The sequence below is a fragment of the Nocardioides sp. NPDC127514 genome, from assembly GCF_040302125.1.
In the GTDB taxonomy this organism is placed as follows: Bacteria; Actinomycetota; Actinomycetes; order Propionibacteriales; family Nocardioidaceae; genus Nocardioides.
Genome location: NZ_JBEORF010000026.1, coordinates 56,770 through 107,741 on the forward strand (window position 1 = coordinate 56,770; position 50,972 = coordinate 107,741).

A 50,972-nucleotide genomic window follows, 5' to 3' on the forward strand; every position below is an offset into this window, starting at 1 on the left:
GCGTCGATGGACGGCGGTCGAGCCAGCAGGCACCGATGTGACGTACGGCCTCCGGGTTCGTCAACGGGACCTCGACGCAGCCCGTGGCCCCGTGCGGGTCGCGGGGTGCCAGGCTCACCCCGAGACCGGCCGAGACCAACCCCCGGAGCGTGGCGAGGTCGTCGCCCTCGAACCCGATCGTGGGCGTGACGCCGCTGGCCTCAGCGAGACCCTCGAGGAGCGTACGCATCCCATAGCCGCGCTTCATGCAGATAAACGTCTCCGCGCCGGCCTCCTCGAAGCCCACCCGGGCCCGTGTCGCCAGGCGATGGCCGGGCGGTACGACCAGGACCAGCGGCTCGGTGTGCAGCCGCCACCGGCGCAGGTCGGAGCGATCGTCGAGCGGCGAGATCAGCGCGACCTCGGCGGTGCCGTCGGTGACCGCCTCCAGGCACCGCGGTCGCGAGGTCTGGATCAGGTCGACCGATGTGCCCGGATGCTCCTGCAGGAACGCCTTGACCAGCGCCGGCACGACCCGCTCGCCGAGTGTGCTCTGGAACGCGAGGGCGATCCGTCCGCGGGCGCCTGACTCCTGGGCCTGCACCGCCTCGATGCCCGCCGTGGCCGCCGCGACCGCGGCGGCGGCGTGCGGGGCCAACGCCTCCCCCGCCCTGGTGAGCCGCAGACCTCGCCCGTGTCTCTCGACCACGTCCACGCCGAGCTCACGACCGAGGCGCGCGAGCATGCGGCTCACCGTGGGCTGCGGCATCTGCAGCAGATCAGCGGCGGCATGCGTCTGCCCCGTCTCGGCCAGGGCCGCGAGGGCCGGGAGCATCGGCAGGACGTTTCGCGCGGTGGCATCCACACTCGCCATCTTATGCGAATCCGCATTGTTCGTGCATCACCGATGCATTGGACGCACGGTTTCGGGCTCCTTAGCGTGACAAGGGTGAGCGATCAGGCTGCGACCGACCCGGGACATCGACGCGTGCTGGTCGCGCTGGTCGCGATCGGGATGACGACGTTCGTGCAGCTCTACTATCCCCAGGCGCTGATCCCGGCGATCAGCCGCGACTTCGCGGTCGATGCCTCCCAGGCCGCCCTGACCGTCTCTGGGGCGACGATCGGTCTCGCCGTCGCCGCGCTCGGCTGGTCGTGGATCGCCGACCGCATCGGCCGGGCCAGGGCGATGACGATCGCTATCGTCGCCGCGGCGGCCATCGGCCTGGCCCTCCCGGTCGTGACCTCGTTCCCCGCCCTCGTCCTCCTCCGCGTCGCCCAAGGGATCGCCCTGGGCGGCACCCCCGCGCTCGCGCTCGCCTACCTCAGCGAGCAGGTCAGCCGACGCGACGCGATGGCCGCGGGCGCGACGTACATCTCCGGCACCGTCCTCGGCGGCGTGGCCGGACGGCTGATCGCCGCGCCGATCGCCGACGTGAGCGACTGGCGTGTGGCGGCGTTCGTCGCAGGATGCGTCAGCGCGCTCGGCGCCGCCGTCGCGGTCACCGCACTCCCGCCCGAGCGCCCCCGCCCAGCGACGACTTCACGCCCGGCCGGCGTGCGAGCCGGGATGGTCGCCAACCTCACCAACCCCGGCCAGCTGGCGCTCTACGCACAGGCGTTCTTCCTGATGGGCGCACAGGTGGCCGTCTTCAACTACCTCGGCTACCGGCTCGAGCTGGAGCCGTTCTCCCTGCCGGCGGCGCTGACCGCGGTGATCTTCCTGGCCGGGCTCTCCGGCGCGGTTTCGGCCCGGCTGGCGGCGACGTTCGCGGCTCGCTTCGGCCGCCGACGCGTACTCCTGGCCTCGTCCCTGACCATGACCGCCGGAGCCGCTCTGACGATCCCCGACCAGCTGCCCTCGGTCCTGATCGGACTGCTGCTGTTCACCACTGCCTACTTCTCGGCGCACTCGATCGCTTCGGGCTGGGTGGGCCCAATGGCGACCAGCGGGATCGCCCAGGCCACCTCGCTCTACACGCTCTTCTACTACGCGGGCTCCAGCCTCTTCGGCTGGCTCGGCGGCCTCGCCTTCGCGGCCGGCTGGACCGGTACCGCGAGCATGGTCATCGCGATCACCCTCATCGCCTTCGCCGCCGCCCGCGCGCTCCTGCCCCAGACCCCGGTTACGCGATCACCATACTGAAGATGCCGATCGAGAGGCTGACAACGTAAAGCGCGAAGGCCAGTACGAGCGCTCCCTCAAGGACGCGAGCGACCGGTCGCCAACGTCCTGCCACGTCGGATAGCAGCGCGCGGAGCCGTTTGATGCCCCATCGCATGGCAAAGAGGAGTCCAACGAGAGCGCATGCGGTGACGAGGCCAAGCAACCATTCGGGCACGGTCGGCGTCAAGGGCGAGGTCTCGGACATGGGCGGAACGCTAGCGGCTCCGTGCAGTCGAGGTCGGAGCAACGGATGATCGTGAGTCCCGCGAACTACTCAGGACCCGGCCGAACCCACTCGAGAGTGGCGAAGCCCACCGGTTGCAGCGCACCCAGACCAGTCGGACCGGTCCCACACCCATCGACCGAACGGATCCGGGTTCAACGCCGTGAGTCGAACAGCCGGCTGGATCCTGGTCGCCGGGCAGAAGGTCGCCCTCGGACAGAAGCACCGGCACCAGGACGTGACCGCGCACGTATCCGATACGACCCTGGTGGTGCACCGCACGACCACTCAGCCGGTACGCAGCATCACGGGCCAGCGACCGCGAGCCAGCAAACGCCTGCAGAGTCAGCGGAATCGGAGCTGTAGCCCAGGCCCCGGTGCCCATTCCGGGCGTGGCGTGCCGAGGTTTCGTGGTGACCAGGCGCCGAGCACGATGCAGTAGTGCCGGACGGTGGCCGGTGTCGGACCATCCGCCCACACGGAGGCGGGATAGTTGCCGGGGCGAATCGGAACCGTGCGGTGCTCCTCACCGGCCGCAAGCCAGACCTGATCACCGAAGATCAACTCCGTCGCGAAGATCTGCCGCATCGAGCACCCGGCCACGTGATCACTGAGCCGAACCGTCACCGACTCACCCGCCGGCACCACGGCACGGATCAGCAGGCCGGGCCACGGGGCGCCCCCGTAGACTAGTTCCGGCGCGTCCGTAGCGACCCACTGCGTGTCGTCATCCCAGACCGGCCCGCCCTGCCAGGCCGCATCAAGCAACTCGACCTCATCGAGCGGTCCTACGGCTGTAAGGTCGCACTGCCACGTCGAGTCCTGGTCGCGCTGATCCACGACGGCAAGTCTGCCGTCCAGAGCAGCATCGATCACCAGGACCCCATCTAGCATCTTGCCCAGCGGGCCACGGACCGCTGAACCCTCAACGTTCTAGACCACGCGTCGCAGATCAGTTATCGGAGATCTGTCGCACATCCGTTGGCGGATTACACGACCCGACAAGCCTGTGATTCGCTGGTGATGCGCGATAGACCTCCGTCACCTGATCTGAAACTCCTGGACCGCGCTTAGGATGGCACTTGCGGGCGCGTCCTGCTCGACGATTACTCGTCGTCGAACGAGTCTGGATCGTCGAATCGGTTCATCTCCCGCTCACGGTGCGGCCCCACGTACGTGCGGTAGCCGACGATCCAATCGCTGGACTTCCACTCGACGGTGCGGTGCACCGACTCGATATTTCCCACGCAGAAGTGGAGTCGACCGCCCAACAGAACCATGCCCCGCCGCCAAAGCAAACCTGGCAGAAAGTCGGGGAGGTGACTCCGAGTCACCCATCGCGGAGCGATCCGGCGGCCGTTCTCGGTCCTCACGACGCGCCACCAACCCATATGCAGAGTTTGGCACGGAGGAACATCCGCGGGGTGGGTCATTGGGGAGTGGTTAAAGCGTCGGCGATCAGTCGTCCAGAGATCGGTGATGTCACTTTGTGAGTTGGACCCGTCGCTCGCACGCGTCATGAACCTCAACCTCGATCTCCGCGAGGCGGAGAGGATGAGGGCGAAACAGGGTCCCGACCTGGGGCGGACGGTGGTGGACGCAGAGGGACTCGAACCCCCGACATCCTCCTTGTAAGGGAGGCGCTCTACCAACTGAGCTATGCGTCCGAAGCGCCCCAAGAGTACGCGATCAGGGGCGGGCCGGACCAACCGGGCCTGCGTACCAACCCTGAAATGGAAGTTGAGCCGCTGACGTCTCGGGTCATCAGCGGCTCAACACCTCAAGAGTAGATCCCACCCAGGGCATAGGAAAAGCCATGTAACCAGGCTGTTAACGGACCTTTGATGACCCGTAAACTACTTCCTCACGCCGCCGCGTGGAGCTGCCGGAGGTGCTCCTCGAGGTCGCGGCCGTCGGCGTTGTCGTTGTGCACGGCCCACCGCACGACGCCCGACTTGTCGATGATGTAGGAGGATCGTCGCGGGGCACCGGTGCGGTCGTTGAAGACGTCGTAGGCCTGGGCGACCTCGCCGTGCGGCCAGAAGTCGGAGAGCACCGAGAAGTTGAGTCGGTCGGTGTCGGCGAACTGCCGCAGGGCGTAGACCGGGTCGCAGGAGATCGCCAGGACCTCGGTGTCGAAGGTGACGAACTCGTCGAGCCGGTCACGCAGTCCGCTCATCTCGCCCGTGCACACGCCGGAGAAGGCGAAGGGGAAGAAGAAGATCGCCACGGCCTTCTTGCCCTGGTAGTCCGAGAGGGTGACGTCGGCGCCGAACTGGTCGCGGAGCGTGAAGTCCGGAGCCGGACCACCGATCTCAAGTCCACTCACTGCCCTGCCGCCCTCTCGCCGTTCGATTCTGCCGCCTCGATGTCCCAGGTGGCCAGCTCGCGACGGAGCACCTTGCCGGTCGCGTTACGCGGCAGGGCGTCGGTCACGACGATCTCGCGCGGCACCTTGAAGCGAGCCAGATTCTCCTTGACCCAGTCCTTCAACACCGCATCGACGTCGCCCTCGGCGCCGGGAGCCAGGACCACGAACCCGCGCAGGCGCTTGCCGAAGTCGGCGTCGTCGACCCCGACACAGGCAGCGTCGGCGACGAGCGGATGGCGGATGAGGCAGTCCTCGACCTCCTGCGGGAAGACGTTCTCGCCACCGGAGACGATCATGTCGTCGTCGCGGCCCTCGACGTAGAGCCGGCCGTCGGGCCCGAACCGCCCGACGTCGCCGGTCGCCATCAGACCGTCGACGACCTCCTTGCCGCCGCCGCTGGTGTAGCCCTCGAAGAGGAGTCCGTTGCCGACGAAGATCCGGCCGGCCTCACCGTCGGGCACCGGGACGCCGTCGCCGTCGAGGATCTTCATTCGGGTCCCCCACGGCACCTTGCCAGCCGAGGTCGGGGCCTCGCGCAGGTCGACGGGGTCGGCGATCGAGGCGTAGGAGACCTCGGTCGAGCCGTAGACGTTGTAGAGGCTGTCGCCGAACCGGTCCATCCACTCCAGCGCGAGGTCGCCGGGCAGCGCCGAGCCGGAGGACGCGACGGCCTTGAGCCGGGAGGCGATCCCCTCGAGGTCGTACGCAGCCAGCGTCTCCTCCGGCAGCGACAGGATCCGCTGCATCATGACCGGGATGACCACGAACGAGTCGGCCTTGGTCTCCGCGAGGGTCGCCAGCGCGTCCTCCGGGTCGAACCGGCGGCGCAGGATCATGGTGGTGCCGAGCAGCTCGGCGAAGAGCAGGTGGGCGATCCCCCAGGTGTGGAAGAGCGGCGCGGCGATGAAGCAGCGCCAGCCGTCCTTCATCGGCATCCGCGACATCAGCGCGATCGCCGCGTCGAGGCCGGCCTCCTGACGCGGCGCCGACTTGGGCGCTCCCGTCGTGCCGGAGGTGAGGATCACGATCCGCCCGTGCCGCTTCGGCGGCGCTACCGGCCGCGCATCGCCGGAGACCAGCGACTCGAGAGTCTCGCCAGGATCCGAGGAGTCGACCCACGCGACCAGCCTCGTGGCCGAGGTCGCCGAGGACAGCAGCCCGGTGAACTCCTCGTCGTGGATGATCAGGGCGGGCTTGTCCCGCTCCAATACCCCGACGAGCTGCGGACCGGCGAAGGCGGTGTTGAGGTAGAGCGCGTCGGCGCCCAGCTTCGCCACCGCCAAGGTCGCGTCGACGAACCCGCGATGGTTGCGGCACATGATCGCGACCCCGTCGCCCTCACCGACCCCCCGGGCCGCCAGGGCCCGGGCGATCGCGTTGGAGCGGCGGTCGAGCTCGGCGTACGTCAACGAGCCGAGCTCGTCGATGAGCGCTGTGCGTCGCGGATAGCGGTGGGCGAGGCCGATGAACCCTCCGGCCGGCCCGGTGCCCCAGCGCGCCAGCGCCAGGCCGGTCCGTGCGAGCCCGAGGGGGTTGACCGGCCGGACGATGCCCGAGCCGGCCAGGATCTTCGCCGCGGATCCGGCGGTGCGCGCCTTGGCAGCCGTAGTCGAGAACACCGTTGGGAGTGTAGCCACGCTCACGCTAGGTCTCCTGTGGGTGTCCAGCGATCCCGAGAATCGCGGCCATCAGACAGGAGTCTTCGGCGCCAGCAGACGCGTCGCGGCCCAGTCCTTGCTCACAGATGCGGTGGTGGTCTGGGACAGTCCGGCGATCGGCGCGGCCTCGGCGATGTCGGCCGGGTCGACCGCGCCAGGGCGGCCCACCTTCGGCGTCAGCAACCAGATGACGCCGCCACCGACGAGGTCGGTCAGCGCGTCGACGAGACCATCGACGAGGTCGCCGTCGTCATCGCGCCACCACAGCAGCACGGCGTCGACCACGTTGCCGTAGTCGCCGTCGACCAAGTCCGCGTCGACGGAATCTTCGATGGCGACCCGCAGCTCGTCATCAGTATCGTTGTCCCAGCCCAGTTCCTGGATGACCATGCCGGACTTGAGGCCCAGCCGGTCCGCAGGCCCTGTGGCTGCGGTCGAGCTCACGTGTCGTTCCTCCAAAAGCTTGATGTCCACGCCGCTTGCATGAACTTGGTTGGTGGTAGTCCAGCGGAGAACGCTGGTCCACGCAACCCCACCCGCCTGTCATTCGCTAGATAACGGCGTGTCGGAGGCCTTTCAGGCCCTCGGATCGAGCAGATGGAGCAGTACGTTGCGATCCTGCGCCGTCCCTGCCGACGGGTGCTCGGCGAGGCGCACCTTCGGTCCCTGCCAGTCGTTGGCGGACAGCTCACGGGAGAGCGAGGCGAGGTGGCTGACCTTCTCGATCGAGCCGCTCCAGCGCGCGGGACCGGCGTGGTCGAGCATCGTGGTGGCGATGGTGAGCACGTCTCCGTCGGAGATCAGCTCGACGATCCGGCCCTGCTGCGGCCAGTCGATCAGGGACGGAGCGGTGACCTCCCACCAGGAGCCGCGAGGCTTCACCGACGTACGGTGGGTGTGCCCGTTGAGCCAGAGCACGGCGCTCTCATGGCGTGAGACGGTCTGCTCGATCTCGTCGCTGAGCACCCGGCGGCCGCCGCCGGCGCCGCTCATGTCGTTGACCAGCGAGGCCACGTCGTGGTGGCTGGCGATCACGGCGAGCCGCTCGTCGTAGTCGGTGGAAGCGAGCACGGCGTCGAGCCACTCCAGCTGCTCGGCGTCGATCGATCCCTGGAACCCGCCGGCCGGGTTGACCGTGTCGAGGACGACGAAGGTGACCTCGTCGTTGACGTCGTAGCGGTAGTAGGGCTTGCCGCCGGCCTTGAAGCCGTGGCCCGGCGGCTTCGCCTCGTCGTGCACGTGGGAGTCGACGAACTCCTGCAGCGTCGTCTGCCGGCGACGCCGGTCGGGGGTCACCTCGTACGGCTCGAGCTCGGCCAGCATCCCCAGCGCCACCGGGTCACCGGAGATCAGCCCGGCGATGAGCTTCGCCTTGGCCTCGTCGGTCCAGTGCTCGGGCATGGCGATCGCCTTCAGATCACCGACCGCGATCTCACCGATGGCGGAGCTGCCCGGCACTGTGCCCTGCAGCAGCCCGTCGTGGTTGCCGTTGACCGCCAGCCACGGCACCTCCAGCCCGGGCGAGTCGATCGCCTTGCGCACCGCCTTCAGCAGCCCGGGGACGAGCGGGAAGCCGTGGTCCCCTCGGCGCATGTCGTACGTCTCGCCCTGGGGGTGCCAGAAGCGCTTGTCCGGCAGCGTGGCGACGCCTTCGTAGTGCAGCATGTCGCCGGAGTCGGGGGTCAGCCGGCCGCCATCGAGCAGGGTCAGATACCAGTCGAGCTCGTTGTACTGCCCGTTGTCGGTGTTGTCACCGGTCGCGATCGCCAGATCGAGCGGGCCACCGCCGACGGGACCCTCGGTGATCTCGTTGACCGCCTCGACCATCGCCGCGCCGACCTGGGCGGTCAGCAGCTCCTGGGCCCGGTACGTCCCGATCTCGTCGATCAGCTCACGGGTCGCGGTGTCGGGGTCCATGAGCCGGTCCAGGACCTCGACCCGCGCCGGCGACTGGTGGTCACAGATGTGCATGTCGGACAGGTGCGCGACGGTCAGCACCGGGTCGCCCAGGTCCTCGGGCTTCCGCGCCAGATCGGTGCGCGAGATGTGGCGCTCCTGCGGCCCTTCGGCCAGACGTACGTAGGTGCCCTTCCGGCCACCCGCGACGATCCGCCCGCTCTCGCTCGTGACACCCATCTACGCCGCCTCTTCTCCCTCACGACCGGCCGCCGCGGTTCGTGCGCGAACGATACTCCCCCTGGCCTGATCGGCGCGGCTCCGGTGGACCCGCTCCGACCTCACTACCTGACTGTCTGCGCGGCAAGGTCCAGGCTGAGCGAAGCCAGACCTTCGACAGGCTTGAATCCGAGCCTCCGGTAGAGACCGAGCGCAGCGTGGTTGTCCGGCTCTGTCACGAGGGACAGTCGTGTAGCGCCCGCCGTCAATGCCGCCCGGCAGACTGCATCGACCAGCGCAGCGGCCACTCCTTGGCGACGAGAACCGGGGAGCACGAATAGGTCGCGCAGTTGCCAGAACTGTCCCATGACCAACGATGCGGGCATCGCATGGCTGGTTGCCAGGCCGATTGGAGGTGCGTGCGCCGGCGAGTCCCCGGGCACCGCCGTGTAGAGCGTGAGCATGTTCGACCGAACCATGTCGGTGAGCCAGCCGAGGGTGCGATCGTCCCCGTCTGGCTGACCGTAATGGCGCCGGTACTGGTTGAACAGGACGCTGGCCGCTGCGAGGGTCTCCGCGGTGTCGCAGGTCAACACCCGCAGCGTGCCTCGAAGGGTCGTCACACGTCGATGATCGCAGGGATCCGCACGCCCCGAACAGGATCAGCCGCGCACGGTGCTCGAGACGTTCGTCATGCGGCGAGGGTGAGGGGTGGGTCGAGGTCGTTGCTGACATCGACCGTGCCGGTCGGGGTGACGAGGTACTGGTAGCCGTGGGGGCTGTGCCATCTGTAGACGCCCACTCTGAGGCGGTGGTAGCGCCAGCCGTGGTGGGTCTTCATCCGGTGGTGTTGTCGGCACAGCGGGGTGAGGTTGCGGCTGCTGGTCGGGCCGCCAGCGGCGTACGCCACGCGGTGGTCGAGGTCGCAGTGCTCGGCGCGGGCTTCGCAGTAGGGGAAGGAGCACTTCTGGTGGAGCAGCTCGGCCTGGCGCCGCTGCCGGGTGGTCGGGGCGTAGCCGGTTGCTTCGATGTCGTCGGCGAGGTCGACCACGATGATCGGCTTGATCACGGTGCCCGGGGTGGTGGCCCACTGCTCGAGGCGCTCGATGCTGGCCAGGCCACGGGTGTTGGCGAGACGTACCAGGCCGGTGCCCGCGAGTTCGCGGGTGTCGGTGTGGATGACCAGCTCGACCACCCGAGCGACACCGGGGACTCCGTCGAGGGAGCCGGAGTTGTAGGCCCTCCCGAGGACCCCGAGCGCGGCCGCGCGTCGTACGTCCAGGCTCGCGGTCGCGTAGTCGTCCTGGTCGAGGAGCCCGTGGGCGATCGCTGCGACCGCGTTCTCCAGATCCAGGGCGTCCGCGGCGTCGAGCACGCCGTCGAGATACCCCAACGCGAGTACGGCTTGGCCTTGTTCGGCACCGGTGGCAGCGAATGGGGTGGTCTCGGTGGTGGTGATCGTGACGGAACGGTGCTCGACCGCATCGTGCTCGGCGATCGCGGCAGCCGCATCGGGTTCGAACAGGGCGGCGGCCTGGGTGATCATCCGCTCTAGCTGCCGGGTGCCGACCTGGTGGGCATGGGCCCCGATCTGCTGGTCGACCCATGCGGCGGCATCGGCATCCAGGTCCCTGGTCAGGTCCGCGATCCGACGGGCACGCCAGGCCAGCAGGGACCCGTCCAGGATCCGCGCCCACACGTGCTTGAGCCGGTAACGCAGCTCGACCGCGTCCCCGAGAAACTTCTTCCCCACCTGGGTGGAACGCCCCAACACTGCCGCGAACTCCACGGCGGCCGCCTCGGAGACCAGTGGTGCCCCGGGCCCGGCCAGGGGCAGCATCCGATCTCCAAAGGTGTCCCCGTCCAGCCGCGCAGACTCCTCCGTCGTGTCGACCGAATGCAGCGCCGCGAACCGTGCGGCGGCGATCAGCACGTCCCGGTCAGCCTGCTCCGCGACCGCCCGCGACGTACGCACCGCAGCCAGCAGACTGCTGGTGGTGTCGTCGGGGTCGAGGAGTGCTTCCATACCCATTATTTTACCAAACCCAGACGCCATGGCGCATCTTGTTTTCGCAGGTCAGATGGCGTATTCACGCCATCTTCAAAGGCCTGATTTGGCACATTGCGCCAGCCCTTCCAGACGCGACCAGGCCGCGCTGTCGACGGCCGGCACCCAACCCAGACCAAAGCCCGACAGGGCTGGCCGCCGACCCGATAGCCAGCCAAGTTTTTCTCGATCGTCCTCGGTGTCAAGGACCGCGAAGCGGCCGGCGAAGCCGGCGGCCGAAGGCCGTCATCTCGACAAGCTCGATACATCGCCTTGACTCCGGGGACGATCGAGAAGACCCTCCCGAAAGGGTCGGCGGCCAAGCTTGCGGCAGCGGCGGAACACCAACCCTTTGAGAAAGCCCAAATCCGAGTCTCACCCCGTGTAGACAGTCCCCTTGCCGTACAGCGCCCGGGTGACAGAAGACAGATACCCACTCGCATCAGCAGACCCGAGGTTGTAGGTGTTGAAGACCCCGTACCCCTGAGAGACCGTACGAGAGGCGAGCGAAGCGGCGGTCGAGGCGGAGGTGCCCTGGATGTTGATGGCGGCCGGTGCCAGCGCAGGCTTGCCGAGACCAGGCACGTCAGGCACACCCCAGGTCCCGTAGTAGGGGTTCCAGGCGTAGTCGAGCAGGTCGCCGGCGTTGACCCCGCCGTACGAGAGCCGCGAAGCGGACGGCCCGATGAAGTAGAGCGTGATCAGCTTGTCGGGGATCCGCGAGCGCAGCGCTTCGAGGAGGTAGACGAAGGAGAAGTCGTTGGGCTGGCCCGTCCCGTTGGCACCGTAGTTGGACCACTCGTCGTCGAAGTCGATCCCGTCCAGGCCGTACCGGGTCACCACCGCGGCGAGCTGGTCGGCGAACGCCTCGGCGGCGGCGCGGTCGGGGAAGTTGGCGAACCCGGCGCCCTGGTGGTTGCCGAGCACCGAGAGCAGGATCTTGATGCCCTTGGCCTGGGCCGGGCGGATGTGTACGTCGGCGGCGTCGAGCTGCGCCTGCACCTGCGGATTGTTGTAGAGATAGGCCCGCTGGCCGTCGTAGTTGATGTTGGCGGCGAAGATCAGGCCGATGTCGAAGACGTTGCCGCCTCCGGCGAGCTCGTACTTGGCGACGTTGCCGATGCTGTAGTTGTTCACCTCGACATAGCCGGTCATCAGCGTCGGCGAAGCGATCGGGCGCGCCGCGTTCGCCGCCGTGGCCAGACCGGTGACCGCACCGGTGGCACCGATGGCGGCCGCTCCGGCACCGAGGAGCATGCGTCTGCGTGAGATGTGGGGAACTGACATGGCTGATCTCCTTTAGTTGCGGTGGAACCTCAGGGTGCGGACCTCGAAGGCACCGAGACTGAGCGCGACGACACCGCCGTCAGCGCTCACCTCCGCGATCGGGTCCTCCACGAGCGAGATCTCTTCGACCCGCCCGAAGCTCTCTCCGACGCGCAGCTCCCCCTGCGTACGCGCGCCGGTGGACTCGTAGACACGCACGACCAGGTCGCCGGAGCGGTCGGCGGCGAGCTTCACGCTCGAGACCACCAGGCCCTCCCCGGAGACGGTCACCAGCGGCTCGACCGCACGGGCTCCCGACACCGGACGGGCAGGCGTGTTCAGCGCAGCGCCCGCCTCGGTCGCGGCCGCGACAGAGGCCCCGAGGACCAGGCCGTAGCGGTGGGTCTGCACGCCCTGGTCGGTCTCCGGGTCGGGGAAGCGCGGCGCGCGCAGCAGCGAGAGCCGCACCTCCGTGGTCAGGGCCGAAGGACGGGTGACGTCGAAGCCGTACGTCGAGTCGTTGACCAGCGCGACCCCGAAGCCGGGCTCCTCGGCCAGCACCCAGCGGTGCATCGAGGTCTCGAACTTCGCCGCTTCCCAGGAGGTGTTGGTGTGGGTCGGGCGGCGGTGGTAGCCGAACTGCGTCTCGGCGAGGGTCTGCTCGGCCTTGACGTCGAGCGGGAAGGCGACCTTGAGGAACTTCTCGGTCTCGTGCCACTCGGTGCTCTGCGAGATCTCCAGCACGCGCGACGCCGGCGCCAGCGACAGCACCTGCGTGGTCGAGGAGTCGGCGGAGATGGGCCGCTCGATGACCAGCCCGTCGGGCGTCACCGAGATCGAGGTAACCTCGCGCAGGTCGGTGACCCGGTTGCGGTAGAACCGGTCCACGTCCCAGGCGTCCCACATGTTCGGGAAGTCCTGGTGGAGCTGGAGCAGGTTGGCCTCGGCCCCGGCCGGGATCGCGTCGCGCCCGGTCGCCAGATCGAGCGCCGAGGTGATCAGTCCCTCCGCGGAGACGGTGACCCGGACGATGCCGTTGTCCAAGACGTACGTCTCGCCCTGCTCGACCACGGAGACCGCCGCCACGGGCTCGGCCTCGGTGACCGCACCCGAGCGCCCGTCGGCACGCAGCGGGACCGTGCCTTCGCCGGCGAGCGCGGTGAGCGCCCGGTCGATGAGGGCGGTGGCGGCCTCGGCGACCCGGGCATAGTGGGCAGCCGCCTCGCGGTGGACCCAGGCGATCGAGGTGCCCGGCAGGATGTCGTGAAACTGCTGCAGCAGGATCTGCTGCCACAGTGCGTCCAACTCGTCGTAGGGGTAGTCGACCAGGCCACGCAGAGCGGCAGTGGCCGACCACAGCTCGGCCTCGACGAGCAGGTGCTCGCAGCGCCGGTTGCCCTGCTTGGTGAGGTGCTGGGAGGTGAGGGTGGCGCGGTGGAGCTCGAGGTAGAGCTCGCCGACCCACACCGGCGGGTCGGTCAGCTCCTCCCGGGCCGAAGCGAAGAAGTCGTCGGGGTGGCGCCAGGACACCTGGGCGGAGCCCTCCAGATCACGGAGCCGGCGGGCCTTGCCGGCCATCTCGCGGGTGGTGCCGCCACCGCCGTCGCCCCAGCCGACCGGGGCGATCGACCCGGTGGCGAGCCGGTTCTCGCGGAACTGGCGCGACGCCTTGGCGACCTCCTCGCCGGAGAGCCGGGAGTTGTAGGTGTCCATCGGCGGGAAGTGGCTCAGGATGCGGGATCCGTCGATGCCCTCCCACTCGAAGGTGTGGTGGGGGAACTTGTTGACCTGGTTCCAGGAGATCTTCTGGGTGAAGAACCACTCGAACCCGGCCCGCTTCATCAGCTGCGGCAGGGCCGGCGAGTAGCCGAAGGAGTCCGGCAGCCAGACGCCCTTGCAGCGGATCCCGAACTCGGACTCGAAGAACCGCTGTCCGTAGAGGAACTGCCGCACCAGCGACTCGCCCGACGGCATCGTGGTGTCGGACTCGACCCACATGCCACCCAGCGGGATGAAGCGACCCTCGGCGACTGCCGTCTTCACCTTGGCGTAGACCTCGGGACGGTGCTCCTTGAGCCACGCATACTGCTGGGCGCTCGACATCCCGTAGCGGAAGTCGGGATCCTCGCCGAGCAGCTCGGTCATCGAGGAGGTGGTACGGGCGACCTTGCGGATCGTCTCGCGCACCGGCCACAGCCAGGCCGAGTCGATGTGGGCGTGGCCGATCGCGGCGATCTGGTGGGCGGAGTCGTGCGAGGTCGCCTCGAGCACCCCGGTCAGCACCGAGCGAGCCGAGGCCGCCGTCTCCGCGATGCGCTGCAGGTCGACCCGGTCGAGGGCGTCGTCGATGGCCTGCAGGATGCGGAACTTGCGCGGCCCCTCGGGCAGCTCGACCTGCAGCTCGTGGAGCGTCTCCAGGTCGAGGCAGAGCTCGAAGACGTCCTGCTCGAAGACGGCCAGCTCGATCCGCCGGGTCGTGTAGAGCTTCTTGGGCGAGGACGTCTGGATGTCCCCTTCCTGGGTGGGCAGGAAGGGGTGGTAGTCGAGCAGCACCGGGTTGGCCGCGGCCTCCAGGAAGAGCTCGACCTCCTCACCACCGACGGCCTCCGACGCCACCAGCACCCACTGGTTGCGCGGGTTGAGGCTCTTGATCGGCTCGCCATCGGGTGTGTAGACCAGCCCCTCGCACTGGAAGCCGGGCATGTTGACGTCGAAGCCGAGATCGCAGACCAGCTCCACCCGGCGTCCGGCCCACTCAGCCGGGACCGTTCCGGTGATCCGGAACCAGGTCGTTCCCCAGGCCGGACCCCAGTCGCTGCCGACCTCGAAGGGCTCGTAGGTCAGGCCCAGCCCGTCCGCGGGAGCGATCGGCTCCCCCGGAAGCTCGTGCCACTCGACGCTCACGGGCGCCGCGGTGGTGTGGACCGCCGGCCACAGGCGCTCCTTGAGGACCCGGCTCACGCGGCCTTCGGTGAGGTGTACGTCGTCGTGCATCAGTGCTCGTCCTGTCTGTTATCGAGGTCGTCTTCGATGAGCTCCAGCTGCGTGAGCACGCAGTCGGACAACGCGGTGAACCGTACGGCGCCCGCCACGACCGGGTCGCCGCGCCTGATCCGGAAAACCCTGGTCTGACCAGCCCAGACGTACGTCTCGGCAAGCCGCTCTTCGCGGGCCACAATCGCGCGGCCGGCATCGAGGAATTCCAGTCCCCAGGCCAGGTCGCCCGGCTCCGCGGAGGTCACGGTGTAGAGGGAGAGCCGCCGCTCGCCGACGAGCGGGACCTCCACCTGTTCCCCCGCCCTCAGCGCGATCGTGGTCTCGCCCGTGTCATCGGTCAGCGAGCCGGGAACCACGACGGTCGTGTCGGACACCGGCAGCCCGGGCGCGATCCGCGAGGCCGAGGGTGGGCGGGAATCCCCCGCCCAGCCGCACGGCACCTCGGAGAGCTCGATGACCAGGTGGGCGCCGGTGACCAGGCGGGCGTGCGGAATGGAGATCTCGTCCCAGGGCGTACCGTCGAGCATCACCGAGCGGATGTATCCACCGGTCCCGACCGCCTCGATCACGATCTCCTTGCCGCCGACCGGCCGCAGCACGGTCCGCTGCACCGACGGCGGCACGATGACGTAGGAGGCCGAGCCGGGCACCAGCGGGTAGAGGCCGATGGTGGCGAAGACGTACCAGGCCGACATCTCGCCGTTGTCCTCGTCACCGGGATAGCCCTGGCCGAGGTCGGAGCCGACGAAGAGGCGAGTGAGGCACTCGCGGACGATCCGGTGGGCGTCGTCGTGGCGCCCGGCGAACATGTACATGAACGGGATGTGGTGGGCCGGCTGGTTGGAGAGGCCGAGCATCCCCATCCGTACGTCCCGGGCCTCCGTCATCTCGTGGATCGCGAACCCGTAGTGACCCGACAGCGATGCCGCGCCGGTCTCCGGACGCGCGAAGAAGTCGTCCAGCTTCGCGCCGAGAGCCGCCTCGCCGCCGTGCACCTCAGCCAGGCCGGCGCCGTCGTGGGGCGCGGTGAACGCGGTCCCCCAGGCGTTGGTCTCGGTGTAGTCGTGACCCCACTCGTCGGGATCGAAGCTCTCGCGCCAGCCGCCGGCGGACGTTCTCCCGATGAAGAACCCGCGAGAGGTGTCGAAGACGTGGCGGTAGCCCAGCGCGCGGCGCGCGAAGTAGATCTCCTCGGCGACCATGTCCTCATCCGCCCGGTCCGGGTTCAGGACACCTGCTAGGCGCGAGATCGACCAGTCGTTGATCGCGTTGTCCAGGGTCCACGACATTCCTTCGTGGGTCTCGGTGTCCACGTACCCACGGAAGATCGCGCGCCGCAGACCCTTGCGCCCGATTCGTACGTCATCGGCGGGAACGGTCGCGTTCTTCAGCGCCGAGGCGTACGCGGTCTCCAGGTCGATCCCGGGGACGCCCCGCAGCGCCAGGTCGGCGAGGACCGTGTCGAAGGTCGTGCCGGTCATGCAGTCCTCGGCGGCCGGAGCGCTCCAGCGCGGAGTCCAGCCACGGTCGCGGAAGTGCTCGACGAAACCTTCGGCGAGCGAGCCGGCGCCGGCCGGGTCGAGCAGCGCGAGCAGCGGCCAGGCGGTGCGGTAGGTGTCCCAGAATCCGTGGGTGACCGTCATCGGCGCGTGCCTGACGGTGGTCAGGTCGTAGGGCGAGGTGTGCGCGTGCGTGGGCCCCTCGCCGTAGCGGTTCGGGTAGAGGAAGAGCCGGTAGAGGCCGGAGCGGATCGAGACCAGCTGGTCCTCGCTCGCCCCCTCGATCTCGACGGTCGCCAGCACCTGCTCCCAGGCCGCGCGTGCCCGCGCCGCCATCTCGTCGAAGCTCCCGGCAGCCTCGAGGTTGGCTGCCGCCTGCTCGTCGCTGACGGTCGAGATCCCCAGACGTACGTCGACTGCCCCGGCACCGTTCAGCGCGATGTGGCCACGGAGCCGGCCGGCGCCCAGACGCAGCTGGGAGGTTCCGGCGACGCGGAGGTGGATGTGCTGAGCGGGCTTGCCCTCGCGGTCGGCGAGGAGGGCGCGCACGATCGCCTCTCCCCGGTCGTTCTCGCAGGTCAGCGACCGGATCTCCCCGTGGTGGTCGAGCACCAGCGAGCGGGCACCGGTGAACCGCATCCCGAGCGCGAAGTCGCCGGGGACGAGCTCGGCGGTGACCCCACCGTCGAGCGCGACCGCATAACGGTGTGGCCCTGCCTCCTCGTCGGCGTGGTCGAATCCGAGTGCGCGTGCGCGCCGGTCGTCGTCGGGCTCGGCCAGCGGGCTCGGCATCAGCTGGAAGACCCCGTGGTCGCCCATCCACGGGCTCGGGATGTGCGAGGTCGCGAACGCCTCGATCGCAGGCCGGTTCGGTCCGCCGGTGGTGTCGCGGTTGTGCGCGTGCCACGCGTAGGGCCAGTTGCCCGCAGCGGCATCGGTCATCGGCAGACCGAAGACGCCCCCGTGCGGCAGACCGACCAGCGGGGCGTTGTTGCCGCGCGAGAACCGGTCGCTGGAGTGGGTCCCCCGGCGGATGTCGACCTGGTCGAGCGGTGCCGCCGGGAAGGCGCGGGCGGGACGTACGCCGACATCATCGACCCACACCCGCAGCGGCACCTCCGCGGCACGGACCACGACCAGGAGCCGCTCGATGCGCCGCTCGGCCAGCCCGGTCAGCGCCACCCGCCGCAGGTTCCACTGGTCCACCCAAGCCCGCTTCCCCTCCCCCTGCGCAGCCGGCGTCAGCGCCTGCCCGTACTGGTCGACCAGCCCGACCTCGCTGAGCCGCCGCCCGTCGTCGAGCAGCCCGTCCACACAGACATACGTCGAGTCCCATCGCCGCTCATCCGTCGACGCCGACTCGGGAAGGACGACAAAGCACAGTTCGTCCCGCTCGGCCACCTCGATGGCCGCCTCCAGAGGGAGCTCGACCTCGACGTCACCACCGCCGGGCGCCGCCTCGAGCAGCCAGGCGTCCTCCGACGAGTAGCCGACCCCGGCCCGGGCGGCGACGGGATCCCGAGGACCTGTCACACCGAACCCTCGACCAGCGAGACCGCCGCACCGGCGAAGCTCGCGCCCGCGGGGAGCAGGGGCAGGATCACCGTCTGGTAGGCGTGGTAGACATCCGGCTTGCCGGGCCAGACGGTGGCCGAGGGCTGGTTGTGGGCGTCGAGCTCGTGGTGCCACGAACCACCCTCTCGGTCGACCAGATACTCCTCGCAGTAGGCCCACCAGCGGCGTACGTCCGCCAAAGCCTCAGCAGAACCGGTGTCACGGAAGAGCGTCCAGGCCGCCGCGACGGCCTCGGCGGCGACCCAGTGCATCCGCTCGCGCACCACGGGCTGGTCGGCGAAGTCGGTCGTGTAGACGAAGCCGGGCGCCCCGTCGACCGACCACCCGCGCGAGGCCGCCGCGGCGAGGAGCGACTGCGCGTCCTCGAGCAGCCACGACGGAGCCTCCGCCCCGAGCAGCGTCCGCGCATGCAGCGCCAGCCGCGCCCACTCGAAGAGATGCCCGATGGTGACCCCGTACGGCCGGAACGGATGTCCCGGCTCGTCGATGTTGTAGTCCAGCTCCACGGTCCATGCCGGGGAGAAGTGCTCCGGCAGCCGCCAGTCGTGCTCGCGCGCGAAGCCGTGAACGACCCGCTCCAGGATCCGCAGCGCACGCTCGAGCCAGACCCGGCGCCCGGTGACCTCGGCGACCGCGAGGAACGCCTCGACCGCGTGCATGTTGGCGTTCACGCCGCGATAGCCGTCCAACGTGGACCAGTCGGCGCTCCACACGTCGAGGATCATGCCGTCGTCCTCGCGCCAGAACCGCTCCTCCATCACGCTCAACGCCTCCTCGAGCAGCGCCGAGGCCCCGGGGTGGCCGGCGGCGTACGCGGTGGTGGCGGCGAGCACGATGAAGGCGTGGGCGTAGCCCTCCTTCACGGTGCTGATCACCTCGCCGGTCTCCGGGGAGACCGCGGAGTGCCAGCCGCCGTTGTCGTCGTCGTGGAGAAGCCCGGTCAGGGCGGCGATCCCGCGGGAAACGTACGCCAGGGCCCACCCCTCCCCGCGCAGCTGCGCGAGCCCGAAGACGTGCGTCATCCGGCAGGTGATCCAGGTCTCGACGGGCCGGTCGGGAGAGAGCCGGCCGTGCTCGTCGAGCCAGCCGAAGCCGCCGCCCTCGTGGCGGGACCCCCGCGCGAAGGCGAGCAGGCGCGAGGCCTCCTCCTCGAAGCGGGCGATCTCGGCGGTGGTCAGTTGCAGGTCGGTCATCCCTTGATGGCCCCTTCCTCGACCCCGCGGAAGAAGTAGCGCTGCAGCACCGCGAAGACGATCACGATCGGGACGAACGAGATCATCGTGCCTGCCGCGATCAGGCGGGGGTTGTTGGTGAATGTGCCCGATAGATACTGCAGGCCGACGGTCAGCGTGAGGTTCTCCGGGTCGGTCAGCACGATCAGCGGCCACAGGAAGTCGTCCCAGGCGCCGATGAACGCGAAGATCGAGATGACGCTGAGCATGCCGCGTACGCCGGGGAGGTTGACGTGGATCAGCCGCTGCCAGGCGTTGGCGCCGTCCACCTTGGCGGCCATCTCGAGCTCGTCGGGGATCGCGGTGAACGCCGCCCGCATCAGCAGGACGTTGATCATCCCGATCATGCCCGGCAGCGCGACGCCCAGCAGGGTGTCGGTGAGCCCGAGCGAGCGGACCGTGACGTACTGGGCGATGATCGTCGCCTCGCCCGGCAGGATCAGGGTGGCCAGCAGCGCACCGAGCACCAGCCGGCTCCCGCGGAAGCGCAGCTTCGCCAGCGCATAGCCCGCCATCGTGGCCCCGATGACGTTGCCGCCCACGACCAGGATCGCGACGATGATCGAGTTCATCGCGTAGTCGACGACCGGGACGACCTCGGCGACCTTGGTGTAGTTGGCGAACGTCGGGTCCTCCGGGATGAACCGCGGGGTCGCGGTGTAGATGTTCTCGTCAATCCCCTTCAGCGACGTCGACAGCTGCCAGAGGAACGGCAGGATCGTGATGACAAGCACCACCGCCAGCAGCGCGTAGCGCAGCACGACCTCGCCCACCGACATCCGGTGGAAGGCGTACGCCTTCTGCTTCTCAGCCATCGACTCAGCCGTCCTTCCTGTTGAGACGGACCAGCAGCACCATCGGGACCAGGGTGAGGACGAAGAGCAGCAGGCTCAGCGCGGAGGCGTAGCCGAGGTGGCCGGTGAAGCCGGTGGAGTACATCTGGATCAGCATCACCACGGAGCTGACCCGGCCTCCCGGTCCGCCGGTGCCGCCGGTCATCACGTAGAGCTCGGAGAAGACCCGCAGCGAGGAGACCGTGATCAGGATGGTGATCAGCAGCATCGTGCCGCGTACGCCGGGCACGGTGATGCTCCAGAACCGGCGCACCGGTCCCGCGCCGTCCACCGCTGCCGCCTCGTGCAGCTCACGGCCGACGTTTCCGAGCGCGGAGAGGTAGATGATCATGTAGTAGCCCAGGCCCTTCCACACCGTCAGGCTGATCGCGCTGAACAGCAGCAGCCAGCGGTCGGTGAGGAACGGCAGCGGCTCCTGGACCACCTTCAGCGCCTGCAGGATCGCGTTGATCGCGCCGCGGTCGTCGAGCATCCAGTTCCAGATCAGCGCGACGACCACCGCCGAGGCGACGACCGGGGTGTAGAACGCCACCCGGAAGAAGGTCAGGCCGGGGAGCTTCTTCTCCACCAGCACCGCCAGCAGCAGCGGCAGCATGGTGAGCAGAGGTACGCAGACCAGCATGTAGAGGACCGAGTTGGTCAGGGCGTAGACGAGCTGGTCGTCATCGAGCATCCGTTCGAAGTTGGCGAGCCCGACGAAGTCTCCTCCGCCGAGCGGCTTCTTGTCGGTGAAGGCCATGTAGACCGTGTTCAGCGCCGGATAGAGGTTGAACACGCACAGCCACAGGGTCGCGGGCGCGACGAGCAACCAGGGCGTGAACCACTTGTGTTCACGCACCCGGCGGCTCATCCCGGTGGAGCCGGGCACGGTGGAGACCGTCACTGCGCCAGCAGCTTGTTGCACTCCTCGACGGCGTTGTCGAGGGCTTCCTGTGGCGTCGCGTCACCGCTGATGGCGAGGCCGATCTGCTGGTCGATGATGGTCGCCATCGCCGGCGAGACCTTCGGGTTGTTCGGGATGGCGGTGGTCAGGGTCTTCAGGCCGGTGACCTTCGCCTTGGCGGCGACGGTGCCGTCGTCCTCGGTGAAGTAGGGGTCCTCCTGCGAGGCGACCGTGCTCGGGTAGACACCCGGGGCCAGCTTGGCGAACTCGCGCTGGTTGTCCGGGTTGGTCACGAACTGGGCCAGCGCGTTCGCGGCGGCGAGGTTCTTGCTGTTGGCGTTCACCGAGAGGCCCTGGACGTAGAGCGGGCCGTCGCCGAAGGCCGGCGAGATCTCGGTGCCCTTCGCGAGGGTCGGGTTGGCCTCCTCGAGGCCGGAGATGTTGGAGCTGCCCGTGGTCCAGGCGGCCTTCTCCTGGTTGTAGAGCTCCGCGTTGCCCTGGAAGGTGTCGGTGAGGATGTCCTTCGGCAGCAGCCCGTCCGCATAGGCGTCGGCGTACTTCTGGACGAGCTCGACGGCCTCGGGGGTGTTGAAGGTGAGCTCGGTGCCGTCCTCGTTGAAGATCGGTACGTCGGCCTGCTGCAGGTCGTTGAGGCCGGGCTTGCGGGTCATCAGGTAGACCTTGCCGCCGGACTTCTCCTTGAGCGTCCGGGCCTGCTCGATCAGCGAGTCGAGGTCGGTGGGCAGGTCGGCCGGGTCGAGCCCGTTCTCGGCCAGCATGTCCTTGTTCCAGTAGTTCACGTCGGTGCCGAGGTACCACGGGTAGCCATAGGTGCCGTCGAGGCCGTCGTACCGGTAACCCTGCAGGCCACCTTCGACGAAGGTCCCCTCCAGGTCGACGTCGGTCTTCTCCAGGTCGAGGAGCTGGTCCTGCTGGGCGAGCGGAAGAGCGAAGTCCGGCGGCAGGTTGGTGACATCGGGGAGGTCGCCGGAGGACGCCTGGGTCAGGACCTTCTGGTCGTAGCCGTCGCCTGGCTGATCGAGCCAGGTGACCTCGACGCCGGGGTTCTCCTTCTCGAAGTCGGCGATCACGCCTTCGACGTAGTCGGTGAACTTGGGCTTCAGCGCCCAGGTCTGGATCGAGACCTTGCCCTCGATCTTGCCTTCGAGGTCACCGGCGGACGGCTCGTCACCGGCCCCGCAACCCGTCATCGCAGTGATGCCCATGGCCAACCCAGCGGCGACCCCCACCAACCGGCGTACGCTCATTTCTGGCTCCTTGCTGAAAGCTTTAGATAAAGCGGTTAAGTTCGGGCCGTACTATTCACCGAACGAGGTGTGCCGTCAAGGCATCCGTGTGAGGGGCGCCACAATCGCCTCCGGCCTCGTCCCAGGAAGGACTTGTCGATGGCACGACCCACGATCGCGGACATCGCAGAGCGCGCCGGCGTCTCCAAGGGCGCGGTCTCGTTCGCACTCAACGGGCGACCGGGGGTCAGCGAGGAGACCCGGCGGCGCATCCTCGCCGTCGCCGACGAGATGAACTGGCGCCCCCATCGCGCGGCCAGGTCCCTCGGCAACGCGCGCGCCGGAGCGGTCGGCCTGATCCTGTCCCGCCCCGCACGTACGCTCGGCCTCGAGCCGTTCTTCGGCCAGATCGTCTCCGGCCTGCAGGCCGGTCTGGCCGAGGACGGCACCGCGCTGCAGCTGCTCGTGGTCGAGGACCCGGAGGCCGAGATGGCCGCCTACCGGAACTGGACCGCCGAGAGGCGTGTCGACGGCTTCGTGCTCCTCGACCCGCTCATCGACGATCCCCGGTTCGCGGCACTGGAGGCGCTCGAAGTCCCGGTGATGGTGCTCGGCGGGCCGCTCGAAGACACGTCGCTGAGCTTCACCTGGGCCGACGACAGCGAGGCCATGCACGAGGCGGTCGACTACCTCGCCGCGCTCGGGCACCGCCACGTCGTCCACGTCGCCGGCATGCCGCAGTTCCTGCACACCAAGCGCCGGACGGACGTGCTCACCGAGGCCAAGGAGCGCCACGAGCTGGCCGAGGTGGTCTCGATCCCGACCGACTACAGCGACTCCGAGGGGGCGGTCATCACCCGCCGGGTGCTGTCGCGGCGGGATCGGCCGACCGCGATCGTCTACGACAGCGACGTGATGGCCGTGGCCGGCCTGGGCGTCGCCCTGGAGATGGGCGTACGGGTGCCGCAGGACCTCTCCATCCTCTCCTTCGACGACTCGCTGCTGGCCCGGCTCACCCATCCTTCGCTGACCGCGCTGACGCGGGACACCCAGGGATGGGCCGCCGAGGCCGCCCGCGGGCTGCTCCGGCTGATCGCCGACCCGACCCTCGCCGTCCGGCATCAGTCGAGCACCCCGGTGCTCGTCCCGCGGGAGAGCACGGCTCCGCCCGCCGGACACTGATTGCCCCGGTTTACTTAATCGGTTTATATTGCGCGGGTGCCAGCTCTCCCGACGCCCTCCGCCCCTGCCCCGTTGCGCTTCGGCGCCAACCACGTGCCCTCATCCGGCTGGTTCTACTCCTGGCTCGACTTCGACGCCGACCAGATCGCCCGCGACTTCGACGACCTCGCAGGTCTCGGCCTCGACCACGTACGCATCTTCCCGGTCTGGCCGTGGATCCAGCCCAACCGCTCGCTGATCCGGTCCGCGGCGGTCGACGACGTGCTCACCACCATCGACCTGGCCGCCGCCCGCGGGCTCGACGTCTGCGTCGACCTGGTCCAGGGCCATCTGTCCAGCTTCGACTTCCTGCCCTCGTGGGTGCTCACCCACCACCAGCGCTCGCTCTTCGGCCACCCCGAGGTGCGCGAGGGCCTGCGCACCTACGTCGACGCCCTCGCCGGCGCGGTCGCCACCCGGGACAACGTCTTCGCACTGACCCTCGGCAACGAGGTCAACAACCTGTGGCCGTCCAACCCGACCACCATCGCCGAGTCCCGCTCCTGGGCCCAGGAACTCCTCGAGACCGCACGCAAGGCCGCCCCCGGACTGCTCTGCCTCCACTCGCTCTTCGACGACGCGTTCTACGCGCCCGACCACCCTTTCGGGCCCGCGGACGTCACCACGCTCGGTGACCTCAGCACCGTGCACTCCTGGGTCTTCAACGGCGTCGGCGCGATCGACGCGCCTCTGGGTCCGGCCACGCTCACGCATGCCGACTACCTGGTCGAGCTCGCCGCGGCGTACGCCGCCGAGCCCGGGCGCCCGGTCTGGCTCCAGGAGATCGGCGCTCCCCTGCCGGAGATCGGTCCTGACAGCGTGCGCGAGTTCGTCACCGGCACCGTCGACCACGTCGTCCAGAACCCCGCCCTGTACGGCATCACCTGGTGGTGCTCCCACGACCTGGACCGATCGCTGGTCGACTTTCCCGATCGTGAGTACGACCTCGGGCTCTTCACCGTCGACCACCGCCGCAAGCCTGTCGCCGAGGCGCTGGCGGAGGCGATCGCAGCACACAGCGGCCCCCGCGCCGAGCCGGTCAGCCGTCAGCGGATCGAGTGCCCTGTCGACCTGATCCGCGAACCCGAGCGCCGAGCCGAGGTCGCTCCCGGCAGCGACTTCCACCGCACCTGGGTCGCCGCCCGGGTCGACGGCCCGGTCGAGATCGTCCCGCCCGCCCCCTCCTCCTGACCTTCGCCGTCGGTCTTCGTCGAGACCTCTTGACACGGCGCGTGACATTGATCACACTCTAGTCACTCCAGTGTCGAACCGGTTCGAAAGTCAGGTAGCGAGTTGGCCACCATCCAAGACGTAGCGCGGCACGCGGGCGTCTCGCGGAGCACCGTCTCCTACGCCCTCTCCGGCAAGCGCACGATCTCGACCGAGACGCGAGAGCGGATCGAGCAGGCCATCCGCGAGCTCGGCTTCACACCGAACGCAGGCGCCCGCGCACTGGCCACCTCGCAGACGATGGTGCTCGGGCTGCTGCTCCAGTTCCACGAGGACGAGTTCGCTCCGGCCATGCTGCAGTACGTCCTGCCGATCTCCATGCGAGCCCGTGAGCTCGGCTACGACATCCTGATGGTGACCGACCCCGACGGCCCCGCCGCGATCCACCGGATCGCGGACTCCCGCATGGTCGACGGCATCGTGCTCCTCGACGTGACCGCCGAGGACCCCCGCCTCGAGGCGCTGAGAGCGGTCCGCAAGCCCGGCGTGCTGCTCGGCCTCGCCCGCGACACCGCCGGCCTGGACTTCGTCGACCTCGACTTCGGCGAGGCGGCCAGGATGCTCGTCGACCATCTGCACGAGCGCGATCACCGCGAGCTGATCCTGATCGCGCCGCCACACCACGTCGTCGAACGCGGTGGGACGTACGCCTGGCGGTTCCGCGACGCGGCCGTCGAGCGCGCGGCGCGACACGGCATCCAGATCCACTGCTACCACGGCGAGTCGCGTCAGCCCGCGATCGGCGAATCGGTCAACCGCATCCTCGACGCACACCCGACCGCGACCGGCCTGATCGTCCACAACGACGCGACGGTCGCCGCGCTGCCCTCGATCCTGAGCGACCGCGGGGTTCGGGTCCCCGAGGACCTCAGCGTGGTCAGCCTCTACTCGCGGGACTTCGGCGAGGAGTTCTCGCTCCCCTATACAGCCGTGGACTCGGCCGCGGACGAGCTCGGACGCCAGGCGGTCTCCCGGCTGATCGGCCGGGTCACCGACCCGGCCACGGCCGGACCACCGATCGTCCGGTTCGTCACCCCGGTGCTCCGCGACCGCGGCAGCACCAGCTGACACCACCGCCGGATCGTACGGAGCACCTCGTCACGCCCACTGTCGAACCGGTTCAACAACTCCACGCAATGATGCGAAAGGACACGAGATGAACAGCACCCCCCACCAAGGCCGCCCCCACGGTCGTACGGCCGCCCTCCTCACCGCGGCTGCCCTGACCATGTCTCTGGCGGCGTGCGGCTCCTCGGACGAGTCGGGCGAGGTCACCGAGATCGGGTTCTGGGACCCCTACCCGCAGTACGACGACAGCTCGGACTGGGCCAAGTACGTCCAGTCGTGCGCGCCGGAGGGCACCACCATCAAGCGCACCGCCGCCCCGAACACCGACCTGATCAACAACCTCACGACGGCCGTCCGCGAGGACAACGCACCCAACGTGGTGTTCCTCGACAACCCGGCGATGCCTGAGGCCTCGGCCTCCGGCCTGCTGGTCCCCATCGACGAGGTCGGCCTCGAGGCGACCGACGCCGACGCCAACCTCGCCGGCCCCGGGACCGTCGACGGCGAGACGTACGGCGTCCCCGTCGGCGCCAACACCCTCGGCCTCTACTACAACGAGAAGGTCCTCGCCGACGCCGGCGTCGACCCGGCGAGCATCACCGATTGGGCGAGCCTGAACGCCGCGCTGAAGAAGGTGACCGGGGCCGGTCACCAGGGCATCACGTTCGCGGGCGTCCCCGGCGAGGAGGGCACCTTCCAGTTCCTGCCCTGGTTCTGGGGATCCGGCGCCGACCTGTCCGACCTCGGCTCTGCCGACGCCATCGAGGCGGGCCAGCTCGTCTCGGACTGGATCGGCCAGGGGTACGCCCCAAAGTCGGCCATCACCGACAACCAGTCCGCGTCCTGGGACCTGTTCCTCACCGGCGACTACGCGTTCGCCGAGAACGGCTCCTGGTTCGCCCAGGCGGCGACCGAGCAGAAGTTCCCCGTCAAGATGATGCCCATCCCGAGCCAGGACGGCGGCGCAGCGCCGGTGCCGACCGGCGGCGAGTTCGGCGTGGTGCCGCTGCACAAGGAGAACAGCGACGCCCACTACGCCGCCGCGAAGGAGGTGCTCGACTGCCTGCTCAGCTCGGAGACGCAGGTCGAGACCGACGACATGCTCGGCTACTTCACCGCCGCCGAGACCACTCGCGAGCAGCAGATCGCCTCCACGGAGCACTACCAGCCGTGGGCGGAGGCCATCTCCAGCGCACAGGGCCGGACCACCGACCTCGGCACCGGCTACCTCGCGACCTCGGCCGCGTTGTCGAAGGCCGAGCAGGCCGCGCTCAACGCCGCCGGCGACGCCGGTGAGGTCGAGGACGCGTTCGAGACCGCGGCACAGGAAGCCACGGGCAACTGACCCGCGCCCGGATCCCGGAGAACGGACAGAGAACAGTGACCAGGATTCCCGCAGTCTCCACGTTGGAGCGCCGGACGGCACCGGAGACGGTGCCGGCCGCGGCGCCCCCGCCCCGACGCCGACATCACCGCAGCCGCTGGGCCGGCGTGGCGTTCGTCGCGCCGCTGGTGACGTACCTCGTGGTCTTCTACGCCTACCCGCTGGTCGAGAACGTGTCGATGAGCCTGCACCGCTTCACCCGGGCGACGTACGTCACCGGCGAAGCGCCCTTCGCCGGGACCGACATCTACCGCGAGGTGCTCACCGCGCCGCAGTTCTGGCCGATCATGCAGCAGACCGCGATCTTCGTGGTCGGCTCCCTGGTCTTCCAGTACGTCATCGGGCTGGCGCTCGCGACGTACTTCCATCGCCACTTCCCGCTGTCGGTGCTCCTGCGTGGGCTCTTCCTGGTCCCGTGGCTGCTCCCGATCATCGTCTCGGCGACGACGTGGCAGTGGATGATGGACGCGGACTCGGGCATCGTCAACCGGTTCCTCGGCGCTTTCGGCATCGACTCGGTCTGGTGGCTGAGCGCCGACAACTCGCTGTGGGCCGTGATGATCGCGAACATCTGGCTCGGGATCCCGTTCAACCTGGTCATCCTCTACTCCGGGCTGCAGAACATCTCGGCCGAGCTCTACGAGGCGGCAGCTCTCGACGGCGCCGGCCCGTGGCGCCGGTTCTGGTCGATCACGTTCCCGCTGCTGCGGCCGGTCAGCGCGATCACGTTGCTTCTCGGCTTCGTCTACACGCTCAAGGTCGTCGACATCATCTGGATCATGACCGCCGGCGCCGGGTCGTCCCAGACGCTGGCGACCTGGGCGTACGGGATGGCGTTCGGGAAGGGCACCTCGGCAGTCATCGAGTACTCCCAGGCGTCCGTCGTCGGCACGATCCTGCTGCTCGTCGCCCTGCTCATGGGTCTCGTCTATCTCGCCGTGCAGCGCAAGGAGGAGGCCTGAGATGCACACCTCGACACCGACAGCACGGACCGCACCGACCGCACGGACCGCCTCGGCCTGGGTGAAGACCGTCATCGGCCTCGTCCTCACCGCGCTGATGCTGTTCCCGCTCTACTGGATGGTCAACGTCTCGCTGACCCAGCGCGACGCCATCCGCAGCGGCGGCCTGTTCCCGAAGTCGTTCACCCTCGACCACTACCGGGTGGTGCTGCAGGATCAGCTGCCGTATCTCGGGACGAGCCTGATCATCGGCATCGGGACGGTCGCACTCACGCTGCTCGTCTCGGCTCCGGCGGGCTACGCGATGTCGTCGCTGTTCGTCCCGGGCCGGCGCGTGCTGAACTTCTGCCTCATCGTGGCGCAGATGGTCCCCGGCGTCGTGATGGCGCTGGGCTTCTACACCGTCTACACCGACCTCGGGATCCTCGACACCGTGCCCGGCTTGATCGTCGCCGACTCCACGATCGCGATCCCGTTCGGCGTCATGCTGTTCTCCGCGTTCATGGCCGGCATCCCACGGGACCTCCTCCACTCCGCGGCCATCGACGGCGCGAGCCCGTGGAAGACCTTCACCCAGGTCGTCCTGCCGATCTCGCGCAACTCGGCGGTGACCGTCTCGCTGTTCGCCTTCCTGTGGGCGTGGTCGGATTTCATCTTCGCCTCCACCCTCAACCGCGAGGGCGGCTCGCTGCGCCCGATCACGATGGGGCTCTACGACTACATCGGCTCCCAGAACCAGGAGTGGGGCCCGCTGATGGCGACCGCCGTCGTCGCCTCGATCCCCACCGCCATCCTGCTCGTCGTCGCCCAGCGGTACGTCGCCGCCGGCGTGACGGCGGGCGCCGTCAAGGACTGAAGGACACCCCACGCATGCCGCTGCACGACACCTCGACCGAGGCCGCCTTCGACGTCCGGGAGATCCCGTTCTCCCGGCGCGGCTCCTGGCTCGACCTCTCCCCCGTGGTCGCCCTGCACACCCGCACCGACACGATCCACCTCGTCTCCCACCGCAACGGGTTCCACGGCGTGCTCGCGCTGCGGCCGGAGCGCGACGGTCGTCCGATCGAGACGACCTGGTCCGCGGACCCCGCGGTCCTGACCTGGGCGCGGGAGGACGGTCGAGTCGAGGCGGCCTTCGCCGGCCCGGACGCCGTACGCCTCCGCGGCTCCGGCCTCGCGCTGCGGCTCGGCGATGCCGCTGCCGGGCTCACCCCGTTCACCGGAACGTATCTGTTCGCCGACCCGAGCGACGGCGCCGCCGTCTTCACCAGCTACGAGACCGGCCACCGCTACCGCGTCACCATGCTGCGCGGGGAGCACTCGGTCGAGGGCTCCGAGGCACTGGGCAAGGCGACGAGGTCGATCCTGCTCGGAAGCGACGGCGACGACTGGGAGGCCGAGGTACGCGAGGCGACCTCGCAGCAGACAGCGCCGGCGGAGGCAGCGACCTTCGAGGAGGTCGTCGCGGACTCGACGGCAGATTTCGCCGGCTACCTCGACGACCTCGCCCCGTGGCGTGACGCGCGCACGCCGGCGGCCGCACTGGCGGCGTACGTCCTGTGGTCGGCGACGGTCGCCCCCAGCGGTCTGCTGGGTCGGGAGTCGGTGCTGATGTCCAAGCACTGGATGGACAAGCTGTGGAGCTGGGACCACTGCTTCAACGCGATGGCGCTCGCCCCAGGCCGTCCGGACGCCGCGCTCGACCAGTTCCTCGCCCCGTTCGACCACCAGGACGACCACGGCGCGCTGCCCGACTCGGTGACGCACACCGAGGTCCTCTACAACTACGTCAAGCCCCCGATCCACGGCTGGGCGCTGAGCCGGCTGCGCGCGACCTCGGCACGGGCCCTCGACCCCGACGAGCTCGAGCGCATCCACGACGGCCTGGTCCGCTGGAGCAGGTTCTGGCTCGACTCCAGGCGACGGCCGGGCCACGACCTGCCCTACTACCAGCACGGCAACGACAGCGGGTGGGACAACTCCACGACGTTCGACCTCGACCGGGTCGTCGAGTCACCCGACCTCGCCGCGTTCCTCGCGGTCCAGCTCGAGGTCCTCGCCGACCTCGCCGACGAGCTCGGGCATCCCTCGGCCAGCTGGCGCAAGGTCGGCGACGAGCTCGTCCGTACGCTGGTCGACCAGCTCTGGACGGGTGCCGAGTTCGTCGCCGTGGGCGCGCTCTCGGGCCGTCGGAGCACGGGGTCCAGCCTGCTGAACCTGCTGCCGCTGGTGCTCGGCGACCGGCTCCCGTCCGACGTCCGTACGACGATGGCGGACCGGCTCGGCGATCACCTGACCGACTACGGACCTGCCACCGAGCCGGTCTCCTCGCCCAGCTACCAGGACGACGGCTACTGGCGAGGCCCGATCTGGGCGCCGTCGACCGCGCTCATCGAGGACGGCCTGCGCCGAAGCGGGTTCCCGGCCGTCGCCGACGTCGTCAGCGAGCGGTTCAGGGCACTGTGCGAGAAGTCCGGCTTCGCCGAGAACTTCGACGCTCGCACCGGCGCGGGGCTGCGTGACCGTGCCTACACCTGGACCGCAGCGGTCTACCTCCTCTTCGCCGCCGATCACGTTCGGCGGTCGTGACCCCACAACAGAAGGAGCTACCGATGAGATCACCCTTCACGTCCACACCACCCAGGACGGCCACCGCGGCCGCGGCCGCCGCGGTCGCCGCCGTCGCGCTGGCCGCACCCGGCGTGGTCCCACGCGCCGGTGCCGCCGAGGTCACCGTGCCCGACCCGGTCGTCCACTACGCCTTCGACGACGACCCGGCCGGCGGAACGGTCGCCGACGACTCCGGCAACGGGCTCGACGGCACCTTGGTGAACGGCGGCACGGCCGACACAGTCCCGGGAGACGGCGGCGGCCAGGCTCTTCACCTCCCCGGCGGGCCGTCCACGTCGGACGGCGCCTACGTCACCCTCCCCAAGGGCGTCCTCGAGGGACGCACCGACCTCACGGTCACCGCGCGGGTGAGCTGGGACGGAGGCGGCGGCTCCTGGCAGCGGATCCTCGACCTGGGCAAGGACACCAGTCGCTACCTGTTCCTCACCCCGTCGAACGGGTCGGTGCTGCGTACGGCGGCCGTGGCGGGAACCGGCGCCGAGGCGACCAACTCCGGTTACGCCCCGCTCCCGGAGAAGTCCTGGCACACCCTCGCCGTCACCCTGGACACCGAGTCGGACCGGCTCACCACCTACCTCGACGGCGCAGCCGTCGCGGCGACCAGCACGAAGATCTCCGCCTCCGATCTCGTCGTAGGCGCGTCGACGAGCGGGTTCCTCGGCAGGTCGATGTTCCCCGCCGACAACCTGTTCGGCGGCTCGATCGACGACGTGACCGTCTACGGGGCGGCACTCACCCCGGAGCAGCTCGGCCAGGCCACCGGAGTCACCCCTCCGACGATCGTCGAGCCGACTAGGACGTCCTTCGACGTCTACACCGACGTCGGAACGGAGCCGGACCTGCCGGCCACGGTACGGGCCTCGTTCAGCGACGGCTACGACCGCGACGTACCGATCACCTGGGAGGAGGTGGATCCGGCGAAGTACGCGGACCGCGGCAGGTTCACGGTGGCCGGGACCGCCGCCGGGAGGCCGGTCTCGGCCGAGGTGACCGTCCGCTACGAGAACCAGGTCGACATCGACCTGGCCGAGCCCACCGGCGACGTCATGGGTGGCGCGTCCGGGACGCTCTACGGGGTCTACGGCAAGGATCTTCCCTCGAGCAACCTGATCGACGGGATCAACCTGCGTACGGTGTCGACCAAGGGCCAGGACGGTCCGCAGCACCCGGGCGCGGACGCCCTCGAGGTGCTCGAGCCGCTCGTGGACGGCTCCGGCGGCGACGTCTACATCTACATGACCGACATCTACCGCGGGTTCCCCTACCAGTGGCCGGGCAACACCCCGCAGGCCAAGCTGGACGACTTCAAGGCCAAGATCAGGACCCAGGTCGAGCAGGTCAAGGCGCTGCCGGAGAAGTACCGCAGCCACGTCGTCTTCGTGCCGTTCAACGAGCCCGAGGGCAACATGTTCGGCACCGGCGAGTGGAGCTACAACAGGGTCAGCTGGCTCAACGACCCACAGCACTACTTCAAGGCCTGGGACGAGGTCCACGCCCTCATCAGGAGCGAGCTCCCCGACGCCCGGATCGCCGGTCCGAACACGAGCATCCTCTACGACCAGGTGCAGGGCTTCATGAAGCACGCGCTGGCCAACGACACGATGCCGGATGTGATCACCTGGCACGAGCTGAGCAACCCGGCCTCGATCCGAACCAACGTGGCGAGGTTCCGCGGATGGGAGGACACGATCTACCAGGGCACCCCGTACGCGGGGAAGCATCTGCCGATCAACATCAACGAGTACGCGTTCAACTATCACACCTCGGTCCCGGGTCAGATGATCCAGTGGGTCTCGGCGCTCGAGGACAGCAAGGTCGACGGCGACATCGCCTACTGGAACATCGACGGGAACCTGTCCGACTCCGCCGTCGAGGCCAACAAGGCCAACGGGCAGTGGTGGCTGCTGAACGCCTACAGCCAGATGACGGGCCAGACGGTCAAGCTCACCCCGCCCCGCCCGAACGAGAGCTACACGCTGCAGGGCGTCGCGGCCCTCGATCGTGATCGACGACGGGCAGAGGCGATCATCGGGGGCGCCGACGGGGAGTCCTACGTCGACTTCGACGGGGTCGACCCGACGACGTTCGGGTCCAGCGTGCACGTCGCCCTCAAGGAGATCGGTTGGTCGGGTCAGCTCGGCGACAACAGCGGCCCGGCCGAGGTCGCGGAGATGAACCTCCCGGTCAGTGACGGCGGTGTCGGGTTCTGGTTCGGCAAGGACGGCGTCCCCGCCCTCTCGGCCGAGTCCGCCTACCAGATCATCGTCACGCCCGGCGCCAACGCGACGGCCGAGGCCGCACCGCCGCAGCTGTGGCGAGCGACGTACGAGGCCGAGGACGCCGCACACTCTGGCTCGGGTTACTCCCGCAACGGGCCCGAGGGCAGCCCCTCCAACCTGGGCGGCTTCTACACGTCGAACTCGTACAACGTCGGCGGCATCCGCACCGACTCGAACGTGAAGCTCGACTTCGCCGTAGACGTGCCGAAGGACGGGACCTACGACCTGAGCGTGTTCGCGAACTCTCTGAACACCTACGGCCTGGTCAAGGACCAGGGTCCGACCAACGCCTTCATCACGGTCGATGGCAAGCAGGAGCAGGAGATCCATCTGCCGCTCGGCTACAAGTGGGTCGTGTGGGACCACGCCGATACGACGGTCGACCTGACCGCCGGGAAGCACACGATCTCGATCGCGGCCCGGAGCCTCGACGGCACCGAACGCACCCGCGGAGACGCGATCATCGACAAGATCGACCTCTCCTTGTCGAACCCTGCCGCCACGCAACGCACCTACGAGGGTGAGGACGCGACGCTCACCGACGGGGCACGGGCCGACTACTCGAAGGCCGGGGTGTCCGGGTCCGGCGCCGCAGACCTCGCCCGCGGGACGGCGACGTTCTGGGTCTACTCCCCCGACGACGGCGAGCACCGCCTCCGGTTCGACACCCTGGGGTCGGGGCGCATCCGGCTGGCCCTGAACGGACAGAACCTCGGCGTCGTCACCCGGCCGGTGTCACGAGACGTGTTCCTCTCCGGCGGCATCAACAAGATCACCCTGACCGCGGAGCAGGGCCGGCTGCTGGTCGACCGGTTCCGTGTCGGTCCGTCGGCGAACACCCTGAGATCGGTGACCACCCAGGCCGAGGACGGGGCGCTGACGGGCTCGGCGAAGGTCGCGTCCTACTCGCTCGCCGACGGCGGCAAGGCGGTCACCGGTGTCGGCGGCGACCCGGGCAACGGCAACATGCTGACGCTGACCACCACGGCACCTCGGGCCGGGACGTACGCGATCACGGTGCGCTACTCCAACGGCGAGCAGTCACCCGCCTCGCACTACAACCCGGACCCGCTGGCCCGGCACGCCGACGTCAGCGTCAACGGCGAGAAGGCCCGCCGGGTCTGGTTCCCGCACAGCTTCCACGACAACGGCTTCTGGACGTTGACGTTCTACGCAGAGCTGAAGGCGGGCGAGAACACGCTGTCCTTCCGCTCCGAGGAGCTGCCGGACTGGAACGGTGAGACCTACATCTCCGACCGCTATCCGGAGCTGGGCCTTCGGTCACCGTGGGCCCCGAACCTCGACCGGATCACGGTGACACCGCTGGCCGCGGACTGAGTACGCCGCGGCCGCCCACCCGGGCGGCCGCGGCTCCGTCTCAGCGGGCTGAGTGTGCGACCTCGCGGTCAGCGGCCTGGCTGCGCTTCCACGTACGGAAGCTGTCCTCGCTGTTCCCGCGGCGCCAGTAGCCGGAGATCGACAGGTCGCCGCGCGGCACTCCGCGATCGCGCAGCAGGTAGGGGCGGATCCGCTGCATCGTGACCTCGGCCTCGCCGTGCACGAAGGCGTGCACCCTGCCGAGCAGCCAGGGCAGCTCGCGGACGACGACCTCCAGAGGCGGGTCGATGGTGGCGTCCAACCAGCGCACATCGACTCCGGCCGGCGCCTCGACCTGCTGGAGATGCTCCGCGGAGGGCACCTCGATCACGGCATAGCCGACGGCGTCGGCCGGCAGCGCCGCCAGCGCCGCCCGGATCGCGGGCAGACCGGACTCGTCGCCGACGAGCAGGTGCCAGTCGGCGGCCGGGTCCGGAGCGTACGTCCCGCCCGGCCCACGCACGGTGAGCACGTCACCGGGGCCGGCGGTGGCGGCCCATCGGCCGGCGACGCCCTCGTCGCCGTGGTGCACGAAGTCGATGGCCAAAGTGCCCTCGGCGACCGAGGGGTCCAGCGCCGTGTAGGTGCGGCAGACGGTCGAGCCGTCGCCGACCGGGATCTCCAGACGCACGAACCGGTCGGTGCAGACGCTGCCCTCGAACGCGGAGAGGTCCTCGGCGCGGAGATGGACGCGGGTCATCCCAGCACTGAGACGCCGGGTCGAGGTGACCACGACCCTCGTCTCCGGCTTTGTCTCCGGCTTCACCGCGCGAAACATGAGGGGAGCCTAACCTAATTTCCGAGAAATGCGGATGATGGCCCGCGCACTGCCCTAGAGTTGCGCCGTGCTCTACTCCGCCGGGTTCGAGTTCGAGTATGCCCTGGTGACGGAATCACCCGACGTAGGCGCGGGCACGTTTCGCGACATGGGCACCTTCCATGACTTCGTGGATCTCGACTTCGACACCCTCCAACGCGCCCTTGCCGACGGCTCCGGCACCACCGACGAGGACCTCGTCCGCGGTGACCTGGGGATCAAGAGCGGCTACTGGTACCTCGAGGGCGACGAGCGGTTCGACGCCGACGGCACCTTCACGACGATGCTGGTCAAGGGCGTGGAGATCCGCACCCCGGTCTGCTCGAGCACCACCGAGGCCGCCGACCGGCTGATCGATCTCCAGGACGACATCTCCAAGCGCCTCGCTCCCATCGGCCTGCAGCTGGGCATCGTCGGCTTCAACCCGGTCCGGGAGGCGTACGTCCTCGACCCGCCGCTCAACGAGTGGGAGCGGACGATGCGGGCCGAGCATCGTGAGTACGACCACGCCGAGGTCTCCAACCTGAGCTACGGCCCGGACATCAACCTCTCCTTTCCCGGGTTCTCCGCGGAGCAGGTCGTCGAGGTCACCCGCCGGCTGACCCACTACAGCCCCTTCATGGTGCCGTTCAGCTTCAGCTCGCCCTTCCACGCCGGCCGGGCGTGGCGCGGACCCAGCAAGCGCACCTACGAGCGCACCTGGCGACGCGTGGCGGCGCGCTGCTTCGTCGATCCTCCCGCCGGCGCCGAGCCCACCATGGTCCACCCGCCGCGGATCCCGCGGGAGGAGGGACGCATCGAGTTCAAGGCCTACGACGCCTTCCTCTCCCGAGAGCTGCTGCTCGCCGGCGCGGCACTGACGCTCGGCGTCTGCCTCGCCGACGACCTTCCCGGGCTGGCCGACAAGCCCAGTCGCGACCTCCACCAGCGGGCCGCGACCGCGGGGTTCACGGACCCGGAGATCGCCGCCGGTGCCCGTGAGGTGCTCACCGCGGCCCGCCGGGCGCTCACCGAACGTGCTGGCATGCGGCACGAAGTCGGCCACCTCGCCTGTCTGGACCAGTTGCTCAGCCAGGAACGGACGCCAGCCGATAGCCTTCTGGACGCATATTCGCGCACCGGCCTGATGTACCACCCGGAAGGACTTCGTTGACTGATCTGCCCGCCGACCTGACCGCTGAACATCTCGCAGAGGCCGACGTGGCGATCTGCGGAGCAGGCCCGATCGGCGCCGCGACGGCCATCTTCCTGGCCCGGCCCGGACTGCGCGTGGTCCTCATCGACCACGACCCCGCCGACGACCCCGCCCATGTCGCGACCTACCGCTATGCGGGCGGCAGCATCCGGTGGACGTGGCCCGACCCGGTCAAGCGGGAGATGACGACCCAGACCGAGCAGTTCATCCGCGGCGCCGCGGACGGCGCGGAGCTGGACATGATCGAGAACACCTACCACCTGCTGCACACCGGAGAGCACATCCCCGCGCTCAACGTCTCCGCGACCGGGCTCGTCGGCATGCTCCGCGACCAGGCGCAGGAAGCGGGAGCGACGTCGGTCGACGCGCTCGTCACCGGCGTACGCCCTGACGGGAGCGGTCATGTGGTCGAGACCTCGCGCGGCACGATCCGTGCCCGCCGGGTCCTGGGCGCGATGGGCGCGGGGAACGCCTCGGTGTTCCCGCAGGTCAGCGCGGAGGCCGAGAAGCGCCAGCTGTTCGTGCTCGACCTCCCGGTTCCCCCTGAACGGGAGCGGCTGCCCCACACGATCGTGCCGATCGGCGACGGCTTCGGCTACGTCTTCGTGAAGCTGATCGACGGCCGGCTGCGCGTCGTCGTCGGGCAGGAGGACATCGTCGAGGACGAGGACACCTCGGGCCCCGTCGACCACTGGAAGGAGATCCTCGACAGCGGGCTCGCCACGACGCTCCCCTGGCTCCGCGATGCCCGCGTCGACGACATCCTCTGGGGTGTCGACACCGCACAGAAGACGCTGGTGGTCGACGAGCCCAGCCCAGGCGTTCTCGTCGCCAACTGCGGCAGCGCCATCCGCTCCGCGGCCTGGCTGGGACGTACGCTCGCCGAGCGGCTCGCGCTCGAGACCACCTGATCATCGGCCACGGCCGAGGTGAATCCTTTTGCCCGCTCGACCACTCCTGTCTGCGATAGCCCGCGCCGCGGGCAGAACAGAGAGGAACACACGTGATCGAGGTAGGAAGCACGATCGAGGACACCTCCGTGCGGCTGAGCGACGGCACGGCGGCCGACCTCCTCGGGGAGGGCCACAGGGGCACGCTCGTCTACTTCATGCGAGCCACGACCTGCATGATGTGCAACGCCCACGTACGCACCCTCACGTCCAACGCCACGGACTTCCGCGACCGGGGCGTGCGGGTCCTGATCGCCGTCCCCGAGGAAGCCACCACGGCCCAGGCGTGGGCGGACCGGCGGCAGATCCCGTTCCCCGTCGTCCCCGGCCTCCACGGTGACCTCGGCCTCGCCCGTCGCCTGCTCGGCTCGATGATGCAGTCCGGAACCATCGTCGTGGACGCAGCCGGCCGGGTCACGTACGCGGACATCGTCACCATGCCCACCGGCGGATACCGTCACCGCGACGTACTCGCCGCGCTCGACGCGCTGCCTCAACGCGCGGGGTGATCGTGCCGAACCAGCAGACGCGCCGTCCGTGGCCAGACACGGACGTCATCCGGTCGGCGCAGGCCGGCGATGTCGCCTCGATCTCGGTGCTCATCGAAGGGGCCCATCCGCACGTGCGGCGGTTCGCCACGTCGCTGTGCATGAGCGAGCAGGACGCAGAGGATGCCACGCAGGAGGCGCTGGTCATCCTCTATCGCAAGATCGGGACGCTGCGAGCGACCGCGGCGTTGGCGTCATGGATGTTCACCATCGTGCGCAACGAATGCGTTCGTCGCTGGACCATCAGCAGGAGGCACGTCCTCGCCGAGGTGACCGATCTGCCCCTTCGCGCGAGCTCGTCGGCGGAGGAGGCCGCCTTGGCGGAGATCGAGGCTCGTCAGGTCTCCGCCGCCATCGCTAGGCTTCCGGCCGACCAACGGCGGGTGCTGCTGTTGCGCGACGTACACGGCTACAGCGGCAGATCGGTCGCGCGGCACCTGGGGCTGAGCCTGCCGGCGATGAAGTCGCGTCTGCATCGAGCCCGAGCAGCGCTCCGGGCCGGCCTCGAAGAGGTGGTCTAGCCGTTCAGCTCGGCACGGGTCGGCGGGTTGGCACCGGCACGCGAGACGGTGACCGCCGCCGCCCGAACGCCGTGGGCGAGCACCTCGCGACGGTCGCGCTCGAAGTCGTCCCAGAGCGCGTCGACGAGGCCCGCGGAGAAGGTGTCGCCGGCGCCGATGGTGTCGACGACGGTCACCTTCTCGGCCTCGACGTCGATCCGCTCGGACGCGGTGATCCAGCTGGCGCCATCGCCGCCGCGGGTCACCGCGACCGCACCGGCACCGAGCTCGAGCAGCCGCGCGGCCGCCTTGTCGAGCCCGATCCCGGGGTAGAGCGTCTCCAGGTCCTCGTCGCTCGCCTTGACCACGTCGGCGTACGCCGCCGCCCGCTCGATCCGCGCGACGACCTCCTGGCCGGTTCCGGTCAGCGTCGGTCGCATGTTGATGTCGTAGAGGACCCGGACGGAGTCGGGGAGCCCGTCGAGCAGCTCGAAGACCGTCTCGGCGCCCGGTGAGAGCACCGGCGCGAGCGATCCGACGTGGACGAACCGCGGCGTCCCCACCGCGATCTCGCCGAGCTTCCACTCCAGGTCGAAGACGTACGTCGCCGACCCGTCGGCCGTGATGGTGGCCTGCGCGGTCGAGGTGCGGGCCAGCACGTGCGGGTCGCATGCCATCACCACGCCCGAATCAGCCAGATGAGCAGCCAAGGAGCGACCCCGAGCATCATCGGCGAACGAGGCCGCATACCGCACCGGTCGGCCGAGCCGGCCGAGCGCCACGGCGACGTTGGCGCCGCTCCCGCCGGGGTGGTCGCGGGTAACGCCATCAGCGGTCGTGACCACGTCGACCAGTGCCTCACCTACCACCAAGACGTCGGCAACGGCATTGTCACGATCCAGGCTAGTCACGGCGGCAGATTAGCAACTCGGCGTACGAACGATTTTTCCGGGGTTGACCAGCAGAAACCGCCTACTGTCCAGTAACCCACCGCGGGTGGGCGTCCGCTCTCGACCGCGTGCGACCATTGAGGATGTGACCGAACAATCCACCGAGACGACTGGTGGTCCGCAGGGCCCGACCCCCGCCCAGCCGACCGTAATCCACGAGGGTCTACCGACCCAGCTTCCGGACATCGATCCCGAAGAGACCAGTGAGTGGCTCGGCTCGTTCGACGCGATGCTCGAGTCGAGCGGACGCGAGCGAGCCCGCTACATGATGCTGCGTCTGCTGGAGCGAGCCCGAGAGAAGTCCGTCGGCGTCCCCGCACTGCGCAGCACCGACTACATCAACACCATCCCCTCCGACCGCGAGCCGTGGTTCCCGGGCGATGAGGACATCGAGCGACGCATCCGGGCCTTCATCCGGTGGAACGCCGCCGTCATGGTCTCCTCCGCCAACCGCAAGGGCCTGGAGGTGGGCGGCCACATCGCCACCTACCAGTCCTCCGCGAGCCTCTACGAGGTCGGCTTCAACCACTTCTTCCGCGGCAAGGACCACCCCGGCGGCGGCGACCAGGTCTTCATCCAGGGCCACGCCGCCCCCGGCATCTACGCGCGTGCCTTCCTCGAGGGCCGGCTCAAGGAAGAGCAGCTCTTCCGCTTCCGCCAGGAGGTGCAGCACGGGGTCGGCCAGGGCATCTCCTCCTACCCGCACCCGCGCCTGATGCCCGACTTCTGGGAGTTCCCGACGGTCTCGATGGGCCTGACCGGGATCAACTCGATCTACCAGGCGCGGTTCAACCGCTACCTGCAGAACCGCGGCATCAAGGACACCTCCGACCAGCGCGTGTGGGCCTTCCTCGGCGATGGCGAGATGGGTGAGCCCGAGTCGCTCGGCGCCATCCGGGTCGCCGCCCGCGAGGAGCTCGACAACCTGGTCTGGGTGATCAACTGCAACCTGCAGCAGCTCGACGGCCCGGTGACCGGCAACGGCAAGGTCATCCAGGAGCTGGAGTCCAACTTCCGCGGCGCCGGCTGGAACGTCATCAAGGTCATCTGGGGCCGCGAGTGGGACCAGCTGCTCGCCAAGGACGTCGACGGCGCCCTGGTCAACAAGATGAACTCGACCCCCGACGGCCAGTTCCAGACCTACTCGGTCGAGACCGGTGCCTACGTCCGGGAGAACTTCTTCGGCTCCGACCCGCGCCTGCGCAAGATGGTCGAGCAGATGAGCGACGAGCAGATCCGCAAGCTTCCCCGCGGTGGTCACGACTACCGCAAGGTCTACGCGGCCTTCGACGCGGCCACCAAGACCGTCGGGCAGCCGACCGTCATCCTGGCCCACACCATCAAGGGCTGGACGATCGACGCTCTGGAGGGCAAGAACGCCACCCACCAGATGAAGAAGCTGACCATGGCGGACCTGAAGAAGTTCCGCGACCGTCTGCTCCTGCCGATCTCCGACAAGGAGCTCGAGGCGACCTACGAGCAGACCGGCGCGGCGCCGTTCTTCAACCCGGGTCCCGAGTCGGCCGAGATCGAATACATGATGGAGCGCCGCAAGCAGCTCGGCGGTCCGCTCCCCCAGCGCCGGGTCGAGTTCAAGCCGCTCACCCTGCCGGGAGAGAAGGTCTACGCCGAGCTCAAGCAGGGTTCCGGCAAGAACAAGATCGCCTCCACGATGGCCACCGTCCGGCTCCTCAAGGACTGGATGCGTGACCCAGAGATCGGCAAGCGCATCGTGCCGATCGCGCCCGACGAGTACCGCACCTTCGGCATGGACGCGATGTTCCCGAGCGCGAAGGTCTACAACCCTGGCGGCCAGCAGTACGAGAGCGTCGACCGGAAGTTGTTGCTCTCCTACAAGGAGTCCGCGCAGGGCCAGCTCCTGCACGAGGGCATCTCCGAGGCGGGGGCGCTGGCTTCGGCGACCGCTGCCGGCACGGCGTACGCCACCCACGGCGAGCCGATGATCCCGTTCTACATCTTCTACTCGATGTTCGGGTTCCAGCGCACCGGCGACTCGATCTGGGCGATGGCCGACATGATGGGCCGCGGCTTCCTGGTCGGCGCCACCGCCGGTCGCACCACGCTGACCGGTGAGGGTCTCCAGCACGCCGACGGTCACTCGCCGCTGCTGGCGGCGACGAACCCGGCGGTCGTGCACTACGACCCCGCGTTCGCCTACGAGGTCTCGCACATCATGCAGAGCGGCCTCGAGCGGATGTACGGCTCGACCGAGGAGCACCCGAACGGCGAGGACGTCATCTTCTACCTGACCGTCTACAACGAGCCGGTCAGCCAGCCCAAGGAGCCCGACAACGTCGACCTCGAGGGGATCCTGAAGGGCATCCACCAGGTCTCGACCGCCGAGGGAGACGGCCCCAAGGTCCGCCTGCTCGCCTCCGGCGTCGGGTTCCCGTGGGTCGAGGAGGCTGCCCGCATCCTCGAGGAGGACTGGGGCGTCAAGGCCGACACCTGGTCGGTCACCTCGTGGAACGAGCTCGCCCGCGACGCCATCGAGGCCGAGCAGTGGAGCCTCAACCACCCCGGTGAGACCCCGCGCACGCCGTACGTCACCGAGAAGCTCTCGGCGTCCAACGGTCCCGTCGTCGCGGTCTCCGACTACATGCGGGCCGTCCCGCTGCAGATCGCCCGCTGGGTGCCCGACGACTACCGCGTCCTGGGTGCCGACGGGTTCGGCTTCGCCGACACCCGCCCGGCGGCGCGTCGCTTCTTCCAGATCGACGCCCAGTCCGTCGTCGTCCAGGCCCTCCAGGCCCTGGCCGAGGCCGGCGAGATCGACGCCGCGTTGGTGAAGAAGGCCTTCGACACCTACCGCATCGACGACCCGACGGCGACGAAGGGCATCATGCAGGAGGGCGGAGACGCCTGAACTCGTGGCGCCGAGTCGGCGCATCTGACCCCGTGTCTGGCGAAGCGAAGCGAGCCAGAGGGGTCGGATGCGCCGACTCGGCATGTCATCAGATGTACTAAGCGCAAGAATGGACAACGTGACCGCAGTAATTCCTCCTACCCGCCGGCGCACCGCGCAGGCGCTGCGGCGCGCGACCGGCAGGCTGGCGACGGCCGCCACGTCGCGCATGGACGACGCGATGCCGTGGTTCAAGGACCTGTCCGCGAAGAACCGCTCCCTCGTCGGCCTGATCGTGCAGGCGGGCATCAAGGAGTTCGTCGGCTGGTACGGCGGCGGCGCCTCCGCCGACACCGCCAAGCCCGACCTGGCCGCGTCGATGTTCGGCGTCGCTCCCCGTGCGCTGACCGGCATCATCACGCTCCAGCAGACCGTGGACCTCGTACGCCTCTCCATCGAGGTGGTCGAGGCCAACATCGACCACCTGCTCGGGCCCGAGGACGCCGCCGACGTCCACGAGGCGATCGGCCGCTACGCCCGCGAGGTCGCCTTCGCCACCGCCGAGGTCTACGCCCGCGCCGCCGAGCAGCGCGGCGCCTGGGACGCCCGGCTCGAGGCGCTCGTGGTCGACGCGGTCCTGCGTGCCGAGACCGACGAGGTCGTCCTCTCCCGGGCCAGCGCGCTCGGCTGGGACGCCGACCTGCCGCTGTGCGCGGTGCTGGGCCACGCTCCCGACGGCGTCCGCCTCGACGCCGCCATGGAGGAGGTACGCCGCCGCGCCCGCGCCCACGACCTGCACACCCTGTGCGCGGTCCAGGGTGACCGCCTCGTCGCCCTGCTCGGTGGCATCGAGGACCCGCTGGAGGCCGCGGAGCGCATCGCCGACCTCTTCGCCGACGGGCCCGTCGTCGTCGGACCGATGGCGGCCGGGCTCGCGACCGCCGCCGAGTCCGCCCGGGCCGCGCTCTCCGCCTACCGGGCCGCGCCCGGCTGGCCCGATGCGCCTCGCCCCGCACGCAGCCAGTCGTTCCTGCCCGAGCGTGCCCTGGCCGGCGACGCGTGGGCCCACCGGTACCTGATCGAGAATCTCTACCGGCCGCTGGTGGAGGCCCGCAGCACCCTGATCGAGACGTTGGCGGCGTACTTCGCCGCCGGAGGCGGCCTCGAGGCCACCGGGCGCACACTGTTCGTGCACCCCAACACCGTGCGCTACCGGCTCAAGCAGGTCGCGGAGCTCACCGGGTTCCTCCCGACCGACTCGCGCGACGCTCTCGCCCTGCAGGTCGCCCTGATTCTCGGCCGGCAACAGGACCATTAGCGCTGGCAGGGACGCAAGTTGTAGAACCCCTACAAGATTGCGGGAGGGATATTCGTTGCCGCTGAAGGTGAACCGACACCCCTCCAGACGGGACTATTCTTGCGTGCTCGTCATTGTCGCCCCAGGACAAGGTGCTCAGACACCAGGATTCCTCACCCCGTGGCTGGAGGACCCCGCTTTCGCCGCTCGTATGGAGTGGCTCTCAACCGTCGCAGGCATCGACCTGATCGACTACGGCACCAATGCCGACGCAGAGACCATCCGCGCCACCGAGATCGCCCAGCCGATGCTGGTCGCCACCGGCCTGGTTGCGGCGCTCGAGCTCTTCCCGCAGCCCGCGGACGCCTTCGGCAAGATCGGAGCGGTCGCCGGCCACAGCGTCGGTGAGATCACCGCCGCCGCGGGCGCACGGGCGATCAGCGCCGAGCAGGCGATGGTGCTCGTCCGCGAGCGGGGCAAGGCCATGGCCGAGGCCGCCGCGAAGACGCCGACCGGCATGACCGCGGTCCTCGGCGGCGTACGCGAGGAGGTGCTGGCGGCGATCGAGAAGCACGGTCTCACCCCCGCCAACGACAACGGCCCCGGCCAGATCGTCGCCGCGGGCACCCTCGAGCAGCTCGAGGCCTTCGCCGCCGATCCTCCCGCCAAGGCCCGGCTGATGCCGCTCAGCGTCGCCGGCGCCTTCCACACCAAGCACATGGAGCCCGCCGTCGGCCACCTCCGCCGGCTGGCCCAGAGCGTCTCGACCCACGACCCGCGTACGCGCCTGATCAGCAACAAGGACGGCCAGATCGTCCACGACGGCGCCAAGGCGCTGGACCGGATCGTCGGCCAGATCGCCAACCCGGTGCGCTGGGACCTCTGCCTCGACACCATGTCCGACATCGGCGTGACCGGCATCCTGGAGATGCCGCCGGCCGGCACCCTGACCGGGATCGCCAAGCGCGCCCTCAAGGGCGTCGAGACCTTCGCCCTGAAGACTCCCGACCAGCTCGACGACGCCCGCGCGTTCGTCGAGAAGCACGGAGAGGCCAACCCGATCGAGACCACGCCGACCTGGCGCATGGTCGTCTCCCCGTCCAAGGGCACCTTCAAGCTCTCCGAGACCGTGTCCGGGGTCGACGTGATTCCGGCAGGCGCCGAGATCGGCGCCATCGCCAGTCTCCGCGACACGATCGCGATCACGTCCGCCCACGGCGGCGAGGTCATCGAATGGCTCGTCGAGGACGGCGACCTCGTATCCCCCGGTCAGCCGCTGCTCCGGCTGCACCCGACAGGAGTCCAGCACTCGTGATCTCTGCCCCGACAGGTTCCCCGCACGCCCGCATCCTCGGCGTAGGCGGCTATCGCCCCACCCGGGTGGTCCCCAACAGCGAGATCGTCGATCTGATCGACTCCTCCGACGAGTGGATCCGCACCCGTTCCGGCATCACCGAGCGTCGCTGGGCGGGTGAGGAGGAGACCGTACAGATGATGTCGGTCACCGCCTCCCGCAAGGCGCTCGAGCACGCCAAGATCGGCATCGACCAGATCGACTGCGTCATCGTCGCCACCGTCAGCCACATGCGTCAGACGCCCGCAGTAGCCGCGCTGATCGCCGACGAGCTCGGTGCCGACCACCCGGCCGCCTTCGACATCTCGGCGGCCTGTGCCGGCTTCTGTCACGGCATCGCGATGGCGAGCGACTTCATCCGCGGCGGCAGCGCCCGCAACGTACTCGTGATCGGTGTCGAGCGCCTCTCCGACATCACCAACCCGCACGATCGTGGCACCGCCTTCATCTTCGCCGACGGCGCCGGTGCCGCGGTCGTCGGCCCGAGCGACGAGCCCGGGATCGGCCCGGTCGTCTGGGGTTCCTCGGGCGACAAGGCCGACCACATCCAGACCCCCGACTGGTTCGACGCGGTCGAGGCGAAGGAGACTCCCTGGCTGACGATGGAGGGCAACCCCGTCTTCCGCTGGGCCTCCTACGCCATGGCCAAGGTCGGTCAGGAGGCGCTCGAGAAGGCCGGCATCACCGCCGACGAGCTCGACTGCTTCGTCCCGCACCAGGCCAACATGCGCATCGTCGACGCCCTGGCCCGCTCCATGAAGCTTCCGGAGTCGGTCAAGATCGCCCGCGACATCGCCACCATGGGCAACACGTCGGCCGCCTCGGTCCCGCTTGCTCTTGAGCGGATGATCGAGGAGGGTCAGGCTGAGTCGGGCGACACCGCCCTGCTCATCGCGTTCGGTGCCGGACTGGTCTACGCAGCCCAGGTCGTCGTCGTTCCGTAGTCTCGCACCACCCAGAGTTTCACCACACAAAATCCGAGAGGAAGCACCACATATGGCCACCACCGAAGAGATCCGCTCCGACCTCGCCGAGATCGTCAACGAGGTCGCCGGCATCGATGTCGCCGACGTTCAGCTCGACAAGTCCTTCGTCGATGACCTCGACGTCGACTCGCTGTCCATGGTCGAGGTCGTCGTCGCTGCCGAGGAGAAGTTCGGCGTATCCATCCCCGACGAGCAGGTCAAGAACCTCAAGACCGTTGGCGACGCGGTGAGCTTCATCGAGAAGGCTTCCGCGAACGCCTGACGCGCCCCGGCGGCTCGGCCAACCCTCCCAGGCCGAGCCGCCGGATCTGCTTCACCTGACCCAACGCGCCAACACCTCACACGGAGACCACATGAGCAGCCGCACCCGAGTCGTCGTCACTGGATTGGGCACCACCAACCCGGTAGGCGGAGATGTAGCCACCACCTGGGATGCCTTGATCGCCGGCCGCTCCGGCATCCGCGAGCTCACCGAGGAGTGGGCCCAGGACCTTCCCGTACGCATCGCCGGCCGTGTCGCCGTCGAGCCGTCCGAGGTCCTGGAGAGGGTCAAGGCGCGACGCCTGGACCGTTCAGCGCAGTTCGCCGTGGTCGCCGCGGCCGAGGCCTGGAAGGACGCCGGCTTCGAGGGTACGGCCACCGAGGCCGGCCTCGACGGCGAGCGCCTCGGTGTCGCTGTCGCCACCGGCATCGGCGGCGTCACCACCCTGCTCGACAACTACGACACGCTTCTGGCCAAGGGACCGCGCCGGGTCAGCCCGCTGGCCGTCCCGATGCTGATGGCCAACGCCTCAGCAGCCAACATCTCGTTGATCTACGGCGCACGCGCCGCGGCTCAGACCCCGATCTCTGCCTGTGCCTCCGGCTCCGAGGCGATCGCCCTGGCCGCCGACCAGATCCGTCTGGGCCGCGCCGACGTCGTCCTCGCTGGTGGCACCGAGGCAGCGATCCACCCGCTGCCGATGGCCGCGTTCGCCAACATGATGGCCCTGTCCAAGACCGCCTCCGGCCCCGACGGTGGCGACCCGACCGCGGTCAGCCGCCCCTGGGACACCGCCCGCGACGGCTTCGTACTCGGTGAAGGCGCCGGCATCGTCGTGCTCGAGACGCTCGAGCACGCCCAGGCCCGCGGCGCCCGGATCTACGCCGAGGTCCTCGGCGCCGGCGTGACCGCCGACGCCCACGACATCGCCCAGCCCGACCCCGAGGGTCGCGGCGGCAGCCGAGCCATCAAGCGCGCGCTCGAGGACGGCGACATCGACCCGAACACCATCGTCCACGTCAACGCCCACGCGACCTCGACCCCTCAGGGCGACATCGCCGAGGGCCTGATGCTCCACGCCACCCTCGGCAAGCAGGTCGAGAACGTCGTGGTCACCTCGACCAAGTCGATGACCGGCCACCTGCTCGGTGGTGCCGGCGCCCTCGAGACCGTCGCGACCGTGCTGGCGATCCACCACCGCCAGTCGCCGCCGACGATCAACCTCGACAACCTCGACCCCGCGGTCGAGCTCGACATCGCCACCAAGGCACGCGACCTGCCGGTCGGCGACATCGCGGCCCTCAACAACTCCTTCGGTTTCGGTGGCGCGAACGTAGCGGTCGTCTACGGAAGCATCTGATGACCATCACAGCCCCCGCGGCTGTTGCTGCGAGGAAGCAGCAGAAGCTTCCTCGCGACCAGGACCCCCGAAACCCGCTGACCCGGCTCAGGGCGCTCTTCGACGAGGGCACCGTCCAGCTCATCTCCCCCGACGACGACTCCGGCATGCTGGCCGCCGTCGGCGAGGTGGACGGCACCCGGGCGGTCGCCTTCTGCTCGGACGCCACCGTCATGGGCGGCGCGATGGGCGACCTCGGCTGCCGCGTGGTCGTCGACGCCTACCACCGCGCGATGACCGACGGCATCCCGATCATCGGCCTGTGGCACTCCGGCGGCGCCCGGCTGGCCGAGGGCGTACTCTCCCTGCACGCGGTCGGCCGCATCTTCCACGCGATGACGCAGGCCAGCGGCAAGATCCCGCAGATCTCGGTCGTCCTCGGCCCGGCCGCCGGCGGCGCTGCCTACGGTCCCGCCCTCACCGACGTCGTCATCCTCGGCCCCGAGGGCCGCATCTTCGTGACCGGTCCCGACGTCGTACGCTCCGTCACCGGCGAGGACGTCGACATGCTACGCCTCGGTGGTCCCGAGCCGCACGGCCGCCGATCCGGCGTCGTGCACATCCTCACCGAGTCCGAGCGCGAAGCGCTCGACAAGGCCCGCACGGTCACCGCTCTCCTCGGCTCCCAGGGTGGCCTCGAGGTCGCCGCGGTCGAGGACAAGGACCTCTCAGAGCAGCTGCCCGAGTCGAAGAAGCGCGCCTACGACGTGCATCCGCTGGTCGAGAACATCCTCGACGAGGGCACCGCACAGGAGCTGCACGCTCGCTGGGCTCCCAACATCGTCACCGCGCTCGGTCGCTTCGGCGGCCGCACCGTCGGCGTCGTCGCCAACAACCCGCTGCGGCTCGGCGGCTGCCTCGACTCCCTCTCCGCGGAGAAGGCATCCCGGTTCGTACGCCTCTGTGACGCCCTCGGCGTCCCGCTGATCGTCGTCGTCGACGTCCCCGGGTACCTACCGGGCGTCGGCCAGGAGTGGGACGGGGTCGTACGCCGCGGAGCCAAACTCCTGCACGCCTTCGGCGAGTGCGTGGTCCCTCGGGTCACCCTGGTGACCCGCAAGACCTACGGTGGCGCCTACATCGCCATGAACGCCCGATCCCTCGGTGCGACCAAGGTCTTCGCCTGGCCCGGCGCCGAGGTCGCGGTCATGGGCCCGGTCGCCGCGATCCGCATCCTGCACCGCCGTAAGCTCGCCGAGGTCGCGCCCGACCTCCGTGCCCAGGTCGAGGCGGAGCTCGCGGCCGAGCACGAGCGGCTCGCAGGCGGTGTCGACAAGGCTGTCGAGATCGGTGTCGTGGACGAGGTCATCGAGCCGTCGGCGACCCGCAGCGCGATCGCGGCCGCCTTCGAGGAAGCGATCCAGACCGTCGGCGTACGCCGCGGCGCTCACGGCAACATCCCGCTCTGACCCGAACCAAGCCGAGTCGGCGCGTCCTGACCGAAAACAACGCCGAGTCGGCGCGTTATGACGCGCCGACTCGGCGTTTTCGTGGCCGTGCTCTGCGGCCGACGACGGTCGCTCAGACGACCTGGTGCAGCCAGCGTACGGGCGCGCCCTCCCCCGCGTGACGGAACGTCTCCAGCTCGTCGTCCCACGGCTTGCCGAGGAGCTTGTCGACCTCGAGCTCGAGCGTCGTGTCGCCGAGGGCGGCCTTGACCACTGCGGCCTTGAGCCGGTCCTCGGGGATCATGATGTCGCCGTGCATCCCGGTGACGGCGTGGAAGACGCCGAGGTCGGGCGTGAAGGAGTAGCGCGCACCCTCGGAGGTCGACGTACCGTCCTCAGTGACCTCGAAGCGCAGGTGCGTCCATCCCTTCAGCGCCGACGCGATCGCCGCCGCGGAACCGACCGCACCGGACCAGAAGAGCTCGGCTCGGTAGGTGCCGGCCTGGGCGGGCTGCGCCGTCCAGTCGAAGTTCACCGGCGCACCTAGCACCCCCGCGACGGCCCATTCGATGTGAGGGCAGAGCGCGGAGGGAGCCGAATGCACGAACACAACGCCTCGTGCGATGCCACGCGAGGCGCTCGGGTCCTTGATCTGAGTGGTCACCGATTATCTCCTTCGTTGCGGCGCGAGCTACGCCTTCCCCAGCGGGCTCGATCATGCGTGAAGGAACATTTCGGTGATCACACTGATGTAGTTGTACATCTATTCTTACCTACCGCGCCCAGGATCTCCAGTATCGGAGCAAAACGGCCAGTGGCGACCGGCATAGCTGCCGATCGCCACTGATTGCGCGTCTGAGGCGGACCTCAGTCCCTCTCGACCGTCTTCTCGAGGGCCTCGGCGCGCGCCGCGGCGTCGGTGATCTCGTCGGAGTCGATCGCGTAGGTGCGGTGGAACCAGGTCAGCGCGTCCTTGTCCCGGCCGGCGTCCTGGAGCGTGTCTGCGTACGCGTAGCGCAGCCGCACGACCCAGGCCTCACGGCTCTTGTTGTTGAGCGGCGACTGCTCGAGGATCCGCAGGGCGGCGTCGAACTGGCCCATGTCCCGGCGAGCGCCGGCCTCGACGATCGTCATCTCGGCCTTCGCCGGCGCCTCGAAGTTCGCCACCGACGGGCTGTGCGCGAGCTTGATCGCCTGCTCGGGCTGGCCGAGCGCGCGGTGGCAGTCCGCCATGATCGGCAGGTACGCCGTCGCGCCGTTCATCCGCTTCGCCGCACGCAGCTCGGCGAGCGCCTCGGAGTAGTGGCCGGCAGCGTACGCAGCCTCGCCCAGCGCCTCGCGAATCACAGCGATCCGCTGCGTACGCGACTTCGCCGCCTTGGCGTGCTGGTAGGCGAGCTCGGGGTCCGAGTCGATGAACATGTCGGCAGCAACCAGGTGGCGGGCGATCCGCGCCGCCAGCTTCTCGGGCAGGCCTCGCAGCTGAGCCGAGATCGCTCGGTCCAGTTCCTTGCCGGTGACCTCCTCCGGCAGCTCCGGACCATCGTAGATCCGCTGATCCGCCGTGCGCTCCTCACGCGGCTCGTCGAAGCGGCGCTGCGGCTTGCCACCGGGCTTGCCGCCACGATCCTTGGAGTAGCCACCCTTGCGGTCGCTGCTGCCGCCACGCTTCGGGCCGTCCGAACGGCCGCCGGCGCGGGGGCCGCTGCGTCCGGTCGACGGCTTGCCGTCGCGACGCTCGTCGCCTCCGCGGCCACCGTCACGGCGCTGGTCGCCTCCGCGACCGCCAGCGGCGCCATCACGGCGATCGCTGCTCCGTCCAGCACCAGGCCGACCACCACTCGGTCGACCAGCGCCCGGCTTGCCGTCACCCGATCGGCCGCCACGGCCACCGGTCGATGAATTCGAGCTCTTCGGACGCCCGGGGCGTCCGGCGGGCTTACCGCCTCTGTTGCTACGGCGCTCGTCAGCCATAGCTGCCTTCCTCACTGCTGCTTCCCGCAGCCGACTTCGAACGATCCGAGGACCATCGCGTTGACAAACTCAGTGCCAGTAAAAGCAGTAGAGGCCGCCCCAAAGGGCGGCCTCTACCTGAAATTTTGTCCGGCGGCGTCCTACTCTCCCACAGCCTCTCGGTTGCAGTACCATCGGCGCTGAAGGGCTTGACTTCCGGGTTCGGGATGGGACCGGGTATT

General features: G+C 69.2%; 40 protein-coding genes, 1 tRNA gene and 1 rRNA gene (1 of these 42 running past the window's edge). 20 read left to right on the forward strand and 22 right to left on the reverse strand.

Annotated elements, in window-relative coordinates; translation table 11 throughout:
• A protein-coding gene (locus tag ABTX24_RS20545) for a LysR family transcriptional regulator (RefSeq protein WP_350842181.1) crosses the window boundary here: on the reverse strand, positions 1 to 853 show its 5' portion. It extends 80 nt beyond the left edge of the window; 853 of the gene's 933 nt are visible here — the first part of the coding sequence; it begins with the start codon at positions 851 to 853; its stop codon lies off the left edge, out of view.
• A gap of 75 nt (positions 854 to 928) precedes the next feature.
• Here ABTX24_RS20545 and ABTX24_RS20550 point away from each other — a divergent pair, with 75 nt between their 5' ends.
• Positions 929 to 2,125 carry an MFS transporter gene (locus tag ABTX24_RS20550; RefSeq protein ID WP_350842183.1) on the forward strand — a complete coding sequence of 399 codons (1,197 nt, stop codon included), beginning with the start codon at positions 929 to 931 and terminating at the stop codon, positions 2,123 to 2,125.
• Here ABTX24_RS20550 and ABTX24_RS20555 read toward each other — a convergent pair.
• The 16 genes from ABTX24_RS20555 to ABTX24_RS20630 all read right to left on the reverse strand — a co-directional run bounded on the left by ABTX24_RS20555 (position 2,106) and on the right by ABTX24_RS20630 (position 22,134).
• On the reverse strand, positions 2,106 to 2,351 hold the full coding sequence (locus tag ABTX24_RS20555; protein WP_350842185.1) for a hypothetical protein: 246 nt from the start codon (positions 2,349 to 2,351) through the stop codon (positions 2,106 to 2,108). The two genes, ABTX24_RS20550 and ABTX24_RS20555, sit on opposite strands and share 20 nt — an antisense overlap.
• Before the next feature lie 363 nt (positions 2,352 to 2,714).
• Positions 2,715 to 3,245, reverse strand: a complete 531-nt coding sequence (locus ABTX24_RS20560) for a hypothetical protein (RefSeq protein ID WP_350842187.1) — start codon at positions 3,243 to 3,245, stop codon at positions 2,715 to 2,717.
• A gap of 715 nt (positions 3,246 to 3,960) precedes the next feature.
• Positions 3,961 to 4,036: transfer RNA gene (locus ABTX24_RS20565), tRNA-Val, on the reverse strand.
• A 197-nt stretch (positions 4,037 to 4,233) separates the two neighbouring features.
• Positions 4,234 to 4,698: a peroxiredoxin gene (locus ABTX24_RS20570; protein WP_160028612.1), complete on the reverse strand. Its 465-nt coding sequence runs from the start codon at positions 4,696 to 4,698 to the stop codon at positions 4,234 to 4,236.
• The gene (locus tag ABTX24_RS20575) at positions 4,695 to 6,359 is read right to left on the reverse strand and encodes an AMP-binding protein (RefSeq protein ID WP_350842189.1); all 1,665 of its coding nucleotides are present in this window, start codon (positions 6,357 to 6,359) and stop codon (positions 4,695 to 4,697) included. Before ABTX24_RS20575 ends, ABTX24_RS20570 begins: the two co-directional genes overlap by 4 nt.
• A 69-nt stretch (positions 6,360 to 6,428) precedes the next feature.
• Positions 6,429 to 6,842, reverse strand: a complete 414-nt coding sequence (locus tag ABTX24_RS20580; protein ID WP_008358178.1) for a DUF3052 domain-containing protein — start codon at positions 6,840 to 6,842, stop codon at positions 6,429 to 6,431.
• 132 nt (positions 6,843 to 6,974) lie between these two features.
• Positions 6,975 to 8,534: a TIGR03767 family metallophosphoesterase gene (locus ABTX24_RS20585; RefSeq protein ID WP_350842191.1), complete on the reverse strand. Its 1,560-nt coding sequence runs from the start codon at positions 8,532 to 8,534 to the stop codon at positions 6,975 to 6,977.
• Between the two features lie 104 nt (positions 8,535 to 8,638).
• On the reverse strand, positions 8,639 to 9,136 hold the full coding sequence (locus ABTX24_RS20590; RefSeq protein ID WP_350842193.1) for a GNAT family N-acetyltransferase: 498 nt from the start codon (positions 9,134 to 9,136) through the stop codon (positions 8,639 to 8,641).
• 68 nt (positions 9,137 to 9,204) lie between these two features.
• Complete coding sequence (locus tag ABTX24_RS20595; RefSeq protein ID WP_350842195.1) at positions 9,205 to 10,539, reverse strand: HNH endonuclease signature motif containing protein; 1,335 nt, start codon at positions 10,537 to 10,539, stop codon at positions 9,205 to 9,207.
• A 396-nt stretch (positions 10,540 to 10,935) separates the two neighbouring features.
• On the reverse strand, positions 10,936 to 11,847 hold the full coding sequence (locus ABTX24_RS20600) for an endo-beta-N-acetylglucosaminidase H (RefSeq protein WP_350842197.1): 912 nt from the start codon (positions 11,845 to 11,847) through the stop codon (positions 10,936 to 10,938).
• A 12-nt stretch (positions 11,848 to 11,859) separates the two neighbouring features.
• Positions 11,860 to 14,820: an alpha-mannosidase gene (locus tag ABTX24_RS20605; RefSeq protein ID WP_350842199.1), complete on the reverse strand. Its 2,961-nt coding sequence runs from the start codon at positions 14,818 to 14,820 to the stop codon at positions 11,860 to 11,862.
• Positions 14,820 to 17,855, reverse strand: a complete 3,036-nt coding sequence (locus ABTX24_RS20610; RefSeq protein WP_350842201.1) for a GH92 family glycosyl hydrolase — start codon at positions 17,853 to 17,855, stop codon at positions 14,820 to 14,822. The genes ABTX24_RS20605 and ABTX24_RS20610 overlap by 1 nt, the downstream gene beginning before the upstream one ends.
• Positions 17,852 to 19,090: an AGE family epimerase/isomerase gene (locus ABTX24_RS20615; RefSeq protein ID WP_350842203.1), complete on the reverse strand. Its 1,239-nt coding sequence runs from the start codon at positions 19,088 to 19,090 to the stop codon at positions 17,852 to 17,854. Before ABTX24_RS20615 ends, ABTX24_RS20610 begins: the two co-directional genes overlap by 4 nt.
• Positions 19,087 to 19,944 (reverse strand): carbohydrate ABC transporter permease, encoded by an 858-nt coding sequence (locus ABTX24_RS20620; protein ID WP_350842205.1) that lies wholly within the window; start codon positions 19,942 to 19,944, stop codon positions 19,087 to 19,089. Before ABTX24_RS20620 ends, ABTX24_RS20615 begins: the two co-directional genes overlap by 4 nt.
• 4 nt (positions 19,945 to 19,948) lie before the next feature.
• Entirely contained in the window at positions 19,949 to 20,866 is a 918-nt protein-coding gene (locus ABTX24_RS20625; protein WP_350720777.1) for a carbohydrate ABC transporter permease, read from the reverse strand.
• Positions 20,863 to 22,134, reverse strand: a complete 1,272-nt coding sequence (locus ABTX24_RS20630; protein ID WP_350842207.1) for an ABC transporter substrate-binding protein — start codon at positions 22,132 to 22,134, stop codon at positions 20,863 to 20,865. Before ABTX24_RS20630 ends, ABTX24_RS20625 begins: the two co-directional genes overlap by 4 nt.
• 138 nt (positions 22,135 to 22,272) lie before the next feature.
• Here ABTX24_RS20630 and ABTX24_RS20635 point away from each other — a divergent pair, with 138 nt between their 5' ends.
• The 8 genes from ABTX24_RS20635 (at position 22,273) to ABTX24_RS20670 (ending at position 34,226) form a co-directional block, all read left to right on the forward strand.
• A complete protein-coding gene (locus tag ABTX24_RS20635) occupies positions 22,273 to 23,295 on the forward strand; it encodes a LacI family DNA-binding transcriptional regulator (RefSeq protein ID WP_350842209.1) in 1,023 nt (340 codons plus the stop codon).
• Positions 23,296 to 23,331: 36 nt separating this feature from the next.
• Complete coding sequence (locus ABTX24_RS20640) at positions 23,332 to 24,525, forward strand: glycoside hydrolase 5 family protein (protein ID WP_350842211.1); 1,194 nt, start codon at positions 23,332 to 23,334, stop codon at positions 24,523 to 24,525.
• Positions 24,526 to 24,627: 102 nt separating this feature from the next.
• Positions 24,628 to 25,632: a LacI family DNA-binding transcriptional regulator gene (locus ABTX24_RS20645; RefSeq protein WP_160028586.1), complete on the forward strand. Its 1,005-nt coding sequence runs from the start codon at positions 24,628 to 24,630 to the stop codon at positions 25,630 to 25,632.
• 88 nt (positions 25,633 to 25,720) lie between these two features.
• The gene (locus ABTX24_RS20650; protein ID WP_350842213.1) at positions 25,721 to 26,977 is read left to right on the forward strand and encodes an ABC transporter substrate-binding protein; all 1,257 of its coding nucleotides are present in this window, start codon (positions 25,721 to 25,723) and stop codon (positions 26,975 to 26,977) included.
• A 35-nt stretch (positions 26,978 to 27,012) separates the two neighbouring features.
• Positions 27,013 to 27,978 carry a carbohydrate ABC transporter permease gene (locus tag ABTX24_RS20655; protein ID WP_350842215.1) on the forward strand — a complete coding sequence of 322 codons (966 nt, stop codon included), beginning with the start codon at positions 27,013 to 27,015 and terminating at the stop codon, positions 27,976 to 27,978.
• 1 nt (position 27,979) lies between these two features.
• Complete coding sequence (locus ABTX24_RS20660; protein ID WP_350842217.1) at positions 27,980 to 28,834, forward strand: carbohydrate ABC transporter permease; 855 nt, start codon at positions 27,980 to 27,982, stop codon at positions 28,832 to 28,834.
• 14 nt (positions 28,835 to 28,848) lie between these two features.
• Positions 28,849 to 30,567, forward strand: a complete 1,719-nt coding sequence (locus ABTX24_RS20665) for an amylo-alpha-1,6-glucosidase (RefSeq protein ID WP_350842219.1) — start codon at positions 28,849 to 28,851, stop codon at positions 30,565 to 30,567.
• A gap of 23 nt (positions 30,568 to 30,590) precedes the next feature.
• Positions 30,591 to 34,226: a LamG-like jellyroll fold domain-containing protein gene (locus ABTX24_RS20670; protein ID WP_350842221.1), complete on the forward strand. Its 3,636-nt coding sequence runs from the start codon at positions 30,591 to 30,593 to the stop codon at positions 34,224 to 34,226.
• Positions 34,227 to 34,266: 40 nt separating this feature from the next.
• Here the strand turns inward: ABTX24_RS20670 and ABTX24_RS20675 are convergent, their stop codons facing one another.
• Positions 34,267 to 35,043, reverse strand: a complete 777-nt coding sequence (locus ABTX24_RS20675) for a siderophore-interacting protein (RefSeq protein ID WP_350842223.1) — start codon at positions 35,041 to 35,043, stop codon at positions 34,267 to 34,269.
• A gap of 67 nt (positions 35,044 to 35,110) precedes the next feature.
• On the opposite strand from ABTX24_RS20675, the gene ABTX24_RS20680 reads away from it, so the two are divergent.
• The 4 genes from ABTX24_RS20680 to ABTX24_RS20695 all read left to right on the forward strand — a co-directional run bounded on the left by ABTX24_RS20680 (position 35,111) and on the right by ABTX24_RS20695 (position 38,296).
• Positions 35,111 to 36,235, forward strand: a complete 1,125-nt coding sequence (locus ABTX24_RS20680; protein ID WP_350842225.1) for a glutamate-cysteine ligase family protein — start codon at positions 35,111 to 35,113, stop codon at positions 36,233 to 36,235.
• A complete protein-coding gene (locus tag ABTX24_RS20685; protein WP_350842227.1) occupies positions 36,232 to 37,188 on the forward strand; it encodes an NAD(P)/FAD-dependent oxidoreductase in 957 nt (318 codons plus the stop codon). The genes ABTX24_RS20680 and ABTX24_RS20685 overlap by 4 nt, the downstream gene beginning before the upstream one ends.
• A 92-nt stretch (positions 37,189 to 37,280) precedes the next feature.
• Positions 37,281 to 37,736, forward strand: a complete 456-nt coding sequence (locus tag ABTX24_RS20690) for a peroxiredoxin family protein (RefSeq protein WP_350842229.1) — start codon at positions 37,281 to 37,283, stop codon at positions 37,734 to 37,736.
• A 2-nt stretch (positions 37,737 to 37,738) separates the two neighbouring features.
• Entirely contained in the window at positions 37,739 to 38,296 is a 558-nt protein-coding gene (locus tag ABTX24_RS20695; RefSeq protein ID WP_350842230.1) for an RNA polymerase sigma factor, read from the forward strand.
• On the opposite strand, the gene ABTX24_RS20700 is transcribed toward ABTX24_RS20695, so the two are convergent.
• On the reverse strand, positions 38,293 to 39,186 hold the full coding sequence (locus ABTX24_RS20700) for a carbohydrate kinase family protein (protein ID WP_350842232.1): 894 nt from the start codon (positions 39,184 to 39,186) through the stop codon (positions 38,293 to 38,295). The two genes, ABTX24_RS20695 and ABTX24_RS20700, sit on opposite strands and share 4 nt — an antisense overlap.
• 190 nt (positions 39,187 to 39,376) lie before the next feature.
• On the opposite strand from ABTX24_RS20700, the gene aceE reads away from it, so the two are divergent.
• The 7 genes from aceE to ABTX24_RS20735 all read left to right on the forward strand — a co-directional run bounded on the left by aceE (position 39,377) and on the right by ABTX24_RS20735 (position 48,798).
• On the forward strand, positions 39,377 to 42,112 hold the full coding sequence (gene aceE / locus ABTX24_RS20705; protein ID WP_502890906.1) for a pyruvate dehydrogenase (acetyl-transferring), homodimeric type: 2,736 nt from the start codon (positions 39,377 to 39,379) through the stop codon (positions 42,110 to 42,112).
• A gap of 109 nt (positions 42,113 to 42,221) precedes the next feature.
• Complete coding sequence (locus tag ABTX24_RS20710) at positions 42,222 to 43,409, forward strand: PucR family transcriptional regulator (RefSeq protein WP_160028568.1); 1,188 nt, start codon at positions 42,222 to 42,224, stop codon at positions 43,407 to 43,409.
• Positions 43,410 to 43,512: 103 nt separating this feature from the next.
• Positions 43,513 to 44,703 carry an acyltransferase domain-containing protein gene (locus tag ABTX24_RS20715; RefSeq protein WP_350842236.1) on the forward strand — a complete coding sequence of 397 codons (1,191 nt, stop codon included), beginning with the start codon at positions 43,513 to 43,515 and terminating at the stop codon, positions 44,701 to 44,703.
• Complete coding sequence (locus ABTX24_RS20720; protein WP_350720806.1) at positions 44,700 to 45,686, forward strand: beta-ketoacyl-ACP synthase III; 987 nt, start codon at positions 44,700 to 44,702, stop codon at positions 45,684 to 45,686. The genes ABTX24_RS20715 and ABTX24_RS20720 overlap by 4 nt, the downstream gene beginning before the upstream one ends.
• Positions 45,687 to 45,738: 52 nt before the next feature.
• Positions 45,739 to 45,990 (forward strand): acyl carrier protein, encoded by a 252-nt coding sequence (locus tag ABTX24_RS20725; RefSeq protein WP_091051955.1) that lies wholly within the window; start codon positions 45,739 to 45,741, stop codon positions 45,988 to 45,990.
• Positions 45,991 to 46,081: 91 nt separating this feature from the next.
• Positions 46,082 to 47,350, forward strand: coding sequence for a beta-ketoacyl-[acyl-carrier-protein] synthase family protein (locus tag ABTX24_RS20730; protein WP_160028562.1), 1,269 nt, complete (start codon positions 46,082 to 46,084; stop codon positions 47,348 to 47,350).
• The gene (locus ABTX24_RS20735; RefSeq protein WP_350842238.1) at positions 47,350 to 48,798 is read left to right on the forward strand and encodes an acyl-CoA carboxylase subunit beta; all 1,449 of its coding nucleotides are present in this window, start codon (positions 47,350 to 47,352) and stop codon (positions 48,796 to 48,798) included. The genes ABTX24_RS20730 and ABTX24_RS20735 overlap by 1 nt, the downstream gene beginning before the upstream one ends.
• A 112-nt stretch (positions 48,799 to 48,910) precedes the next feature.
• Here ABTX24_RS20735 and ABTX24_RS20740 read toward each other — a convergent pair whose 3' ends face one another.
• From ABTX24_RS20740 to rrf, 3 genes are all read right to left on the reverse strand, one after another.
• A complete protein-coding gene (locus ABTX24_RS20740; protein WP_160028558.1) occupies positions 48,911 to 49,441 on the reverse strand; it encodes a DUF3145 domain-containing protein in 531 nt (176 codons plus the stop codon).
• 203 nt (positions 49,442 to 49,644) lie between these two features.
• Positions 49,645 to 50,751, reverse strand: a complete 1,107-nt coding sequence (locus tag ABTX24_RS20745) for a tetratricopeptide repeat protein (protein WP_350842240.1) — start codon at positions 50,749 to 50,751, stop codon at positions 49,645 to 49,647.
• 127 nt (positions 50,752 to 50,878) lie between these two features.
• Positions 50,879 to 50,972, reverse strand: a 5S ribosomal RNA gene (gene rrf, locus ABTX24_RS20750); the annotation flags it as partial.

Coding starts and splice junctions, on each gene's coding strand:
- ABTX24_RS20725 (WP_091051955.1), top strand. CDS start 45,739: ATGGCCACCACCGAAGAGATCCGCTCCGACCTCGCCGAGATCGTCAAC.
- ABTX24_RS20710 (WP_160028568.1), top strand. CDS start 42,222: ATGGACAACGTGACCGCAGTAATTCCTCCTACCCGCCGGCGCACCGCG.
- ABTX24_RS20735 (WP_350842238.1), top strand. CDS start 47,350: ATGACCATCACAGCCCCCGCGGCTGTTGCTGCGAGGAAGCAGCAGAAG.
- ABTX24_RS20665 (WP_350842219.1), top strand. CDS start 28,849: ATGCCGCTGCACGACACCTCGACCGAGGCCGCCTTCGACGTCCGGGAG.
- ABTX24_RS20615 (WP_350842203.1), bottom strand. CDS start 19,090: ATGACCGACCTGCAACTGACCACCGCCGAGATCGCCCGCTTCGAGGAG.
- ABTX24_RS20620 (WP_350842205.1), bottom strand. CDS start 19,944: ATGGCTGAGAAGCAGAAGGCGTACGCCTTCCACCGGATGTCGGTGGGC.
- ABTX24_RS20670 (WP_350842221.1), top strand. CDS start 30,591: ATGAGATCACCCTTCACGTCCACACCACCCAGGACGGCCACCGCGGCC.
- ABTX24_RS20600 (WP_350842197.1), bottom strand. CDS start 11,847: ATGTCAGTTCCCCACATCTCACGCAGACGCATGCTCCTCGGTGCCGGA.
- ABTX24_RS20675 (WP_350842223.1), bottom strand. CDS start 35,043: ATGTTTCGCGCGGTGAAGCCGGAGACAAAGCCGGAGACGAGGGTCGTG.
- ABTX24_RS20650 (WP_350842213.1), top strand. CDS start 25,721: ATGAACAGCACCCCCCACCAAGGCCGCCCCCACGGTCGTACGGCCGCC.
- ABTX24_RS20630 (WP_350842207.1), bottom strand. CDS start 22,134: ATGAGCGTACGCCGGTTGGTGGGGGTCGCCGCTGGGTTGGCCATGGGC.
- ABTX24_RS20745 (WP_350842240.1), bottom strand. CDS start 50,751: ATGGCTGACGAGCGCCGTAGCAACAGAGGCGGTAAGCCCGCCGGACGC.
- ABTX24_RS20605 (WP_350842199.1), bottom strand. CDS start 14,820: ATGCACGACGACGTACACCTCACCGAAGGCCGCGTGAGCCGGGTCCTC.
- ABTX24_RS20595 (WP_350842195.1), bottom strand. CDS start 10,539: ATGGAAGCACTCCTCGACCCCGACGACACCACCAGCAGTCTGCTGGCT.
- ABTX24_RS20730 (WP_160028562.1), top strand. CDS start 46,082: ATGAGCAGCCGCACCCGAGTCGTCGTCACTGGATTGGGCACCACCAAC.
- ABTX24_RS20635 (WP_350842209.1), top strand. CDS start 22,273: ATGGCACGACCCACGATCGCGGACATCGCAGAGCGCGCCGGCGTCTCC.
- ABTX24_RS20555 (WP_350842185.1), bottom strand. CDS start 2,351: ATGTCCGAGACCTCGCCCTTGACGCCGACCGTGCCCGAATGGTTGCTT.
- ABTX24_RS20585 (WP_350842191.1), bottom strand. CDS start 8,534: ATGGGTGTCACGAGCGAGAGCGGGCGGATCGTCGCGGGTGGCCGGAAG.
- ABTX24_RS20660 (WP_350842217.1), top strand. CDS start 27,980: ATGCACACCTCGACACCGACAGCACGGACCGCACCGACCGCACGGACC.